This is a genomic window from Pseudomonas sp. Marseille-Q7302 (assembly GCF_965111925.1).
On the sequence record NZ_CBCOPK010000001.1, the window covers coordinates 555,080 to 612,750 of the forward strand.

General features: G+C 63.2%; 43 protein-coding genes, 2 tRNA genes and 3 rRNA genes (2 of these 48 running past the window's edge). 29 read left to right on the top strand and 19 right to left on the bottom strand.

Going from position 1 to position 57,671, the window contains the following annotated elements; genetic code table 11:
• From ACWPW1_RS02670 to ACWPW1_RS02695, 6 genes are all read left to right on the top strand, one after another.
• A protein-coding gene (locus tag ACWPW1_RS02670) for a phosphoglycolate phosphatase (protein ID WP_434775642.1) crosses the window boundary here: on the top strand, window positions 1-220 show its end. Its footprint begins 461 nt before the window's first position; only the last 220 of its 681 coding nucleotides appear in the window; the start codon falls outside the window, past its left edge; the stop codon is at window positions 218-220.
• Between the two features lie 242 nt (window positions 221-462).
• A complete protein-coding gene (gene trpE, locus ACWPW1_RS02675) occupies window positions 463-1,941 on the top strand; it encodes an anthranilate synthase component I (RefSeq protein WP_271653714.1) in 1,479 nt (492 codons plus the stop codon).
• A 10-nt stretch (window positions 1,942-1,951) separates the two neighbouring features.
• On the top strand, window positions 1,952-2,545 hold the full coding sequence (locus ACWPW1_RS02680; protein ID WP_059313319.1) for an anthranilate synthase component II: 594 nt from the start codon (window positions 1,952-1,954) through the stop codon (window positions 2,543-2,545).
• Window positions 2,546-3,595, top strand: a complete 1,050-nt coding sequence (gene trpD / locus ACWPW1_RS02685; RefSeq protein WP_059313320.1) for an anthranilate phosphoribosyltransferase — start codon at window positions 2,546-2,548, stop codon at window positions 3,593-3,595.
• Complete coding sequence (trpC, locus tag ACWPW1_RS02690) at window positions 3,592-4,419, top strand: indole-3-glycerol phosphate synthase TrpC (RefSeq protein WP_434775643.1); 828 nt, start codon at window positions 3,592-3,594, stop codon at window positions 4,417-4,419. Before trpD ends, trpC begins: the two co-directional genes overlap by 4 nt.
• A 271-nt stretch (window positions 4,420-4,690) precedes the next feature.
• On the top strand, window positions 4,691-6,472 hold the full coding sequence (locus ACWPW1_RS02695) for a BCCT family transporter (RefSeq protein ID WP_434775644.1): 1,782 nt from the start codon (window positions 4,691-4,693) through the stop codon (window positions 6,470-6,472).
• A gap of 58 nt (window positions 6,473-6,530) precedes the next feature.
• On the opposite strand, the gene crp is transcribed toward ACWPW1_RS02695, so the two are convergent.
• The gene (gene crp, locus ACWPW1_RS02700; protein WP_017640369.1) at window positions 6,531-7,175 is read right to left on the bottom strand and encodes a cAMP-activated global transcriptional regulator CRP; all 645 of its coding nucleotides are present in this window, start codon (window positions 7,173-7,175) and stop codon (window positions 6,531-6,533) included.
• A 209-nt stretch (window positions 7,176-7,384) separates the two neighbouring features.
• On the opposite strand from crp, the gene ACWPW1_RS02705 reads away from it, so the two are divergent.
• On the top strand, window positions 7,385-7,807 hold the full coding sequence (locus ACWPW1_RS02705) for an OsmC family protein (protein WP_271653717.1): 423 nt from the start codon (window positions 7,385-7,387) through the stop codon (window positions 7,805-7,807).
• A gap of 265 nt (window positions 7,808-8,072) precedes the next feature.
• A complete protein-coding gene (gene speD / locus ACWPW1_RS02710; RefSeq protein ID WP_059316808.1) occupies window positions 8,073-8,867 on the top strand; it encodes an adenosylmethionine decarboxylase in 795 nt (264 codons plus the stop codon).
• Window positions 8,868-8,923: 56 nt separating this feature from the next.
• Here the strand turns inward: speD and ACWPW1_RS02715 are convergent, their stop codons facing one another.
• The 3 genes from ACWPW1_RS02715 to ACWPW1_RS02725 all read right to left on the bottom strand — a co-directional run bounded on the left by ACWPW1_RS02715 (window position 8,924) and on the right by ACWPW1_RS02725 (window position 14,169).
• The gene (locus tag ACWPW1_RS02715) at window positions 8,924-10,183 is read right to left on the bottom strand and encodes a cation:proton antiporter (protein WP_454252310.1); all 1,260 of its coding nucleotides are present in this window, start codon (window positions 10,181-10,183) and stop codon (window positions 8,924-8,926) included.
• Between the two features lie 199 nt (window positions 10,184-10,382).
• Entirely contained in the window at window positions 10,383-10,574 is a 192-nt protein-coding gene (locus ACWPW1_RS02720) for a hypothetical protein (protein WP_059313325.1), read from the bottom strand.
• 88 nt (window positions 10,575-10,662) lie between these two features.
• Window positions 10,663-14,169, bottom strand: a complete 3,507-nt coding sequence (locus tag ACWPW1_RS02725; protein ID WP_454252311.1) for a bifunctional diguanylate cyclase/phosphodiesterase — start codon at window positions 14,167-14,169, stop codon at window positions 10,663-10,665.
• Window positions 14,170-14,539: 370 nt separating this feature from the next.
• Here ACWPW1_RS02725 and ACWPW1_RS02730 point away from each other — a divergent pair, with 370 nt between their 5' ends.
• Window positions 14,540-14,899: a BON domain-containing protein gene (locus ACWPW1_RS02730; RefSeq protein ID WP_017640375.1), complete on the top strand. Its 360-nt coding sequence runs from the start codon at window positions 14,540-14,542 to the stop codon at window positions 14,897-14,899.
• 77 nt (window positions 14,900-14,976) lie between these two features.
• Entirely contained in the window at window positions 14,977-15,429 is a 453-nt protein-coding gene (locus ACWPW1_RS02735; RefSeq protein ID WP_271653721.1) for a PA2169 family four-helix-bundle protein, read from the top strand.
• 55 nt (window positions 15,430-15,484) lie between these two features.
• On the opposite strand, the gene acs is transcribed toward ACWPW1_RS02735, so the two are convergent.
• The 9 genes from acs to ACWPW1_RS02780 all read right to left on the bottom strand — a co-directional run bounded on the left by acs (window position 15,485) and on the right by ACWPW1_RS02780 (window position 28,414).
• Window positions 15,485-17,428, bottom strand: coding sequence for an acetate--CoA ligase (acs, locus tag ACWPW1_RS02740; protein WP_434775647.1), 1,944 nt, complete (start codon window positions 17,426-17,428; stop codon window positions 15,485-15,487).
• A gap of 123 nt (window positions 17,429-17,551) precedes the next feature.
• Window positions 17,552-19,216 (bottom strand): glucose-6-phosphate isomerase, encoded by a 1,665-nt coding sequence (gene pgi / locus ACWPW1_RS02745; RefSeq protein ID WP_059313329.1) that lies wholly within the window; start codon window positions 19,214-19,216, stop codon window positions 17,552-17,554.
• 181 nt (window positions 19,217-19,397) lie between these two features.
• Window positions 19,398-20,255: a pantoate--beta-alanine ligase gene (gene panC / locus ACWPW1_RS02750; RefSeq protein WP_434775648.1), complete on the bottom strand. Its 858-nt coding sequence runs from the start codon at window positions 20,253-20,255 to the stop codon at window positions 19,398-19,400.
• The gene (panB, locus tag ACWPW1_RS02755; RefSeq protein WP_323148436.1) at window positions 20,252-21,052 is read right to left on the bottom strand and encodes a 3-methyl-2-oxobutanoate hydroxymethyltransferase; all 801 of its coding nucleotides are present in this window, start codon (window positions 21,050-21,052) and stop codon (window positions 20,252-20,254) included. Before panB ends, panC begins: the two co-directional genes overlap by 4 nt.
• A 127-nt stretch (window positions 21,053-21,179) precedes the next feature.
• A complete protein-coding gene (gene folK, locus ACWPW1_RS02760) occupies window positions 21,180-21,680 on the bottom strand; it encodes a 2-amino-4-hydroxy-6-hydroxymethyldihydropteridine diphosphokinase (RefSeq protein WP_454252312.1) in 501 nt (166 codons plus the stop codon).
• The gene (locus ACWPW1_RS02765) at window positions 21,680-23,071 is read right to left on the bottom strand and encodes a polynucleotide adenylyltransferase PcnB (RefSeq protein ID WP_454252313.1); all 1,392 of its coding nucleotides are present in this window, start codon (window positions 23,069-23,071) and stop codon (window positions 21,680-21,682) included. The genes folK and ACWPW1_RS02765 overlap by 1 nt, the downstream gene beginning before the upstream one ends.
• 703 nt (window positions 23,072-23,774) lie before the next feature.
• Window positions 23,775-25,190, bottom strand: coding sequence for a sigma 54-interacting transcriptional regulator (locus tag ACWPW1_RS02770; protein ID WP_434775649.1), 1,416 nt, complete (start codon window positions 25,188-25,190; stop codon window positions 23,775-23,777).
• A gap of 115 nt (window positions 25,191-25,305) precedes the next feature.
• Window positions 25,306-28,254, bottom strand: a complete 2,949-nt coding sequence (locus ACWPW1_RS02775) for a sodium:solute symporter family transporter (protein WP_434775650.1) — start codon at window positions 28,252-28,254, stop codon at window positions 25,306-25,308.
• Window positions 28,238-28,414 (bottom strand): hypothetical protein, encoded by a 177-nt coding sequence (locus tag ACWPW1_RS02780; RefSeq protein WP_007159707.1) that lies wholly within the window; start codon window positions 28,412-28,414, stop codon window positions 28,238-28,240. The genes ACWPW1_RS02775 and ACWPW1_RS02780 overlap by 17 nt, the downstream gene beginning before the upstream one ends.
• Before the next feature lie 104 nt (window positions 28,415-28,518).
• Here ACWPW1_RS02780 and ACWPW1_RS02785 point away from each other — a divergent pair, with 104 nt between their 5' ends.
• The gene (locus ACWPW1_RS02785; RefSeq protein WP_059313336.1) at window positions 28,519-28,935 is read left to right on the top strand and encodes a VOC family protein; all 417 of its coding nucleotides are present in this window, start codon (window positions 28,519-28,521) and stop codon (window positions 28,933-28,935) included.
• On the opposite strand, the gene gluQRS is transcribed toward ACWPW1_RS02785, so the two are convergent.
• Together gluQRS and dksA are read right to left on the bottom strand one after the other, a co-directional pair.
• Window positions 28,932-29,822, bottom strand: a complete 891-nt coding sequence (gluQRS, locus tag ACWPW1_RS02790; RefSeq protein ID WP_434775651.1) for a tRNA glutamyl-Q(34) synthetase GluQRS — start codon at window positions 29,820-29,822, stop codon at window positions 28,932-28,934. The genes ACWPW1_RS02785 and gluQRS overlap by 4 nt on opposite strands.
• 68 nt (window positions 29,823-29,890) lie before the next feature.
• A complete protein-coding gene (gene dksA, locus ACWPW1_RS02795) occupies window positions 29,891-30,334 on the bottom strand; it encodes an RNA polymerase-binding protein DksA (protein ID WP_059313338.1) in 444 nt (147 codons plus the stop codon).
• A 303-nt stretch (window positions 30,335-30,637) separates the two neighbouring features.
• Here dksA and ACWPW1_RS02800 point away from each other — a divergent pair, with 303 nt between their 5' ends.
• The 5 genes from ACWPW1_RS02800 to deoA all read left to right on the top strand — a co-directional run bounded on the left by ACWPW1_RS02800 (window position 30,638) and on the right by deoA (window position 35,694).
• The gene (locus tag ACWPW1_RS02800) at window positions 30,638-31,813 is read left to right on the top strand and encodes a pyridoxal phosphate-dependent aminotransferase (protein WP_313648439.1); all 1,176 of its coding nucleotides are present in this window, start codon (window positions 30,638-30,640) and stop codon (window positions 31,811-31,813) included.
• On the top strand, window positions 31,810-32,517 hold the full coding sequence (gene sfsA / locus ACWPW1_RS02805) for a DNA/RNA nuclease SfsA (RefSeq protein WP_434775652.1): 708 nt from the start codon (window positions 31,810-31,812) through the stop codon (window positions 32,515-32,517). Before ACWPW1_RS02800 ends, sfsA begins: the two co-directional genes overlap by 4 nt.
• A gap of 106 nt (window positions 32,518-32,623) precedes the next feature.
• The gene (locus ACWPW1_RS02810; protein WP_271653732.1) at window positions 32,624-33,886 is read left to right on the top strand and encodes a NupC/NupG family nucleoside CNT transporter; all 1,263 of its coding nucleotides are present in this window, start codon (window positions 32,624-32,626) and stop codon (window positions 33,884-33,886) included.
• Window positions 33,887-33,957: 71 nt separating this feature from the next.
• Window positions 33,958-34,371 carry a cytidine deaminase gene (locus tag ACWPW1_RS02815; protein WP_059313342.1) on the top strand — a complete coding sequence of 138 codons (414 nt, stop codon included), beginning with the start codon at window positions 33,958-33,960 and terminating at the stop codon, window positions 34,369-34,371.
• Window positions 34,372-34,383: 12 nt separating this feature from the next.
• Entirely contained in the window at window positions 34,384-35,694 is a 1,311-nt protein-coding gene (gene deoA, locus ACWPW1_RS02820) for a thymidine phosphorylase (RefSeq protein ID WP_454252314.1), read from the top strand.
• 180 nt (window positions 35,695-35,874) lie between these two features.
• Here deoA and ACWPW1_RS02825 read toward each other — a convergent pair whose 3' ends face one another.
• Both ACWPW1_RS02825 and ACWPW1_RS02830 read right to left on the bottom strand, forming a co-directional pair.
• A complete protein-coding gene (locus ACWPW1_RS02825; protein ID WP_454252315.1) occupies window positions 35,875-36,687 on the bottom strand; it encodes a cyclic nucleotide-binding domain-containing protein in 813 nt (270 codons plus the stop codon).
• Between the two features lie 130 nt (window positions 36,688-36,817).
• The gene (locus ACWPW1_RS02830; RefSeq protein ID WP_434775655.1) at window positions 36,818-38,365 is read right to left on the bottom strand and encodes an AAA family ATPase; all 1,548 of its coding nucleotides are present in this window, start codon (window positions 38,363-38,365) and stop codon (window positions 36,818-36,820) included.
• A gap of 152 nt (window positions 38,366-38,517) precedes the next feature.
• Between ACWPW1_RS02830 and mrcB the strand changes: the two genes are divergently transcribed.
• From mrcB to ACWPW1_RS02845, 3 genes are read left to right on the top strand one after another with little or no spacing between them, the layout of a single operon-like run.
• The gene (gene mrcB, locus ACWPW1_RS02835; protein ID WP_454252316.1) at window positions 38,518-40,860 is read left to right on the top strand and encodes a penicillin-binding protein 1B; all 2,343 of its coding nucleotides are present in this window, start codon (window positions 38,518-38,520) and stop codon (window positions 40,858-40,860) included.
• 11 nt (window positions 40,861-40,871) lie between these two features.
• Entirely contained in the window at window positions 40,872-41,648 is a 777-nt protein-coding gene (locus ACWPW1_RS02840; protein WP_059313347.1) for a tetratricopeptide repeat protein, read from the top strand.
• Window positions 41,648-41,974 carry a YqcC family protein gene (locus ACWPW1_RS02845; protein ID WP_059313348.1) on the top strand — a complete coding sequence of 109 codons (327 nt, stop codon included), beginning with the start codon at window positions 41,648-41,650 and terminating at the stop codon, window positions 41,972-41,974. The genes ACWPW1_RS02840 and ACWPW1_RS02845 overlap by 1 nt, the downstream gene beginning before the upstream one ends.
• 1 nt (window position 41,975) lies before the next feature.
• Here the strand turns inward: ACWPW1_RS02845 and ACWPW1_RS02850 are convergent, their stop codons facing one another.
• Entirely contained in the window at window positions 41,976-42,440 is a 465-nt protein-coding gene (locus ACWPW1_RS02850; RefSeq protein WP_059313349.1) for a DUF4124 domain-containing protein, read from the bottom strand.
• A gap of 398 nt (window positions 42,441-42,838) precedes the next feature.
• Between ACWPW1_RS02850 and ACWPW1_RS02855 the strand changes: the two genes are divergently transcribed.
• The 9 genes from ACWPW1_RS02855 to rrf all read left to right on the top strand — a co-directional run bounded on the left by ACWPW1_RS02855 (window position 42,839) and on the right by rrf (window position 52,939).
• Window positions 42,839-44,563 (top strand): acetolactate synthase 3 large subunit, encoded by a 1,725-nt coding sequence (locus tag ACWPW1_RS02855; protein WP_059313350.1) that lies wholly within the window; start codon window positions 42,839-42,841, stop codon window positions 44,561-44,563.
• 2 nt (window positions 44,564-44,565) lie between these two features.
• The gene (gene ilvN / locus ACWPW1_RS02860) at window positions 44,566-45,057 is read left to right on the top strand and encodes an acetolactate synthase small subunit (protein ID WP_007159690.1); all 492 of its coding nucleotides are present in this window, start codon (window positions 44,566-44,568) and stop codon (window positions 45,055-45,057) included.
• A 26-nt stretch (window positions 45,058-45,083) separates the two neighbouring features.
• A complete protein-coding gene (ilvC, locus tag ACWPW1_RS02865; protein ID WP_007159689.1) occupies window positions 45,084-46,100 on the top strand; it encodes a ketol-acid reductoisomerase in 1,017 nt (338 codons plus the stop codon).
• A 164-nt stretch (window positions 46,101-46,264) separates the two neighbouring features.
• The gene (gene pssA / locus ACWPW1_RS02870; protein ID WP_059313351.1) at window positions 46,265-47,119 is read left to right on the top strand and encodes a CDP-diacylglycerol--serine O-phosphatidyltransferase; all 855 of its coding nucleotides are present in this window, start codon (window positions 46,265-46,267) and stop codon (window positions 47,117-47,119) included.
• Window positions 47,120-47,685: 566 nt separating this feature from the next.
• Window positions 47,686-49,222: ribosomal RNA gene (locus ACWPW1_RS02875) — 16S ribosomal RNA — on the top strand.
• 97 nt (window positions 49,223-49,319) lie between these two features.
• Window positions 49,320-49,396 (top strand) — tRNA-Ile (locus tag ACWPW1_RS02880).
• Window positions 49,397-49,402: 6 nt separating this feature from the next.
• Window positions 49,403-49,478 (top strand) — tRNA-Ala (locus ACWPW1_RS02885).
• Between the two features lie 293 nt (window positions 49,479-49,771).
• Window positions 49,772-52,664, top strand: a 23S ribosomal RNA gene (locus ACWPW1_RS02890).
• Between the two features lie 159 nt (window positions 52,665-52,823).
• Window positions 52,824-52,939: ribosomal RNA gene (gene rrf, locus ACWPW1_RS02895) — 5S ribosomal RNA — on the top strand.
• Together the 16S, 23S and 5S rRNA genes with 2 tRNA genes alongside form the textbook arrangement of a ribosomal RNA operon.
• Window positions 52,940-53,430: 491 nt before the next feature.
• Here the strand turns inward: rrf and uvrA are convergent.
• A complete protein-coding gene (gene uvrA, locus ACWPW1_RS02900; RefSeq protein ID WP_454252317.1) occupies window positions 53,431-56,265 on the bottom strand; it encodes an excinuclease ABC subunit UvrA in 2,835 nt (944 codons plus the stop codon).
• Between the two features lie 269 nt (window positions 56,266-56,534).
• On the opposite strand from uvrA, the gene ACWPW1_RS02905 reads away from it, so the two are divergent.
• Window positions 56,535-57,671, top strand: the 5' portion of a protein-coding gene (locus tag ACWPW1_RS02905; RefSeq protein WP_059313353.1) for an MFS transporter. The gene runs 252 nt beyond the window's last position; only the first 1,137 of its 1,389 coding nucleotides appear in the window; the start codon lies at window positions 56,535-56,537; the stop codon falls past the right edge of the window.

The window sequence follows — 57,671 nt, forward strand, 5'->3', positions numbered from 1 at the left end:
GCAGAAACCCGATCCGGCCGGCCTGCTGTGGGTGATGGCGCAGGTGGGGGTGGCCGCCGATCGCGCCCTGTTCATCGGCGACTCGCGCAACGATATCCGTGCCGCCCGCGCCGCCGGGGTACGCTGCGTGGTCCTGAGCTATGGCTACAACCACGGCGAGCCCATCGCCAACGAGGCGCCGGATCTGGTCGTCGACGATCTGCGCGAGCTGTTCATCTAGCACGCCGACATGGCCGGCCGGTTGCCATGCCGGGCCGGCTAGGCTAACGTGGCCCTTCAATCCCCGCCCCAAGAGCAAGAGATCGCATCGTGGTGGTCACCCGCACAGGCTCCTCGCGAGCATGGATGAAGGTCATCAAGGCTCTGGCCCGTTGGCGCTGGCGCGCCTGACTTTGTCCTGGCCGGTATCAGACCGGCGCGCTGTGCACTTGACCTTTCGTTTTCCTCGCCACGAGGCTGATCATGACCCGCGACGACTTCCTGCGCCTGGCCGCTCAAGGCTATAACCGCATTCCCCTGGCCTTCGAAACCCTGGCCGACTTCGACACCCCGCTGTCTCTCTATCTCAAGCTGGCCGATGCACCCAACTCCTATCTGTTGGAATCGGTGCAGGGTGGCGAGAAGTGGGGGCGCTATTCCATCATCGGCCTGCCCTGCCGCACGTTGCTGCGCGCTCGTGGCTACGAGGTCACCGTGCACGAGGGCGAGCAACAGCTCGAAGCCTGCACCGTCGAGGATCCGCTGGCCTTCGTCGAGGCCTTCAAGGCCCGCTATCGCGTGCCGGTCGTGCCCAATCTGCCCAAGTTCGATGGCGGTCTGGTGGGTTACTTCGGTTATGACTGCGTGCGTTATGTCGAAAAGCGCCTGGGGGCCAGCCCCAATCCCGATCCGCTAGGCACCCCGGACATCCTGCTGATGGTGTCGGACGAGGTGGTGGTCTTTGACAACCTCGCCGGCAAGCTGCACTGCATCGTGCTGGTGGATCCCAGCCAGCCGGAGGCCTATGAGCAGGGCCAGGCCCGGCTGGCCGCGCTGCGTGAGCGTATCCGCCAGCCGATCACCCCGCGGCTGGGGCTGGACTTCGCCGCAGTAGGTGCCGGCAGCGAGCCTGAGTTTCGCTCCAGCTACAGCCGGGCTGACTACGAGAACGCCGTTGAACGGATCAAGGCTTACATCCTGGCCGGCGACTGCATGCAGGTCGTGCCCTCGCAGCGCATGACCATCGACTTCCAGGCGGCGCCCATCGACCTCTATCGGGCGCTGCGCTGCTTCAATCCCACGCCCTACATGTATTTCTTCAACTTTGGTGATTTCCACGTGGTCGGCAGTTCGCCCGAGGTGCTGGTGCGGGTGGAGGACGGCGAGATCACCGTGCGCCCCATCGCCGGTACCCGCCCGCGCGGGGCCACCGAGGAGGCCGACCTGGCACTGGAGCGCGATCTGCTGGCCGATGCCAAGGAGCTGGCCGAGCACCTGATGCTGATCGACCTGGGTCGCAATGACGTGGGCCGGGTATCCGCCACCGGTAGCGTGAGCCTCACCGAGAAGATGGTCATCGAGCGCTATTCCAACGTGATGCACATCGTCAGCAACGTCACCGGCCGGCTCAAGCCCGAGCTGAGCGCCATGGACGCCCTACGCGCCATCCTGCCGGCCGGAACCCTGTCCGGGGCACCAAAGATCCGCGCCATGGAGATCATCGACGAACTGGAGCCGGTCAAGCGTGGCATCTATGGCGGCGCCGTGGGCTATCTGGCCTGGAACGGCAACATGGACACCGCCATCGCCATCCGCACCGCGGTGATCAAGGACGGCGAGCTGCACGTGCAGGCGGGCGGTGGCATCGTCGCCGACTCCCAGCCGGCGGCAGAGTGGGAAGAGACCCTCAACAAGCGTCGCGCCATGTTCCGCGCCGTCACCCTTGCCGAACAGTCCGTCTGAGGAGCCTGCCATGTTGCTGATGCTGGATAACTACGATTCCTTCACCTACAACCTGGTGCAGTACCTGGGCGAGCTGGGTGCCGAGGTCAAGGTGGTACGCAACGACGAGGTGCCGGTCGAGGCGATCGAGGAACTGGCCCCGGAGCGCATCGTCGTCTCCCCCGGTCCCTGCACACCCAACGAGGCGGGTATCTCCCTGGCTACCCTGGAGCGCTTCGCCGGCAAGCTGCCGGTACTGGGCGTCTGCCTGGGCCATCAGAGCCTGGGTCAGGCCTTTGGCGGTGAAGTCGTGCGCGCGCGCGAGCCGATGCACGGCAAGACCAGTCCGGTCTATCACAATGGCGAAGGCGTCTTCGCCGGCCTACCCAATCCCTTCACCGTGACCCGCTATCACTCGCTGGTGGTCAAGCGCGAGACCCTGCCCGAGTGCCTGGAGATCACCGCCTGGACCCAGCATCCGGACGGCAGCATGGACGAGATCATGGGGCTGCGGCACCGCGAATTCATGATCGAAGGGGTGCAGTTCCATCCCGAGTCCATCCTCACCGAGCATGGCCACGATCTGCTGGCCAACTTTCTCCAGCAGCAGGGAGGGCGTCGTTAGATGGACATCAAGCAAGCCCTGGATCGCATCAGCGGGCAACTCGACCTCAACGTGGCGGAGATGCAGGCGGTGATGCGCCAGATCATGACCGGTGGCGCCGACGAGGCGCAGATCGGTGCCTTCCTCATGGGCATGCGCATCAAGAGCGAGACCATCGACGAGATCTGCGGCGCGGTCAGCGTGATGCGCGAACTGGTCACCCCGGTGGCGCTGCCGAGCCTCGACCATGTGGTCGACGTGGTAGGCACCGGCGGCGACGGCGCCAATATCTTCAACGTCTCCTCGGCCTCGGTGTTCGTGGTGGCGGCGGCAGGCGGCAAGGTGGCCAAGCACGGTAATCGTGCGGTCTCCGGCAAGAGCGGCAGCGCCGACCTGCTGGAGGCGGCCGGCATCTACCTGGAGCTGACGCCTGCGCAGATCGCCCGCTGCGTCGAGCAGGTGGGCGTCGGCTTCATGTTCGCCCAGTCGCACCACAGTGCCATGCGCCATGCCGCCGGCCCGCGCCGTTCGCTGGGGCTGCGCACCCTGTTCAACATGCTTGGCCCGCTGACCAATCCGGCCGGTGTCCGTCACCAGGTGGTCGGGGTGTTCAGCGCCGCACTGTGCCGGCCCCTGGCCGAGGTGCTGCAGCGCCTGGGCAGTCAGCATGTGCTGGTGGTGCATTCCCGCGATGGCCTGGACGAATTCAGCCTGGCCGCCGCGACCCAGGTGGCCGAGCTCAAGGACGGCAGCATCAGCGAGTACCAGGTGCTGCCGGAGGACCTGGGCATCAAGAGCCAGACCCTGGTCGGCCTGACCGTGGACAGCCCCGCGGCCTCCCTGGCGCTGATCCGCGATGCCCTCGGTCGACGCAAGACCGAAGCCGGGCAAAAGGCCGCCGACATGATCGTGCTCAACGCCGGCGCAGCGCTCTACGCCGCCGATCTCGCCCATAGTCTTCATGAAGGGGTACTCTTGGCTCACGACGCGCTCTACAGCGGCCTGGCCCGGGAAAAGCTGGATGAGCTCGCCCATTTCACATCCGTCTATCGAGAGGAGGGTCGCCTGTGAGTGTGCCAACCGTGTTGCAGAAGATCCTGGCCCGCAAGGCCGAGGAAATCGCCCAGCTCAAGGCCCGTACCAGCCTGGCCGAACTCGAGGCCCTGGCCCGTGCCGCCGATGCACCACGCGGTTTCGCCCGCGCCCTGCAGACCCAGGTGGCGCGCAAGGAAGCGGCGGTCATCGCCGAGGTGAAGAAGGCGTCGCCAAGCAAGGGCGTGATCCGTGAACACTTCGTGCCAGCCGAGATCGCCCGCAGCTACGCCCTGGGTGGGGCTACCTGCCTGAGCGTGCTCACCGACGTCGATTTCTTCCAGGGCGGTAACGCCTACCTGCAGGAGGCCCGCGGCGCCTGCGAACTGCCGGTGATCCGCAAGGACTTTCTCGTCGATCCCTTTCAGGTAGTGGAGGCTCGTGCCATCGGTGCCGACTGCATCCTCCTGATCGTCGCCGCGCTGGACGATGGCCTGATGGGCGAATTGGCCGCCACCGCCAAGGCTGTCGGCCTGGACGTGCTGGTCGAGGTCCACGACGGCGCCGAGCTGGAGCGCGCGCTCAAGGTGCTGGACACCCCGCTGGTGGGCATCAACAACCGCAACCTGCATACCTTCGAGGTCAGTCTCGAGACCACGCTGGAGCTGCTGCCGCGCATTCCTCAGGATCGCCTGGTGATCACCGAAAGCGGCATTCTCAATCGCGCCGATGTGGAGCTGATGGAGGTCAACGAGGTGCGTTCCTTCCTGGTGGGCGAAGCCTTCATGCGCGCCGACGAGCCAGGGCAGGAGCTGCAGCGGCTGTTCTTCCCTGACCGGCGCTTCCCGCTCATGGACGCCTGACTGTTCAGGCGCCTGAACGAGGCCTCGGTGGCGACCACCGAGGCCTTTTTTTATGCCGCAAGGTGACCCAAGTCGACTCGCGCCTACCTCAAACGGCGGGAACGACCTCCGTGTACCCGCTGCCGACGAGGGGCTTTGTTTCCTGACGCCTAAACCCGGTTAATGACCTTCGACCCGCTGAACCGTGGCGGGTCGAGGAGTCGGTCGGCCATCGCGAGGTGCGCCGGGCTCCGCCGCATCAGGCTATCCATAACCAGGGCAAGCAAGAACCATGGCAACGGAAGAAAAAAGCGAAACACTTGATATCAGCGTCACCGATCCCTCTCGGACCGAAGAGGCGCGGCGTGATCGTCGACTTGCCGGGACCACCGATTGGGTGGTCTTCGGCATCACCAGCATCGCCGCTCTCGCCTTCGTGATCTGGGGATTCGTCAACCAGGTCAGTCTGGCCAGCAGCGCCTCGACTGCCCAAGGCTGGGTGATCACCCACTTTGGCTGGCTGTTCGTTCTCACTTCCACTGGCTTCGTGGTCTTCGTCATCTGGCTGGCTGCCAGTCGCTACGGACGCATTCCCCTGGGACGCGACGACGAACAACCGGAGTTTCGCACCCTGTCGTGGGTGGCGATGATGTTCAGCGCCGGGATGGGTATCGGTCTGATGTTCTTTGGCGTCGCCGAGCCGCTTTCGCACTACCTCAATCCGCCGCCCGGCGGCGCGGCAGGGCAGAGCAGCGCCGCCCTGCAGGTGGCCATGGCCACCACGCTGTTCCACTGGACGCTGCATCCCTGGGCGATCTACGCCGTCGTCGGTCTGGCCATCGCCTATGGCACCTATCGCCGGGGGCGCTGCCAGCTCATCTCGGTCGCCTTCCGGCCGCTGATCGGCGAGTACGCCAATGGCCCCCTCGGTCGCGTCATCGACATGATGGCGATCTTCGCCACCCTGTTCGGTTCGGCCGCCTCCCTGGGCCTGGGCGCCCTGCAGATCGCCGGTGGCCTCGAACACAACGGCTGGATCGAGCAACCGGGCAAGCTGCTCTACATCAGCATCATCACCGTGCTGACGGTCGCCTTCGTCATCTCCGCCGTGTCGGGCGTGGAGAAGGGCATCCAGTGGCTGTCCAACACCAACATGGTGCTGGCGGTGGCCCTGGCGCTGTTCGTCTTCATCGTCGGCCCGACGCTCTTGATGCTCAACCTGCTGCCTACCGCTATCGGCGACTACATCGACCTGCTGCCGGAGATGATGGCTCGCACCAGTGCCAGCGGCGGTGAGGCCATGGGCAACTGGCTGTCCAGCTGGACGGTGTTCTACTGGGCCTGGTGGATTTCCTGGACGCCCTTCGTCGGCATGTTCATCGCCCGCATCAGTCGCGGTCGCACCATCCGCCAGTTCGTTACCGGCGTGCTGCTGGTGCCGAGCCTGGTCAGCGTGGTCTGGTTCGTCATCTTCGGCGGCGCGGCCATCGACGCCATGCGCCTGGGCGCCTTCACCCTGGTCGACGGCGCGGTGAACAGCAACTTCGCGCTCTATGACCTGCTGGCCAGCTATCCCTGGGTCTCGGTGACCTCGGTGCTGGTCATGGTGCTGGTGGCGATCTTCTTCGTCTCTGGCGCCGACGCCGCTTCCCTGGTGATGGGCACCCTGTCCGAGCGCGGTACCACCGAGCCCTCGCGGCGCACGGTGATCTTCTGGGGCGCCCTCACCGGCGCGGTGGCGGCGATCATGCTGGCCATCGGTGACCCGGGCAATCCGGGGGCGGCCCTCAATGGCTTGCAGAACCTGACCATCGTAGTCTCGCTACCCTTCGTGGTGGTCATGGCGCTGCTGTGCCTGGCGCTCTACCGCGATCTGCGCTGCGATCCGCTGATGCTGCGGCATCTGCGCGGTACCGAGCTGATCGAGAAGGCGGTGCTCTATGGCGCGGTCAAGCACGGCGAAGAATTCCACTTCGTCGTGGGGGAGCCCAAGGCCAAGGGTAACGGCGAGAAGACCGTTGGCGAGAAAGCCACGGTGCGGGTAGAGAAGGTGGAAAAGCAGGTCCAGGTCTGATGCCGGGACTGGCGGGGGCGTCTGCCCCCGCCGGCTGGCGGAGGCGCGCCGCGAGGGTTCAGCGGGTGCCGAACACCACCATGGTCTTGCCCTTGACGTGGACCAGACCCTGTTCTTCGAGGGACTTCAGCACGCGACCGACCATCTCGCGGGAGCAGCCGACGATACGGCCGATTTCCTGGCGGGTGATCTTGATCTGCATGCCATCCGGGTGGGTCATGGCGTCGGGCTGCTTGCACAGGTCGAGCAGGGTGCGGGCTACGCGACCGGTGACGTCGAGGAAGGCCAGGTCGCCGACCTTGCGGGTGGTCTGGCGCAGCCGCTCGGCCATCTGGCGGCCCAGGGAGAAGAGCATGTCCGGATCATGCTGGCTCAGTTCGCGGAACTGGCCATAGCTGATCTCGGCGACTTCGCACTCGGTACGGGCGCGTACCCAGGCACTGCGCTCGGGTTCGCTACCTTCCTTGGAAAACAGACCCATCTCGCCAAAGAAGTCCCCGGCGTTGAGATAGGCAATGATCATTTCGCGGCCTTCATCGTCCTCGATGAGGATGGTGACCGATCCCTTGAGGATGAAGAACAGGCTCTCGCTGTTGTCGCCAGCGTAGATGATGGTGGTTTTTGCCGTATAGCGACGACGCGAGCAATGCGCTAGCAGCTTGTCGATGTGCTGTAACTTCGCGGGAGGGATGATAGCGGCCATGCTGATTCCTGAGGTTGAAAGCTAACCTGAGTCGGGGGCACCGATGTCCGAACCGGTGCATGCATAGGCTGCGCCGGTTCCAATTCAAAGACCGGATAAGAACACGCGCAGCTTAAATGCGAGCTGAATAACCCTACACTGGTACCCAGTTTACGCCATTCAGCATGTTAAGCTGATCACCATTTGCATATATAAGTAGGACGAAAGCGATGAAAGCGCGCATTCAGTGGACGGGCGAGGCCATGTTCCTCGGCGAGTCTGGCAGTGGCCATGTAGTGGTCATGGATGGCCCGCCGGAAAGCGGCGGTCGCAACCTGGGCGTACGGCCGATGGAGACCGTGCTGATCGGTCTGGGCGGCTGCGCCAGCTACGACGTGGTCAGCATCCTGCGCAAGGCGCGGCAGCCGGTGGAGAGCTGCGAGGCGTTCCTCGAGGCCGAGCGCGCCGATACCGAGCCCAAGGTGTTCACCCGCATCCACTTGAAGTTCGTGGTCAAGGGGCGCGGTCTCAAGGAAGCCCAGGTCAAGCGCGCCATCGAGCTGTCGGCGGAAAAATACTGCTCGGCGTCCATCATGCTTGGCCGCGCCGGCGTCGAGATCAGCCACAGCTACGAACTCGTCGAACTCGCCTGAATCCCTCGCCCGCGACGCCCGTTCAGGCGTCGCTACCCGCGTCATCCCCTTCTCGCCGACATCAATTCATCACCTGAGCCCGGCAGACTCTGGCCCCAGCCGCTGCCGATCTGCATAATGCGCCGCTCTTAAGGGGCATGCCCCGATAAGTACAGCCAATCGCCATCGCGAAGAGGTGTTCGCCGCCCTACGCAGCTTGCGCAATCCGCAACTGACGGGCATTCAGGACCGCGGTCAGAGACCGCACGACGGGAGCTTTACCACCGTGAAAAGCAAACTCAGGCTTCATGGTTTCAACAACCTGACCAAGACCTTGAGCTTCAACATCTACGACATCTGCTATGCCGAGACGTCGGAAGATCAACAGGCCTATGTCCAGTACATCGACGAGGAATACGACGCCGAGCGTCTGACCCAGATACTGACCGACGTGGTCGATATCATCGGGGCCAACATCCTCAACATCGCCCGCCAGGACTACGATCCCCAGGGTGCCAGCGTGACCATCCTGATTTCCGAGCAACCGGTCGAGCCGACCGAGAGCCAGATCGAGGAGTCGCCCGGCCCGCTGCGCGAGACCATCCTTGGCCACCTGGACAAGAGTCACATCACGGTGCACACCTATCCGGAGATTCATCCGGATGACGGCATCGCCACCTTCCGCGTCGACATCGACGTCTCCACCTGTGGCGTGATCTCCCCGCTCAAGGCCCTGAACTACCTGATCCACCAGTTCGACTCGGACATCGTCACCGTGGATTACCGGGTGCGTGGTTTCACCCGCGACATCGAAGGGCGCAAGCACTTCATCGACCACGAGATCAATTCGATCCAGAACTACCTGTCCGAGGATACCCGCGCGGCCTATCAGATGGTCGACGTGAACGTGTACCAGGACAACCTGTTCCACACCAAGATGCTGCTCAAGGAATTCGAACTGGACAACTACCTGTTCGGCGACGCCTCCCGCAGCCTCTCGACCGAACAGCGCCAGCAGATCACCCAGCGTCTCAAGCACGAGATGCGCGAAATCTTCTCCGGACGCAACCTGCCGCGCTGATCGCTTGGCTGTTGCTCAAAAAACCCCGCCACGGCGGGGTTTTTCGTTTCCCGGGCTCAGTGATGCTCGTCGCGCGCGACCGGTGCGGCACCGGTCACGCTCTTGACCACCCGGCCGATGGTCAGGCCCTGGCCGAGGATGGAGACCAGTACCACGATATAGGTCAGCGCCAGGATCAGATCCCGTTCCGGACCGGCTGGCAGGCTCAGGGCGAGGGCCACGGAGACACCGCCGCGCAGGGCGCCCCAGGTAAGGATGCGCGCTGTGCCGCGGGTCATGTTGCGCCAGTGCGGACTCAGCAGTACCACCGGTGCCACGCTGATCCAGCGGGCGAAGAGAATCGCCAGGGTCACCAGCAACGCCGCGCCCAGGTGGGTCCAGCTGAAGGGCAGCACCAGCAGCTCCATGCCGATCAGGGCAAACAGCAGGGCGTTGAGGATCTCGTCGATCAATTCCCAGAAACCGTCCAGGTAGCGCCGAGTAAAATCGTTCATGGCCTTGGTGCGACCCAGGTTGCCGATGATCAGGCCGGCCACCACCATGGCGATGGGGCCGGAGACGTGCAGGTGACTGGCCAGGGTCGAGCCGCCGATCACCAGCGCCAGGGACAGCATCACCTCGATCTGGTGCTGCTCGATGCTCAGCATCAGCCAGTAGCAGATAAAACCGATCACCAGGCCAAAGAGGATGCCGCCGCCGGCTTCTTCGAGAAACAGCCAGAGCGCGGTGTTGGCCGTGGGCGTCTCGCCCAGCTGGATCACCCCCAGCAGCACCGAATAGACCACCACGGCGACGCCATCGTTGAACAGCGCTTCGCCGACGATGGTGGTTTCCAGCGACTTGGGCGCGCCGGCCGAGCGCAGGATGCCGAGCACGGCGATGGGGTCGGTGGGGGAGATCAGGGCACCGAAGATCAGGCAGTAGAGCAGGTCGATGTGCCAGCCCAGCCAGCCGAAGATCCAGTAGGTCAGGTAACCGATCAGTACCGTGGAGATCACCACGCCCAGGGTGGCCAGGCCACCGATGGCCCACCTGTAGTCACGCAGGTCCTTGAGATTGACGTGCAGGGCGCCGGCGAACAGCAGGAAGCCGAGCATCCAGTTCATCAGCAGGTCGTTGAAGTCGATCTGCCCGAGCAATTCGCCGATGCGGTGCTCGAGACCGGGAAAACCCAGCCAGGACAGGCTCTGCAGGCCGACCGAGAAGATCAGCGCGATGACCATGACGCCGATGGTGGGTGGCAGGCCAATGAAGCGGAAGTTGAGGTAGGTGAGCAACGAGGTGAAGCAGATGAAGGCAGCAGCGAGTTCGAGCATGGGCGTTCCAGATCCATCAGACAACGAGACCCCGCGAACGCGGGAGCTAGGGGTAGGATGGGGCGGATGCCGCAAAAGTTACATTATCGATAGCCTGCTATCCGAATTCTCGTTGGAAAGAAGGTGCACCGCGCTCTACCCAGGCGGGTAACGCCTGAGCAGGGCAAGGTGCGTGACGCAGAGACGAACGTCGTCGTGGCTAGAGCGAAGCTGCGACTCCGAGTGCGGTCTCGCGCAGGGGCAGCGGGTGGGGCGCGGCGATACGTGCCTCCAGAGTCGCCACGTAACTGCGGGCATCCGCTTCGCTAAGAAAGGTAATGGCCTGCTTGTCGATGCAGACCTGCCAGGCACTGGTGGTGGACTTGCGCAGGGGACGAACCACGATCTTCATGCTGATACCCTCGGGGACAGACGAAAAGTGGAAACCCGAGTCTAGAGTGGTTTTGATTGCAGAACAGTGACACTCGTCAGTCCGCTGGCTAGGCGCGTGCGCGTTGCCGCTCGGCATACCAGGCGGCGAACTCCTCGGGAGGCAACGGCGGACTGAACAGGAAACCCTGGCACTGCTGGCAGCCCAGCTTGCGCAGGATGTCCCATTGTTCGGTGGTCTCCACCCCTTCGGCCAGGACGTCCAGGCCCAGGCCCTGGCCCAGGGCAACGATGGCCGCGGCGATGGCCTGGCTGCTGTGGGTACCGCTGTCGCTGCGCAGTTCGTGCATGAAGCTCTGATCGATCTTGAGCTTGTCGAGCGGAAAGCGGCGCAGGTAGGCCAGCGAGGAGTAGCCGGTGCCAAAGTCGTCCACGGCGATACGCACCCCGAGCGTCTTGAGGGTCGCCAGGGACATCAGCGCTTCCTCGACGTTGTCCATCAGGGTGCCTTCGGTGATCTCCAGTTCCAGGTTCTCGGCGGGCAGGCGACTGCGCGCCAGGGCGCGGGAGATGGTGCTGGCCAGGTCACGCTTGGCGAATTGCCGGGGCGAGATGTTGATCGCCAGGGTCTCCAGTTCCAGCCCCTGCTCCAGCCAGCTGCGCATCTGCTGGCAGGCACTCTCGATGATCCAGTCGCCCAGCGGCACGATGAGCCCGGTCTCTTCGGCCAGGGGAATGAACTCGGTAGGCGGGATGAGCCCCAGTTCCGGGTCCAGCCAGCGCACCAGGGCTTCCACGCCGATGGTCTGGGCCGAACTCACGCTCATCAGCGGTTGGTAATGCAGGACGAAATCACCGCGCTTGAGCGCCGTGCGCAGTCGCGATTCGAGATTCAACCGACGCCGTGACTGCTCGGTGAGAGCCTGGGTATAGAAGCGGAAGGTATCGCGACCCTGATCCTTGGCCTGGTGCATGGCGGTGTCGGCATTGCGGATGAGGTCGTCGGCGGTGCTGCCATCGTCGGGGAAGAGACTGATGCCAATGCTGGCGCTGAGGTAGATGTCGTGGTCGCCCAGGTGGAAGGGTTGTTCCAGCTTGTTGAGCATCGCCTGGGCAATCTGGGCGGCGAACTCGGGGCGGTCCAGACGCTCGATAATGACCAGGTATTCATCACCGCCGATGCGGGCCAGGGTGATGTCCTCGCTGAGCAGGGCGCGCAAGCGGGCGGCGAATTCCACCAGCAGTTCGTCGCCCAGGGCATGGCCATGACTTTCGTTGACCGTGCGGAAGTGATCGAAGTCGAGAATCAGCACGGCGACCAGGTATTCCTGGGGTTCCGCAAGGGCCAGCGCGTGTTCGAGGTGGGTACGCGCCAGCAGGCGGTTGGGGAGGTCGGTCAGCGGATCGTGGTGGGCGAGGTGGCTCAGGCGCGCCTCGCTCTCCCGCAGCCGGGTGGTATCGCTGACCGTGACCGTGTATTGGCGTCTTTCCCGGGGGTAGAGGGTGTCGATGGTGGTCCAGGCCGGAAAGGTGCTGCCATCCAGGCGAGGCCAGAGTAGCTCGCCTTCCCAGCGACCCTCGCGGCGTACGGTGCGCCAAAGCTCGCGATAGAAGCGCTGATCCTGCCGGCCCCCGCTGGGCAGCCCGAGACGCTGGCCGAGCAGGGTGCCCTCCTGGGCGCCCAGCAGCCGGGCGAAGGCCGGATTCACCGCCAGGATCCAGCGACGCTCGTCGAGCAGCAGCAGGCCATCGCGACTGTTCTCGAACATCGCCGCAGCCTGGCGCAGGCTCTCCTCCTGCTGTTTGCGCAGGGTGATGTCCTGAGCGGTACTGATGAAATACTGCGGCAGGCCCTGATCATCGCGGATCAGCCGGGTGGTGACGTTGGCCCACACCGGCTGGCCGCTGCGATGAAGATAGCGCTTTTCCAGGGTGTAGCGATCCTGGCCGGTCTCGATCAGCTGTTTCCGCAGCGCGGCGCCGAGGGCACGCTCTTCCGGATGAGTCACCGAGGCGATGTCGCGTTGCAGCAATTCCGCTTGCGAATAGCCGAGCATCTGGCAGAAGTGATGATTGATGCTCAGCCAGTGGCCGTCCAGGTCATTCAGCATGATGCCGGTATAGGCCTGTTCGAAGATGCTGCGGTAGCGGGCTTCGCTGGCTTGCTGGGCCTGGACGGCGCGCTGTTGCCGAATGGCCAGCACCGCCAGGCGGGTGAACTCGGTGATCAGGGTCTGGGTTTCCGGCTCGGGTAGCCGCGCCTCGCCATAGTAGATCCCCAGCGCGCCCACGGCGCGCTGTTGCTCGTCCTGCAGGGGCAGTGCCCAGGCGCCGCGAATGCCCGCCGCCAGGGCTGCCGGCAGCAGGAACTGCCAGGCCGGATCCAGTTCGATGTCGATGGTGAACACGGGGGCATTGCCGGTGACGGCGGAACAGCAGCCCTGGTCGTGGCGACCGCGGGGGATACCTTCCAGCGCCGCCTGAAAGGCGGGCGGCAGGCTGGGCGCCGCGGCGACGCGCAGGTGCTCGCCCTGATCGTCCAGCAGCAGGGCGACGCGCATCTCGGGATAGATGCGTTCCAGTCGCAAGGCGATGCCCTGCTGGATCTCCGCCAACGGCAGGCCGGTGAGCAGGTCGTCGAGCACGTCGCTGCGGGCCTGCTGTAACTGCTGCGCCTGGTAGTCGTGATGAATGTCGGTCAGGGTGCCCTGGATTTCGCCATCGAGGCCGGCGCGCAATTCCATCTGCATCCAGCGGTGGCTTTCCACCGACTGCCGCAGCCGCACCACGCCGTTCCAATGCAGGCGCTGACCCGCCGCGAAATCGGCGACCAGCTGGCGCAGCCGGGCGCCATCCTGGGGATGAAAGGCCTGGTCCAGGGGGTGGTTGAGTTGCTGGGCCGGAGGTTGACCGGTCAGGCTTTCCCACGCGGGATTGAGGAATTGCCAACGGCCGCGGTGATCGCTGGCGAATATCACCAGCGGCAGATGCTGGACCAGTTCGCGATAGCGTCTCTGGCTGTCCTGCAGGGCCTGCTCGGCCAGCTTGTGGCTGGTGATGTCGACCAGGGCTCCGCGGGTAACGCCAGCTTCGTCGAAGTCGCTCTGCCAGTTGAGCCAGCGCCAACTGCCTTCGCCGTCATCGAAGTGCGCGGAAAAGTTCAGCGGCCCCTGCATGTGCTGCAGGCGTTCGAGCATGCTGCGGACATGGTCGCGATCCTCGGCGCGCGCGCAGGCCACGACCGTGGCGAAATCCAGCGGATCGCTGTCCTTGGGCTGGTGCAGCATCACCAGGGTCCGTTCGGAGCAGAGCAAGCGGCCATTGGGCAGCAACTGCCAGTCGCCGGTATTGGTGAGTCGCTGGATGAAATCCTGGGTACCGCGCTGGGTCTGCAGTTCTTCGATGAACCCTTCGCGATGCCTGACCTGTCGCTGCATCAGTCCATACAGGACCAGCGACAACAGGCTGATAAAGCCCAGGCTTTTCAAGGTATGCCAAGGATAGGCACTGTCCTGATCGCCGACCAGGACATGCAGCAGCCCATCGCTACCGATCACCCAGAGGGCACTCAGCAACAGATAAATCAGGGCAATGCGCGCAGGAGAAAGAGGCCGCATCCCGGATCCTCAAGGCCCGATCGTAGGTGTCGGGTTCAGTTCAGCATTGACCGGATAAAGGTGCAGCAGTTCTGGTTTGGCCACCCGGCAATCCCTCTTTCTATCGTGCGGCATCGGTCGACGCATCACGCGGGCAACTACCCGGACTAGACGTCCCACCCAGAGTCGTCTGACCTCGTGCAATTTACCAGACGAATTTTCACCTTTCTTGCATTTTGCCTGCTGGCTAGCAAGGTGAAATATATATAAGTTATTGATTTTTAATAACTTTTTATGGGTTTGGAATTCATCGCGACCGTTGCGCTCTACATCTAGGTCGCTGCTGCCAGGACCTGAGCGCAGTACAACCAAGGAAAACAGGAGTCATCTCATGAAAAAGACTTTCGGTACTTTCGCCCTCGCTGCCGTCACCGCTTCCGTACTGAGCCTGCCGCTGGCCGGCGGTGCCTTCGCTGCCACCAGCCAGAACATGACCCTGGCCGCCAATAACACCATGGACAAGACCGAAGAAGCCGCATCCGATACCTGGATCACCAGCAAGGTGAAGGCGTCTTTCCTGGCTGACGAACACATCAAGGGCACCTCGATCAAGGTGGAGACCAACAAGGGCGTCGTCTCCCTGTCCGGCACCGTGGCTACCGAAGCCCAGCGCGACCTGGCGATCAAAGAAGCCAAGGCCATCAAGGGCGTCAAGGCCGTCTCGGCTGACGCGCTGAAAGCCGCTCAGTAAGAACGCCTGGTAACCCCGGCACGATGGCAGCGTCGCATGCTGCCATCACCCTTTATCCTTCACCCCGGAGAACTGACATGACCAACACGACCGAAACCCTCAACGATCTGATCGAGATCGCCCGTGACGGCAAGAATTTCTACGAGCACGCCCTCACCGAAGTGAAGAACCCCGAACTCAAGGCCCTGTTCACCGAGATCGCCCAGAGCAAGGGCGAGATCATCAGCGCCCTGAGCAGCCAGGTATCGGCCGCTGGTGAAAAGCCCGCCGAGCAAGGCACCTTTGCCGGCAGCTTCCGCAAGTACTACACCGACGTCAAAACTTCCTTTGCCAGCAAGGAAAAGGAAGAGGTCACCTACGTCAGTGAACTGGAAGAACAGGAAGACCGCCTGTTGCACGCGCTGGAGCGTGCCGTGAATGAACATGCCACGCCGGATGCCCAGGCCAGCCTGCGCAGCCAGCTCGAAAAGGCCCGTGCGACCCATGATCGCATGCGTGACCTGAAGCACCGGATGCAAGCAGCCCACTAAGGCCGCAGCCCAAAGAAAAGCCCCGCCTAGGCGGGGCTTTTCTTTGGGCTGCGGCCTAGCCCTGCGGGGCGCGGTTGAGACGAGCGTCGATAAGGCTGTCGACTACGGACGGGTCGGCCAGGGTCGAGGTATCGCCCAGGCTGTCCAGCTCGTCGCAGGCGATCTTGCGCAGGATGCGCCTCATGATCTTGCCGGAGCGGGTCTTGGGCAGCACCGGCGCCCATTGCAGGAACTCCGGCTTGGCGAAGCTGCCGATCTCGTCGGCTACCTGCTGACGCAGCCGAGCCTTGAGTTCATCGCTCGGCGTTACCCCGCCCTTGGTGGTAACGAAGGCGTAGACCGCCTGCCCCTTGACCTCGTGCGGGCAGCCCACCACGGCCGCCTCGGCCACGTCCGCATGCTCGGTGAGGACGCTTTCTACTTCCGCCGTACCGATGCGGTGGCCGGAGACGTTGAGCACGTCGTCCACCCGCCCGGTGATCCAGTAGTAGCCGTCTTCGTCCCGCCGTGCGCCGTCGCCGGTGAAGTAGTAGCCCGGATAGGCACTGAAATAGGTGTCGATCAACCGCTGGTGATCGCCATAGACGGTGCGGATCTGACTTGGCCAGCTGGCCTTGATCGCCAGCACGCCGCTGCCGGGACCGTCGATTTCCTTGCCCTGTTCGTCCAGCAGAACCGGCTGGACGCCAAAGAAGGGCAGGGTGGCCGAACCTGGCTTCAGCGCCAGGGCACCGGGAGGCGGCGCGATGAGGATGCTGCCGGTCTCGGTCTGCCACCAGGTGTCGACGATGGGGCAGCGCCCTTCGCCCACCACCCGGTGATACCACTCCCAGGCCTCCGGATTGATGGGTTCGCCGACGCTGCCCAGCAGTTGCAGGCTCTGCCGCGAGGTGCGCTGTACCGGCTCGTCGCCTTCCCGCATCAGGGCGCGCAAGGCAGTGGGAGCGGTATAGAAGATATTGACCTGGTGCTTGTCTACCACCTGCCAGAGGCGACTGGCGTCGGGATAGCTCGGCACGCCTTCGAACATCAGGGTAGTGGCGCCGTTGGCCAGGGGCCCGTAGACGATGTAGCTGTGGCCGGTCACCCAGCCGACGTCGGCCGTGCACCAGAAGACCTGACCTTCATGATAGTCGAACAAATACTTGAAGCTTAAGGTCACGCCCAGCAGATAGCCCCCGGTGGTGTGCAGCACGCCCTTGGGCTTGCCGGTGGAACCGGAGGTGTAAAGGATGAACAGTGGATCCTCGGCGTCCATGGGCTCCGCCGGGCAGTCGGCGGAGACGTCGGCCACGGCCTGGGCATAGGGCAGGTCGCGACCTTCCTGCCGGCCCACCGCGGCGCCGGTACGCTCGACCAGCACCACGGTGTGGACGTCCGGGCACTTGGCCAGGGCCTTGTCGACATTGGCCTTGAGCGGGACGCGCTTACCACCGCGTACGCCCTCGTCGGCGGTGATCACCACCCGGCAGTCGGAGTCGAGGATGCGATCACGCAATGCCTCGGGCGAGAAGCCGCCGAATACCACCGAATGGACCGCACCGATGCGGGCGCAGGCCAGCATGGAGTAGGCCGCCTCGGGGATCATCGGCAGGTACAGGCAGACCCGGTCGCCCTTCTTCACCCCGCGCGCCTTGAGCACATTGGCCAGGCGGCAGACGTGTTCGTGCAGCTGACGATAGGTGATGGTCTGGCTGTCGGCGGGATCGTCACCTTCCCAGACGATGGCGGTCTGGTCACCGCGGGCGGCGAGGTGGCGATCAATGCAATTGTAGGCGACGTTGAGCTGACCGCCGCTGAACCAGCGGGTACGCCCCTCGCGCATATCGCCGCTATGGACTTCGTCCCAGGTGCGCGACCAGTCGAGCAGGGCGCTGGCCTGCTCGCTCCAGAAGCGTTCCGGCTGGTCCACCGAACGCTGGTAGAGCTCGCGATAACGGGCTTCATCGAGATGGGTGCGCGCACTCAGGCTCTCGGGCACGGGATAGCGTTGGCTCATGGCCGGCTCCTTCTTGGTGTTGTTGTGCTCCTAGTTTAGGCCCGGATGGCCCGATGGGGTTCAGCGGGAGGATAAAACGAAAAAAGCGCCGCAGAGCGGCGCTTTTCGAGAGAGCAGAGGCGATCAGCCGCGGTGACGACCGCGGAAGTAATCAATGAGGCCCTGGGTCGAACCATCGTCAGCCTTGCCTTCGCTACGGCCGATGATGTGCTGGTAGACATCCTTGCCCAGCTCCTTGCCCAGTTCGACGCCCCACTGGTCGAAGCAGTTGATGCCCCAGATGACGCTCTGCACGAACACCTTGTGCTCGTACAGCGCCACCAGCGCGCCCAGGCGCCGCGGCGAGATGCGCTCCAGCACCAGGGTGTTGCTCGGACGGTTGCCCGGAATCACCTTGTGCGGCGCCAGCTTGGCGATCTCGGCTTCACCCATGCCCTTCTCGCGCAGTTCCTTCTCGGCTTCCTCGCGGGTCTTGCCCAGCATCAGCGCCTGGCTCTGCGACAGGCAGTTGGCATAGAGCCATTGCTGGTGATCGGCCACCGGGTTGTGGCTCACCACCGGCACGATGAAGTCACCGGGGATCAGTTGGGTGCCCTGGTGGAGCAGCTGGTGGTAGGCGTGCTGACCGTTGCAGCCGACGCCGCCCCAGATCACCGGACCGGTTTCCATGCTCACCGGCGAGCCGTCCTGACGCACGCTCTTGCCGTTGGACTCCATGTCCAGCTGCTGCAGGTGCTTCACGAAGTTACGCAGGTGGTGGTCGTAGGGCAGGATCGCGTGGCTGGTCGCGCCCCAGAAGTTGCCATACCAGACCCCGAGCAGGCCCAGCAGCACCGGCATGTTCTCTTCGAAGGGCGCGCTGGTGAAATGCTGGTCCATGGCATAGGCGCCGGCCAGCAGGTCCTTGAAGTTGGACATGCCGATGGCCAGGGCGATGGGCAGGCCGATGGCCGACCACAGCGAGTAGCGCCCGCCGACCCAGTCCCACATGGGAAAGATGTTCTCTTCGGCGATGCCGAATTCCACCGCCATCTTGACGTTGCTGGAGACGGCGATGAAGTGCTTGTGCAGCTCCGGCTCCGGGCAGCCCTGGGCCAGGCACCAGGCGCGCGCGGCCTGGGCGTTCTTCAGCGTCTCCAGGGTACCGAAGGACTTGGAGGAGACGATGAACAGGGTGGTGTCGGCGGCGAGCTTGGAGGTCACCTCGCGGAATTCGCTGCCATCGATGTTGGCCAGGTAGTGGCAACGTACGCCGCGCTGGGTGAAGGGCACCAGCGCCTCGGACACCAGCTGCGGGCCGAGGAAGGAACCACCGATGCCGATATTGACCACGTCGGTGATCGGCTTCTCGGTGTAGCCGCGCCAGAGGCCGTTGTGGATGCGGGTAACCAGCGCGGTCATCTGGTTCAGGACCCGATGCACCTCGGGCATGATGTCCTGACCGTCGATCTCGACGCTGTCGCCTACCGGACGGCGCAGTGCGGTGTGCAGCGCGGGGCGATGTTCGGACGAGTTGACGTAGGCACCGTCGAACAGGGTGCGGATGGCGCCTTCCAAGCCCGCTTCGCGGGCCAGGTTCACCAGCAGCTCACGGGTCTGCTCGGTGATGAGATTCTTGGAATAGTCGAGGAACAGACCACTGGTGTTCAGGGAGAACTGCGTGAACCGCTGCGGGTCGGCGGCAAAGGCGTCGCGCATGCGAAAGTTCTGCATGGCCTTGCGGTGCTCTTGCAGCGCTTTCCAGGAGGCGAGCTGGGTCACGTCGAGGGGATGTTGATAGTACTCCATGGGTAGGCTTTTCCTTGGTGGCTCTTGTTTGCTGTTGTGCCCCACAAGCCGGTGGCTTGCAAGGGAAAGTCGGCTGCCGCTCGACGCCTGACGTGGCGCCGCGCTTCGAGCATGAAAAAGCCCGGTATGTTCCGGGCTTCCAGGGTCTGAGCAGGTTTGGGTGAGCTAACCTTCGGTTGCATCACACTCGGGGCCTGCGGCGAAAGCTCAGGTTGTCGATCAGGCGGGTCTGACCAAGGTAGGCCGCCACCAATAGGACCAGCTCGCGGGCATCTGGTCCGACCGGTTGCAGACTCGACTGCTCGCGCAACTCCAGGTAATCGACTTTAAGCCCCTGAGCTTGCAGTTCGGCGACACCCGCGGCCAGGACCGGCTCTATCACGGCGCCAGCGGCAAGCTGATCGGCCAGGCGCCTGAGCAGGCTGTACAGGCAGGGCGCACTGGCGCGCTGACCGTCATCGAGATAGCCGTTGCGCGATGACAGGGCCAGGCCATCGGTGGCCCGTACCGTGGGTTGGGCAACGATCTCGATGGGCATGTCCAGGTCCTGGACCAGCTTGCGGATCACCGCCAGCTGCTGATAGTCCTTTTCGCCAAAGACCGCCACGTCCGGTTGCGCCATCTGGAAGAGCTTGGTGACCACGGTCGCCACGCCTTCGAAATGGCCAGGACGGCGGGCGCCGCAGAGGCCTTCGGACACACCCGGCACCTTCACCCGGGTCAGGCCGTCCATGCCATTGGGATACATCTCGCCAACCGCCGGCGCGAACAGCAGGTCGCAATGGGCCTCGTTCAGCTGACGGCTGTCTTCCGCGAGGGTGCGCGGATAGGTGTCCAGATCCTCGCCGGCTCCGAACTGCAGTGGATTGACGAAGATGCTCGCCACCACGAAGTCGGCGTGCTGGCGGGCGGTATCCACCAGGGCGATGTGGCCAGCGTGCAGGTTGCCCATGGTCGGCACCAGGCCGATGCGTAGACCCTGACGGCGCGCGGCGGCAACGGCGGCGCGCAATTCGCGGACGCTATGGACCGTCTTCATGCGGAAAATCCATGTTCGGGAGCGGGAAAGCTGCCGTCCTTGACGGCGGCGACATAGGCCGCCAGGGCAGCCTGGATGCTATCCTGACCGGCCATGAAATTGCGCACGAACTTCGGCGTGCGGCCACGCAGGGCCAGGCCGAGCATGTCGTGCAGCACCAGCACCTGGCCATCGGTGGCGGGGCCGGCGCCGATGCCGATCACCGGTACCCGGGCGGCCCGGGTGATTTCCTCGGCCAGCGCCGAAGGTACGCACTCCAGCAGCAGCATGGCCGCGCCGGCTTCTTCCAGCTCGCGAGCGGCATCGCGCAGCTGCTGAGCCCGTAGCGGGTCACGCCCCTGCACCTTGAAGCCACCGAAGACATTCACCGACTGGGGCGTCAGGCCCAGGTGGGCGCAGACCGGTACGCCATTGGCGGCCAGACGGCGAATCGGCTCGGCCAGCCAGGCGTCACCCTCGAGCTTGACCATCTGCGCGCCTGCCTGCATCAGGCGGCCGGCGCTGGTCAGGGTCTGTTCCAGGGTGGCATAGGTCATGAACGACAGGTCAGCGACGATGAAGGCACCGGCATGGCCACGCTTGACGCAGGCGGTGTGGTAGACCATGTCGTCGAGGGTCACCGGCAGGGTGCTGTCGTGACCCTGCAGCACCATGCCGAGAGAATCGCCGATGAGCAGCATCTCGACGCCGGCTTGGCTGGCGGCCTGGGCGAAGGTGGCATCGTAGGCGGTCAGCATGGCGATCTTTTCGCCACGCTGCTTGAGCCCCTGAAGGGTCGTGAGGCTGATATCAGGCATGCAAGGGTCCTCGTGGGACGGCGCTATGGTTGTTGTCTGGCGCCGCGGGCGCGGGTCGGCCGCGCGAAAACGGCTGCTATAGTCCCGGCGCATCCGGCACAAGTCAATGCTCGGTGTTACTGGTGTGTTACCGGGTAGGTAACGACGCTACCAGTCGCTCCAGACCTTCGAAAGGGCAGGCGGACAGCAGGTCTGGCAGGCGGCGGCCGTCGGGCAGTTGCAGCTCGGGCGCAAGGTCTGCCAGCGGATAGAGCACGAAGGCGCGGGCCTGCAGATGGTAATGGGGGACCTGCAGACGTGGCTCGTCGATCAGCCGTTCGCCAAACAGCAGGATGTCGATGTCCAGGGTCCGCGGACCCCAGCGTTCATCCTTGCGCACGCGGCCTTGCTGCTGCTCGATGGCCTGGGTGGCGTCGAGCAGCGCCAGGGGCGCGAGGCAAGTATCCAGGGCCGCGACGGCATTGACATAGCGCGGCTGGTCGGGCGGTCCCAGGGGGTCGCTGGCATAGAAGGCGGAGACCGCGACGAGCTGGCTAGCGGGCAGCTGGGCCAGGGCTTCCAGGGCCGCGTCCAGCTGCCGCCGGGGCTCGGCCAGGTTGCTGCCCAGGCCGAGATAGGCCCGTTCCATCATTCGTCGCCGGCCGTGGGGGCGTCCGAGGTGCGCCGCTTGCGATTGCTGCCGCCACGACGACGGCGCTTGGCGGGCGCACCGTCTTCCCGGCTGAGGTTCTTGATCATCTCGCGCCGCTGGCTGTCGCCGACTTCCTGATAGCGCGTCCACCATTCACCGAGTCCGCCGGTTTCCTCACCTGCGCTCTCGCGCAGCAGCAAGAAGTCATAACCGGCGCGGAAGCGTGGATTCTCCAGCAGCTGATCGGCGCGTTTGCCCTGACGGCGGGGCAGGCGTTCCTGCATGTCCCAGATCTCGCGCATGGGCATGGTGAAGCGCTTGGGCACGGCGGTGCGCTGGCACTGCTGCAGGGTCAGGTCGTGAGCGGCTTCCTGCATCGCTGGAATCGGCGGCAGACCACGCTCCTGATGATGACGGACGCGCTCGGGCAGCGCCGGCCAGAGCAGGGCCGCGAACAGGAAGGCCGGAGTGACCGGTTTGCCTTCGCGGATGCGGGTGTCGGTGTTGGCCAGCGCCTGCCGGATCAGCGTACCGGCGTACTCCGGATCGCGCTCCAGGGCTTCGCCGCTGGCAGGGAACAGTGGAGCGAACAGGCCGTACTGACAGAGCAACTCGAAGGTGCGCTCCGCCTTGCCGCCAAGCAGCAGCTTGATGATCTCGTCGTACAGCCGCGGCGCCGGAATGTCGCGCAGCAACGGCGCCAGGCGGCTGATGGGTTCGGCGGTAGCCGTCTCGATCTGGAAATCCAGCTTGGCGGCGAAGCGTACGGCCCTGAGCATCCGTACCGGATCTTCCAGGTAGCGCTGCTCGGGATCGCCGATCAGGCGGATCTGGCGCAGGCGGATGTCCTGGGCGCCGTTGGCGTAGTCGAGGATGCGCTCGCCACTGGCATCGTAGTAGAGCGCATTGATGGTGAAATCGCGTCGCTCGGCATCCTGTTCCTGGTTGCCGTAGATGTTGTCGCGCAGGATCCGGCCGCTTTCATGGCGTGAGCCCTGGGCCTCGTCCTCGGCGTCACCGGTGGGATGATTGGCGCGGAAGGTCGCGACCTCGATGATTTCTCGACCGAAATGCACGTGAACCAGCTTGAAGCGGCGGCCGATCACCCGGGCGTTACGGAATTCAGCGCGCACCTGCTCGGGCGTGGCGCTGGTGGCGACATCGAAATCCTTGGGCTCGAAACCAAGCAGCAGGTCGCGGACGCAGCCGCCGACCAGGTAGGCCTGATAACCCGCTTTTTCCAGTCGATCAACGACGCTCAGGGCGTGACGACTGATTCGCTCTCGTTCCAGAGCATGCTGACTGCGGGACAATTCGATGGGCAAGGCAGGCGCGGACGGAGTACGTCGCAGGGGCGAGCGCAGGGTCTGGATCAGCTTCTTCAGCATGCGAGTTTCTGTTTGGAGAGACGGCTATACGCAATCTGGGCACGAATTGATGCCATTGCGCAATAGATAAGGAGGGGATCTTGAACGAGGGAGGGGAGGCTGTCAAAGGCACTGGGGGAGCCGAAGCTCCCCCCCAAAGTGGTACGTGCTTTGTTTTTATTGTTTATCCAGACCTTTTGTTTTTCTTGTGTGGTCTGTCCCGTGCGGATACCGGCCGCCGGAAAGGCTCTGAAGTCTAGAGCCAAGAGCAAACGGATTACTTTGGAAGCTGAGGTCGTCAGGATCATTCCTGCAGTGCCTGGTACGGGTGCTGCCTTGGGGCAGTTTTGTTGTTCTCTGTCCTGACATCGCGCGGAGCATCCCGCAAGACGACTCTTCTCCAAAATGATCAGTTAGCTACGCCTCCGCCTGCTTGTTCTTGTTGTGCTGGAGTCGCTACGTCTTGTTTTTGTTATGGAGTGAGATACGTTTTTATTGTTGTTGTGCCAGAACATAAAGCAGATGCCGTGCCAGTTTTAAAAAAGCCTTTAATTTCAGTGGCTTGGAAAAAATGTAGCCCTTTTGCCTAATGGCTACAGGCGTATTTTCGTTACCGCTGAACCCGCTTCCTGTTACGGCGGTAACACATTGCAAAGGATGTGCAGGGGAGAGGAGGGGGTGTTACCGCGGGGCGCCGCGAAGAATCACGCGCCCCTGGCCAGCCTCAGCTGGCGTCGCTGCTGGCGCTGGCCTTGCGCCGGGGGATGCCCAGGCGCTGACGTCGTTCCCACAGGCACTTGCGACTGACACCGAGCTTGCGGGCCAGCTCGGTCTCGGTCATGTGGTCCTGGTGTTCGAGCACGAAATGCTGGAAGTAGTCCTCCAGCGACAGATCCTCGGTGGGCTCATGGGCGCCATTGCCATTGCCCAGGCCAGAGGTGGGTAGCGGATCCAGATAGCTGTCGGCCAGGTCCAGCTCGCCGAGCTCGACATCGATGCCCAGCTGATCGGCGTTGATTTCCTGCCCTTCGCTGAGGATCACCGAGCGCTCGATGGCGTTCTCCAGTTCGCGCACGTTCCCCGGCCAGGTGTAATGGCGGATGGCGGCTTCGGCCTCGGCACCGAACTTGAGCCCCGGACGACTCATGCGCGCCGATTGGCGGGCGAGGAATACCCGAGCGATCTCCATGACATCGCCGCTGCGTTCGCGCAGGGCCGGCAGTCGCAGGGAGATGACATTGAGGCGATAGAAGAGGTCTTCGCGGAACTGGCCGATCTTGGCCAGGCCCTTGAGGTCCCGGTGGGTCGCAGCGATCAGGCGCACATCGACCTTTTGCGACTGCACCGAGCCGACGCGGCGGATCTCGCCCTCCTGCAACACGCGCAGCAGGCGTGCCTGGGCTTCCAGTGGCAGTTCGCCGATCTCGTCGAGAAACAGGGTGCCGCCGTCGGCCGCTTCCACCAGGCCGGTGCGGCTGGCGCTGGCACCGGTGAAGGCGCCTTTTTCGTGGCCGAAGAGTTCGGATTCGATCAGGGTTTCGGGAATGGCCGCGCAGTTGACCGAGATCAGCGGCGCCTTGGCGCGCCGCGACAGGTTGTGCAGGGCGCGCGCCACCAGCTCCTTGCCGGTACCCGATTCGCCCTGGATGAGCACGGTGGAATCGGTGGGGGCGACCTTGCGGATCTTGCCGAAGAGATCCTGCATCGGTGCGCAGTTACCGATGATGCCGATCTCGCCGGTGGCCGGCGGCGGCGTGACGCTTTCCTCGGCGGTAACCGCTGGGCGCTGCTCACGCTCTACCAGGATGCGTGCTACCGCCTGCAGCATCTCGTCGTGATCGAAGGGCTTGGCGATGTAGTCCACCGCACCCTGCTTCATGGAGTCGACCGCCGATCTCAGGCTGGCGTAGCTGGTCATGATCAGTACCGGCTTGCCCTTGGCGAGATCGATCATCTCGGTGCCGGGCGCGCCAGGGAGACGCAGATCGCTGATGACGAGATCGAAGCTGGGTACGTCGTAGAGGTCCTGGGCTTCCTGCACGGAACCGGCCTCGCTGACGCGGAACTGGTTGCGCTCGAGCAGGCGCCGCAGCGCCGAGCGGATGATCTTCTCGTCTTCGACAATCAGGATATGGGCCATCAAGTGCGCTCTCTTACGGGAAGGCAAGACAACCCACGCCAGGCAGCGTGTCTTGTCGCGGTCGTCTGGACTTCCGAATGCTTTAGCAGATCCATCCAGCAGGCGGATGGGTCCGTCACGGCGCCTCCGGCAACCCGAGATAGCGCGGCAGCAGTACCCGAATGCGGGTGCCCTGGCCGGTCACGGGGTCGGTAGGACTATCGATCATTATCTGACCATAATGCTCTTCTACGATGGAATAGACCAGCGCCAAGCCAAGCCCTGTCCCCTTGCCCGGATCCTTGGTGGTGAAGAAGGGTTCGAACAGGCGACTGATGATGGCTTTGGGGATGCCGCTGCCTTCGTCTTCGACGCTCAGGGACACGGTCTGGCCATGGGCTTCGCTGCGCACCCGGATCGGCGCACCGGCGGGAGAGGCGTCGCGGGCGTTGGATAGCAGGTTGATCATGACCTGCACCAGGCGCTGTGGATCGCCCTGCACGAAGTGCTCGGGATCGCAGAGGTTGAAGAAGTCGACGTCCACGCTCTGCCGGTTGAGCGAGAGCAGTGCGATGGCCTCCTGGGCCGCCTCGGCCACGCAGACCGGTTCGTGCGCCTGCTGGCGCCCGCCGGCATGGGCGAAGCTCATCAGCGACTGGACGATGCGGGTGATGCGGCGGGTCTGCTCGATGATCTGGCTGCTGATCTCGTCGATCTCCTCGTCCGCCTCACGCTCCTCGCGCAGATTCTGCGCCAGGCAGGCGATGCCGGTGACGGGATTGCCGATCTCGTGGGCCACGCCCGCTGCCAGGCGGCCGATGGAGGCGAGCCGCTCGGAATGGATCAGGCGGTCTTCCAGCAGTTGGGTCTCGCTGATGTCTTCCACCACCAGCACGGTGCCGTTGCTGCCCACCGCCAGGGGTTCGTCGATGGTCGCCTTGTGCAGGTTGAGCCAGCGCTGTTCGTGCTCCTGGGACAGGCGCTGCTTGTAGAGGTGCTGCTGCGCCGGCTCGGCGAGAAAGCGTTCGAACAGGTCCTGCCAGGGGTTGGGCAGGGCGCTCAGGCGCGAGCCCACCACCCGGGCGCCGTCGATGCCGGTGAGGTCTTCCATGGCACGGTTCCACATGAGGATCTCGCGGTCCCGGGCCAGGGAGCAGACGCCCATGGGCAATTCCTGCAGGGTCTGCCGGTGATAGCGGCGCAGGGCGTCCAGCTCGGCGGCAAGACCGGTCAGGCGCGACTGGTAGTCTTCCAGGCGGTTCTCGATGAAGTGGATGTCCTCGGTGGCATAGGCCTCGCTTTCCGCCTTGAAGGGCAGAAAGGTCTCGACGATGTCCTGGGCGACCCGCGGGCCCATCAGGCCGGACAGGTTGGCCTCGATGCGATCGCGCAGACGGCGCAGGGCATAAGGACGGCGCTCGTCGTAGGGCAGCAGCAGATCGGCCAGGGCCCGCTCGACCTCCTTCTGCGCGGTCTTGGCACCAAGCGGCTTGGCCAGCTGGGCAGCGAAGTCCTGGGGCGAGCTGGCTGCCAGTTCTCGGCGTTGCGGGCGGCGGACGTTGTCGACCGCGCAGGCTTCCGCGGCGCTCTTCTCTTCTTCGCTGGCCTCGGTGAAGAGCGAGACCAGGGCGAACACCAGCACGTTGACGGTCAGCGAGGCCACCGCGGCGAGGTGCCAGTTGCTGGCGCTGATGCGATAGCTGAAAACGCCGATGTGCAGCGGATTGATGTCGGCTACCAGCGGCATGAGCATGCTCAGGAACCACAGGCCCAGGCCGCACAGCAAGCCGGCGATGAAGCCCTTGCGATTGGCCGTCTGCCAGTAGAGCACCGAGAGCGCGCCGGGCAGGAACTGTACGGTGGCGACAAAGGAGACGATGCCCAGGCTGGAGAGATCGCCATGGCCCTGCAGCAGGCGATAGAAGCCGTAGCTGCCAAGGATGATGGCGGCGATCAGCATCCGGCGGGTCATGCGCAGCCAGCGATAGATGTTGCCGTCGGTGGGCGGCTGGTAGAGCGGCAGGACGATGTGGTTGAGCAGCATGCCCGACAGCGCCATGGTCACCACGATGATCAGGCCACTGGCCGCCGACAGGCCACCGACGAAGGCCACCAGCGCCAGCAGCGGATTGTCCAGCGCCAGGCCCACGCCGAGGGTGAAGTACTCCGGCGGCGTCGGCGAACCCAGCGCCAGGCCGCCCCAGAGAATTGGCGGCACCGCCAGGCTGATCAGCAGCAGGAACAGCGGCAGGCCCCAGCTGGCGCTGACCAGCGCCTGGGGACTGAGGTTCTCGGTGAAGGCCATGTGGTACATGTGCGGGGTGACGATGGCCGCGGCGAAGAACACCAGCAGCAGGATCCGCCAGGGACCTTCCTGCAGCGGGGTGTGCAGGGTGGAGAGGGCGCTCTGGTTCTGCTGCAGCCAGGTCTCCAGGCCGTTGGGCCCGCCGAACACGGTATAGAGGGTGACGCCGCCGACGATGCCCAGCGCCAGGAGCTTGACCAGGGACTCGAAGGCGATGGCCACCACCAGGCCTTCGTGGCGCTCCTTGGAGTTGATCTGGCGCGCGCCGAAGAGCATGGCGAAGAGGGTGATCAGCAGGCAGAAGCCCAGCGCCGGGGCGTCCTGAGCGCGGGCCTGCACCAGGATGCCCGTGCTGGTGGCCACCGCCTGGATCTGCAGCGCCAGGAGGGGTAGCACGGCGATCAGCATGCCTAGGCTGGTCAGGGCGCCTGCCCAGGTGCTGCGGAAGCGGAAGGCGAAGAGGTCGGCCAGGGACGCCAGCTGGTAGGCGCGGGTCAGCCGCAGGATGGGATAGAGCAGCACCGGCGCCAGCAGAAAGGCGCCGCACAGACCCAGGTAGTAGGCAAGAAAGCCGTAGCCGTAGTCGTAGGCCAGGCCCACGGTGCCATAGAACGCCCAGGCGCTGGCATAGACTCCCAGCGACAGGGTGTAGATCAGCGGGTGGCGCACCAGTCGGCGCGGCACCCAGCCCTTCTCGGTTATCCAGGCGACGCCAAAGAAGATCAGCAGGTAGCCGGCGCTGATCAGGACCAGTTGGGACAGACTAAAGCTCGTCGGCATCGCGCTGGCTCTGCAGGATGAAGGTCACCACGATGAGGATGAGCCACAGCAGGTAGGGGCGATACCAGGCACCGCTGGGAGCGATCCACCAATCCATGATGGCGGGGGAGAACAGATAGATGCCTACCACGAGGAGCAGGACCAGCCGGTAGATGTACATGCGCGGTTCCCGAACGGCGATGGCGCCATGGTAAAGCAAAAGCGGTGTACCCCGGAGCGTGACGGCTCTACCGTAAAGGCTTCTTTGCTCGCAGGAGAAAGACGATGACCAGACCCCGACTCGCTGCCGTGCTGGAAACCGCGCTCTACGCCGCCGATCTGCCCAAGGCGCGGCGCTTCTACGAGGAGGTGCTGGGACTGGCCCCGATGTTCGCCGATGAACGCCTGGCCGCCTACGCCGTGGGTGCCAGTGTCTTGCTGCTGTTCCAGCGGGGCACCACCGAGCAACCGGTCAGGCTGCCAGGCGGCTGCATTCCGCCCCATGGCGCACAGGGCTGCCAGCATCTGGCCCTGGCGATCGCAGCGGAAGAGCTGGAGCCTTGGGTCGTACAGCTGGAAGCGGCCGGGGTGCCCATCGAGGAGCGCACCCAGTGGCCGCGTGGTGCGGTCAGTCTGTATTTTCGCGATCCGGATGGGCATCTGCTGGAGTTGGCGACCCCCGGACTCTGGCCCAATTACTAGGCGGGCAACTGCGCCTCGGCCAGCTGGGACACCCGCGGGATCAGGCTGGCATCCCAGTGGGCGACGCCCCAGGCGAGTACGCTGGCGGGTGCTTCCTCGGCCAGCGCCGCGTGAGTCGGCTGGCCCAGGGTACGCAGGGCTCGCACCAGCAGCGCTCCGGCCTGTTCGGGTGGCAGCGGCGGCGAGCGATAGCGCTTGCCCAGCTTGTGCCCATCGGGCTGGATCAGTAGGGGGACGTGCAGATAGCGCGGCGCCGGGTGGCCGAGGAGTTCCTGCAGATAGAGCTGACGTGGCGTGGAGTCCAGCAGGTCGGCGCCGCGCACCACGTCGGTCATGCCCTGCAGGGCATCGTCCATCACCACGGCCAGCTGATAGGCGATCAGGCCATCGCGCCGCTGGATGACGAAGTCGCCCACCTCGCGGCCCAGGTGCTGGCGGAAGTCGCCCTGCACCCGGTCGGCGAAACGGTATTCCAGCTCGGGTACGCGGATGCGGATGGCGGCGCCCGTCTCTGGCAGGCCGCGATTGCGGCAGTGGCCGGGATAGAGGCCGGCAGTGCCTTCGAGCTGTTTGCGTGAGCAGTCGCAGGCATAGGCCAGGCCGCTGGCCAGCCATTGCGCGATGGTGGTGCGATAGGCGTCCAGGCGCTCGCTCTGGCGCAGCACCGGACCGTCCCAGTCGAAGCCATAGGCTTCCAGGGTGGTGAGGATGGCCGCCTGGGCGCCAGGGACCTCACGGGGTGGGTCCAGGTCCTCCATGCGCACCAGCCAGCGGCCACCCGCGGCACGGGCGTCGAGGTAGGAGGCGAGGGCGGCGACCAGGGAACCGAAGTGCAGATAGCCGCTGGGCGTAGGGGCGAAACGACCGACATAGGGGCGCCTGGACATAGCTCATCCTGTGAATGCCGGAAAGAACAAAGGGCGCCGTAGCGCCCTCGTCGGTGAGACCGTCGGACTCAGGTCCCGGTCTGCTTCTCGCGGATCTCGGCCAGCGTCTTGCAGTCGATGCACAGACTGGCAGTCGGACGGGCTTCCAGGCGACGGATACCGATTTCCACGCCGCAGGAGTCGCACCAGCCGTATTCGTTGTCTTCGATCAGCTGCAGCGTCTCGTCGATCTTCTTGATCAGCTTGCGCTCGCGGTCGCGGGCACGCAGTTCCAGGCTGAATTCCTCTTCCTGGGTCGCCCGATCGGCGGGGTCGGCGAAGTTGGCCGCTTCTTCCTTCATGTGGTGCACGGTGCGATCGACTTCTTCGCGTAGCTCCTGTTTCCACCTGTTCAGAATGGCGGTGAAGTGGGCGCGCATGCGCTCACTCATGTATTCCTCACCCTTGGCAGGCTGGTAGGGTTCGTAGCCACGGGCCAGATGATTGTTCTGCTGATTTGCTTCGCTGGGCATGATTGACCCTCTCACTTTCGCTGATCCTGTCCACAGGCTGGATGCGTCTCCAGGCCTCTCCATGATGGAACGCCCGGGGTCTGTGGCTGCCGATGGCGTCCCGCGCATTGCCGACGCCAGGCTGAATATGTTCTCGACTGGCCAGCCGCCCTGCGGATGCAAGCGGGCGAACTTACCAGAAGCTTCCAGGGGGCGCTACTACCGGCCTCCCGCTCCTTGCTGGCGCTCCGCCGGACGCGGCGGATGCCGGCCTGCGAAGCCTTGGTTAGAATCCCGCCTTCGCCACAAGTTCGGACCCCGTCCATGTCCAATTCCTACAGCGCGCGCAGCCGGGCTATCGAGCCCTTCCATGTGATGGCCTTGCTGGAGCGCGCCAACCAGCTCCAGGCCGCCGGGCACGACGTCATCCACCTGGAGATCGGCGAGCCCGATTTCACCACCGCCGCCCCCGTGGTCGCCGCTGGCCAGGCAGCCTTGGCGGCGGGCCAGACCCGCTACACCGCGGCTCGCGGCCTGCCGGAATTGCGTCGCGCCATTGCCGCCTTCTATGGCGAGCGCTATGGCGTCGACCTCGATCCGGAGCGGGTGTTGATCACCCCCGGTGGGTCCGGCGCCCTGCTGCTGGCCAGCGCCCTGCTGGTCGATCCCGGTCGCCATTGGCTGCTGGCGGACCCTGGCTACCCCTGCAATCGTCACTTCCTGCGTCTGGTGGAGGGCGCAGCCCAGTTGATCCCGGTCGGGTCCGACACGCGCTATCAGCTCACCCCCGAATTGGTGGCGCAGCACTGGCAGCCGGACAGCGTAGGTGCCCTGGTGGCCTCGCCGGCCAATCCGACCGGCACCCTGCTCGATCGCGACGAACTCGCCGGGCTGTCGGCAGCGCTCAAGGCGCGCGGCGGCCATCTGGTGGTGGACGAGATCTACCACGGCCTGACCTATGGTCTGGACGCACCCAGCGTGCTGGAGGTGGACGATTCGGCCTTCGTGCTCAACAGCTTCTCCAAGTACTTCGGCATGACCGGCTGGCGGCTCGGCTGGCTGGTGGCGCCGCGCGCGGCCGTGCCGGAGCTGGAAAAGCTGGCGCAGAATCTCTACATCAGTGCCTCCACCGTGGCCCAGCAGGCTGCCCTGGCCTGTTTCACCCCCGCGGCCATGGCCATCTTCGAAGAGCGCCGCGCGGAGTTCGCCCGTCGCCGCGACTACCTGTTGCCGGCGCTACGCGGGCTGGGCTTCGAGATCGCCGTCGAACCCCAGGGCGCCTTCTATCTCTATGCCGACATCTCCGCCTTCGGTGGCGATGCCTATGCCTTCTGCCAGTTCCTGCTGGAGACCGAGCACGTGGCCATCACACCCGGCCTGGACTTCGGTCGCCACCGTGCCGACACCCATGTGCGCTTCGCCTATACCCAGTCGCTGCCGCGCCTGGAGGAGGCCGTCGCCCGCATCGCCCAGGGCCTGCAGCGCTGGAGCGCGCGGTGAGGTTCGAGCCGCCGCTGGAAGAAGGTCGCCTGCTGCGCCGCTACAAGCGCTTTCTTGCCGACATCGAGACCGCCGGTGGCGAGGTGCTGACCCTGCACTGCCCTAATACCGGTTCCATGCTTCATTGCCAGCCACCCGGCGCCCGGGTCTGGTTCAGCCGGGCCAGTGGGCCAAAACGCAAACTGCCCGGCACCTGGGAGCTGGTCGAGACGGACCACGGCCGCCTGGCCTGCATCAATACCGCCCGGGCCAATCGCCTGGTGGAGGAAGCCCTGCTGGCCGGCGGCATCGCCGAACTGGCGGGCTTCACCGCACTGCGCCGGGAGGTGGCCTACGGCCTGGAAAACAGTCGCGCCGATTTCCGCCTGGAGTATCCCGCAGGTCCGCTGTACCTGGAGGTGAAGAGTGTCACCCTGGGCTTCGCCGATACTCCGGTCGCCGCCTTTCCCGATGCGGTGACCATGCGCGGTGCCCGCCATCTGCGCGAACTGGCGGCGCTGGCCGCGGCCGGTGAGCGAGCGGTACTGCTCTATTGCGTGCTGCTCGAAGGCATCGAGGCGGTACGCCCGGCGGCGGAAATCGATGCGGCCTATGCCCTGGCCCTGGGCGAGGCCCGCCGTCAGGGCGTCCAGGTGCTGGCCTATGGGGCACGCCTCTCTCCTGCAGGTATGCAGCTGGACCGACCGCTGCGCCTGGTTGACTGATGAGTCTGCCAAAAGCTGATTGGTCGGACAGGATCTGGCAGGCGCCTTGCTTGCGCTTGTCGCCCATCGATCGCCGCTCTCAGGCGATCCTGTTAGGAGTTTGCTGATGATCTCTGTGTTGGGCATGCTGTTGCTGGTGGCGATCGCCATCGCCTTTTCTCGCCAGCGGCGCGCCATTCGGCTGCGCACCGTGCTCGCGGCCTTTCTGTTGCAGGCCGGTCTCGGCCTGTTCGTGCTCTACATCCCCTGGGGCCAGCAGGTGCTCGGCAGCGTCTCCGGCGCCGTCTCGTCGCTGCAGCTCTATGCCGACAAGGGCATCGAATTTCTCTTCGGCGGCCTGGCTGGCCCCAGGATGTTCGAGTACTTCGGTAACGGCGGCTTCGTTTTCGCCGTGCGAGTCCTGCCCCTGATCGTCTTCTTCGGCAGCCTGATCGCGGTGCTCTACTACCTGGGCATCATGGGCTGGATCATCCGCCTGGTAGGCGGCGCGCTGCAGGCGCTGCTCGGCACCAGCCGGGTGGAATCCACCACGGTGACCGCCACCCTGTTTCTCGGCCAGTCGGAGATGCCCCTGGTAGTACGGCCCTTCATCGCCGAACTCACCCGCTCGGAATTGTTCGCCATCATGGTCGGCGGTTTCGCCGCCGTGGCCGGCTCGGTGCTGCTGGGCTACGCCGGCATGGGCGTGGAGCTGAAATACCTGATCGCCGCCAGCTTCATGGCCGCACCGGGCGGGCTGCTGATGGCCAAACTGATGGAGCCGGAGACCGAACAGCCACGCGACCAGGCCATGAAGACCCTAGGGGAGGGCGAGGAGCGCCCGGCCAACGTCATCGACGCGGCAGCCGAGGGCGCCCAGGTCGGCTTGCGCATCGCCCTGGCGGTCGGCGCCATGCTGTTGGCCTTCATCGCCCTGATCGCCTTGCTCAACGGCATTCTCGGCTGGTGCGGTGCCTGGTTCGGCCTGCCGCAGTTGAGCATGCAGCTGGTGCTGGGCTATCTGCTGGCGCCGGTCGCCTTCCTGATCGGCGTGCCCTGGAGCGAGGCGGTACAAGCCGGCGGCTTCATCGGCCAGAAGCTGGTGCTCAACGAATTCGTCGCCTATGCCGATCTGTCGACCTACCTGGATCCCGTCAAGGCCGCGGCGGCCGGGGCACAACCCCTGTCGGCGCACACCCAGGTCATCGTCACCTTTGCCCTCTGCGGCTTCGCCAATCTGTCGTCCATTGCCATTCAACTCGGCGGCCTGGGCGGCATCGCCCCCCAGCGGCGTCACGAACTGGCCCAGCTGGGCCTGCGCGCCATGCTTGGCGGCACCCTGGCCAACCTGATGAGTGCGGCCCTGGCCGGCTTCTTTGTCAGCCTTTGAGTCGCGGCGGCCCGGTCGTCCGACCGGGCTACACTCACGCTCGCTCTTTTCGCTTTCCTGAGGTACTTCCCATGTCCGCTGTTCCTGCTGAAACCCTCGACCACCTGCTGACCGAGGCCGTCACCGCTTCCCAGCGTGCCTACTGCCCGCATTCCGAATTTCCCGTCGGGGCCGCCCTGCTGACGGCGGAGGGCACAGTCATCCATGGCTGCAACGTGGAAAACATCTCCTATGGCCTGACCAACTGCGCCGAACGCAGCGCTCTGTTCGCCGCCATCAGCCAAGGCCTGCCGCCACGCAGCTTCACCGCCATGGCAATCCATGCGCCAGGCGTTCCCCTGATCAGTCCCTGCGGCGCTTGCCGCCAAGTGCTGCTGGAGCTGATGGCGCCCGACGCGACCATCGTCTGCAGTGGCAGCGAGCCCGGCCGGACCCGTACCTGGACCCTGGCTGAGCTGCTGCCCGGCGCCTTCGACGACTTCTAAGGAGTACGGCCCATGTGGCTCGCCCAGGAAGTGATCCGCCAGAAGCGCGATGGCCTGGAGCTGTCCGCTACGGACCTCCAGCGCCTGGTCCGCGGCATCGCCGACGACAGCCTCAGCGAAGGCCAGATTGCCGCCTTCGCCATGGCTACCCTGCTGCGCGGCATGACCGCCGCCGAACGTACCGCCCTGACCCTGGCCATGCGCGACAGCGGTCAGGTGCTGCACTGGGACCTGCCTGGTCCGGTGGTGGACAAGCACTCCACCGGGGGCGTGGGCGATCTCACCAGCCTGGTGCTGGCGCCCCTGCTCGCCGCCTGCGGCTGCCATGTGCCGATGATTTCCGGATGTGGTCTGGGGCATACCGGTGGCACCCTGGACAAGCTGGAAAGTATTCCCGGCTACCGCATTCGCCCTGGCCTGCCGCGGTTTCGCCAGGTGGTGGCCGAGGTGGGCTGCGCCATCGTCGGTCCCGATGCCGACCTGGCGCCAGCCGATCGCCGGTTGTATGCCATCCGCGATGTCACCGCCACGGTGGAGTCGGTGGATCTGATCACCGCCTCCATCCTGGCCAAGAAACTGGCCGCTGGCCTGGATGTGCTGGTCATGGACGTCAAGACTGGCGGCGGTGCCTTCATGGCCGAGACGGCGGCGGCGCAACGCCTGGCCGACAGCCTGGTCGAGGTGGCCGAGGCCGCGGGGGTACGTACCCGTTCGCTCATCACCGACATGAGTCAGCCCCTGGCCCGCAGTGCCGGCAATGCTCTGGAGGTGGAGGAGGCCATCGCCCTGCTGGCCGGCGACGTCCGCAGCGAACGCCTCTGGCGGGTGATCCAGGCCCTGGCCGAGGAGGCGCTGCAGCTGGCCGGACTGGCGGAGGATGCCGCGACGGCCGAGCATCTGGTGCTGGATGCCTGGCGCAGTGGCGCTGCCCTGGAACGTTTCTCGGCCATGAATCGGGCGCTCGGGGGCCCGCCGGACCTGACCGACCGACCCTGGCAGCATCTGCCCCGGGCGGCAGTGGTGCGGGCCGTCCATCCAGCGCGACCTGGGTGGGTACAGCAGGTCGATACCCGCGCCCTCGGCCTGCTGGTGGTCGAGCTGGGTGGTGGCCGGCAACGCCCCGACGACGACATAGACCCTGCCGTGGGCCTGGCCGAGTTGGCGCTGCCGGGCGAACGGGTAGGGGAGGAGCGACCGCTGGGCCTGATCCATGCCCAGGATACCGCCAGCGCAGAGCGGGCCGCCGCGCAGTTACAGGCAGCCTACTCGCTTGGCGAGGAACGGCCGGCAGCCAGCATGCCGCCCGTGCTGGATCGGCGCTAGTCACCAAATCGCAGACAAAAAAAGACCCGGCAGAGCCGGGTCCAAAACCGTGATTAGCCTGATGAGGAGATAACCCGAAAGACCAACTGCTGGACCTTCAGTTATCGACCGATCTCGCGACCGGCTGAGTTGAATAATAACAATTCTCATTCCATCGTCAAGCGTATTCGAGAATATTTCTTAATTACTGGCGGAAGGCTGTTCCGCAGCGCTGCGCAGGCGGGTGACTTCCTTGTTCAGGGTGTTGATATGGCGCGCCATGTTCTCGATCAGGCTGTGGGCAATGCGCGGGGTGGTTTCCATCAGCGAGACGAACTGGTCCTGGGGAATCACCAGCACCGCGCAGGAGGTCTTGGCGATGACGCTGGCGGTACGCGGCGTATGGGTGAAGACCGCCAGCGCCCCGACGATTTCGTCCTGGCAGACCTCGCCAACCTTGCAGCCATCTACCCAGGCCTCGGCATGCCCCTCGGTGATGACGAAGACATGCTCGGCGGAGTCGCCCTGGCGAATGATGACCTCGCCAGCGGCATAGCGGCGAAAACCGGTCGCGGGCTGGGTGACTGGCGGCTTCAGGCGGATCAGCGCCTGCGCCAGCAGGGATTGCTGGCCGAGCATGTAGCGCAGCAGGGCATCGCGTTGAGCGGGAGTAGCGGTGGCCGCGGTAAGGAAGGCCTCCCGGTCATAGGGTTGCACCAGGACGTCGGCCTCGCTCTCGTAATTGAGCGTGGGCAGATCCAGGGGGCGCCCCAGGCCGATCAAGTCGCCTTCGTCGAGCTGGAACAGCGCCCGCTGATCCAGGACCACGCGCAATGGCCCGCGCTGGATCAGATAGACCTCATCGTTACGCATCCAGTCCTGCAGCAGCGTCGTCGGACTTAGCTGCAGCGGCTGCCGACTCGGCGCCATACCACTGAGCAGCTGCGCAGGAATGGCTTGCAGCGCCTGGCGCAACTGATCGACATAGGGGGGCTGATCGCCGATAAGGTACATGGTGCCAATTCCTTCTTGTTACGCAGAGGTTGTGACGTGGGTCGCACGATAAGCCGCTCGTCGGCGACCGTAAATCCACAACTCTGCGAGCTGTGACGGAACGCTTGTTCTGCCTTCCCAGAGGTCGCGATCAGGCCTCGGCGCGACCCAGGCGGCGCAGCAGGCGAGCCGGCAGGGCCTCCAGCTGTCCGGCCTGACCCAGCGCCACGATCAGCGCGCGATCCTGCTCGGCAGGCTCCAGCGGATCCTGCGCCTGACGCTGCGCCGCTACAACCGCGAGGGTGGCTTCGGAAGGGTCCGTTCCTTCGGCCTGGCGCTCCTGCAACCATTGTGCGATGAGCGCGTCGTCCGCCTGGCAATCGATGAACAACAGCGGGACACCCTGGGCTTCCGCCAGCGTCTGGGCCGCCGTCCGTTGCACCTGCTTGAGGTAGGTCGCGTCGAGTACCAGCGGATAGCCGGCCGCCAGCACCTGGGCGCCGATCTCGTGCAGGCGGCCATAGGTGGCTTCGCCCGCCGCCGCGCTGTAGCGGGTGGCCTCGTCGCTGTCGGCATAGAGTCGCTTGCGTTCGACGTCGGATCTCAGGCGTATGGCGCCAAGCGCCTCGACCAGGGCCAGGGCCACGGTGCTCTTGCCGATGCCCGAGACCCCGTGCATCACCGCCGCGAAGGGCTGGGGCACCTGGGTATAGCCTTCGGCCAGCGCCGTGTAGCTGCGATAGCTGGCAAGGATCTCGGCGCGCAGAGCCGGCTCCTCGGCCTGGCCCAGGCGGAACAGGGCGATCTTGGCGCGCACCATGGCGCGATAGGCCTTGTAGAAGTCCAGCAAGGCCAAGCCGGCGTAGTCGCCGGTCGCCTCGAAGTAGGCGTTGACGAATCTGTTGCTCAGCGCCGCGAGGCCGCGGTCCTCCAGGTCCATGGCCAGGAAGCCGGCATCGCCCATGGTGTCGGTCAGGCGGAAGGGTTCGTTGAACTCGATGCAGTCGAACAGCACCACCTCGCCATCGAGCAGGGTGGCATTGGCCAGGTGGATGTCGCCGTGGCATTCGCGGATGTAGCCGTCACGGCAGCGTGCCTCGAACAGTGGCAGCAGGCGGGCGTAGCTGGCTTCGGCCCAGGCTTCGAGCTGGTCCAGCTGCCTGAGGTCAGCCGCTTCGCTCAACATGGCGCGGATCTGCTCGAAGTTTTGCCGCACCGGCGCCATGGCGGCATTCGGGGTGCACAGCGGATGCTCGATCGCGACCTGGGGCGCCACCTGATGGAAGCGGGCGATCTGCTCGGCCAGCGCGTCGATGTGCGCGGGGCTAAGCTCTCCGCGCTTCTGCACTTCGCTGAGCAGCTGGCTCTGGGGGAATTCGCGCATGCGCAGGGCGTATTCGATGACCGGACCGTCGCCACCCAGCCGGGGGGCGCTTTCAGTACCGGTGATGGCCACCACGTCCTGGTAGAGATCCCGTGTCAGGCGCTGGTTGAGCCGCAGCTCTTCCCGGCAGAAGTGACCTCGGGCATCCAGGTCGGTGAAGTCCAGAAAACCGAAGTTCACCGGCTTCTTGATCTTGTAGGCGACCTCGCCCGTCAGCACGACCCAGGAAATATGGGTTTCGATGACGCGGAACGCCGAAGTGGGGTGGGGATAGAGCGCCGGGTTCTGCAGGGCGGAAATCAGGAGCTGGCTCACGGGCGGTCCTTGTAGGGAATGGTTGCCGGCATTATCGCTGCCAGGGCTGCCCACGCAAGCCGCGATCCCGCCGGAGGCTCCCTTGAACCGCAGCTGACGAAGCGCTGGCTGGCCTGTGTCGGCTACCGGGCAAGTGCGTATAATGCGCCGCCATGAAGCGACCCCGATCCTCTCGTTCCCGCAAGCGCAAGACCTTTGATTGGCGCCGTCTGTCCGGTTGGGCAGTCAAGCTCGGTCTGGTCGCGCTGGTAGCCCTGGCTGGCGTGTGCATCTATCTGGATGCCGTGGTCCAGGAAAAATTCTCTGGCAAACGTTGGACCATTCCGGCCAAGGTCTATGCCCGGCCGCTGGAGTTGTTCAATGGCGTCAAGCTCAGCCGCGACGACTTCCTCACCGAACTCGATGCCCTCGGCTATCGCCGCGAAAAGACCGTGGACGGCCCTGGCAGCGTCTCTGTGGGCGCCTCCACGGTCGATCTGAATACCCGTGGGTTCCAGTTCTATGAAGGAATGGAGCCACCCCGAGCGATCCGGGTTCGCTTCGCCGGTGGCACCGTTTCGGGTGTCAGTGCCCTGGACGGCAGCAACCTCGCCGTGGCTCGTCTGGAGCCGCTGATGATCGGTGGCATCTATCCGGCGCACAACGAAGACCGCATTCTCATCAAGCTCGACCAGGCCCCACCGCATCTGGTCGATGGCTTGGTAGCCGTGGAAGACCGGGAGTTCTGGCATCACCATGGTGTCTCGCCCAAGTCCATCGCGCGCGCCGTCTGGGTCAACGCCACCAGCGGTCAGGTACGCCAGGGCGGCAGCACCCTGACCCAGCAGCTGGTCAAGAATTTCTATCTCACCAACGAGCGCAGCATCACCCGCAAGGGCACCGAAGCGCTGATGGCCCTGCTCCTGGAGCTGCACTACAGCAAGCAGGAAATCCTGGAGGCCTATCTCAACGAGGTGTTCCTCGGCCAGGACGGTTCGCGCGCCATCCATGGCTTCGGTCTGGCCGCGCAGTACTTCTTCGGGCAGCCCTTCAGCGAGCTGAAGCTGCATCAGGTCGCCCTGCTGGTCGGCCTGGTGAAGGGCCCGTCCTACTACAATCCGCGCCGCTACCCCGAGCGTGCCACGACCCGCCGCAACCTGGTACTCGACCTCATGGCCGAGCAGGGCGTGGTCAGCGCCACCGAAGCCGAGGCGGCCAAGGCTCGGCCACTGGGCATCACCAAAGCCGGCAGCCTGACCAACAGCTCCTTCCCGGCCTTCGTCGACCTGGTCAAGCGCCAGCTCAAGCAGGACTACCGCGACGAAGACCTCACCGAGGAAGGCCTGCGCATCTTCACCAGCTTCGACCCCATCCTGCAGACCAAGGCCGAGGCGGCCATGGCCGAGTCCATGAAACGCATCGACGGCCGCAAGGGCGCGGAAAACGTCGAGTCGGCCATGGTGGTGACCAATCCGGAAACCGGTGAGGTCCAGGCCCTGCTCGGCGGTCGCGATCCGCGCTTCGCCGGCTACAACCGGGCACTCGATGCGGTCCGTCAGGTTGGCTCGCTGATCAAGCCGGCGGTCTACCTCACTGCCCTGGAGCGGCCCAGCAAGTACACCCTGACCACCCTGATCCAAGACGAGCCCTTCTCGGTAAAGGGTGCCGACGGCCAGGTCTGGCGGCCGCAGAACTATGAGCACAAGGCGCACGGCACCATCTTCCTCTACCAGGGGCTGGCGCACTCCTACAACCTGTCCACGGCCCGCCTGGGCCTGGACCTGGGGCTGCCCAAGGTGCTCAAGACCGTCGAGCGCCTGGGTGTGAGCCGCGCCTTGCCGCCTTATCCGGCGACCCTGCTCGGTGCCGGCGCCCTGACGCCCATGGAAGTGGCTACCATGTACCAGACGCTGGCCAATGGTGGCTTCAATACCCCGCTGCGCAGTATCCGCAGCGTGCTCGATGCCAATGGCGAGCCGCTCAAGCGCTATCCCTTCCAGATCGAGCAGCGCTTCGATACCGGCGCCATCTACCTGGTGCAGTACGCCATGCAGCGGGTGATGCGCGAGGGCACCGGGCGTTCGGTCTACAACCAGATTCCCACCAGCGTGAATCTGGCGGGCAAGACCGGCACCACCAACGATTCCCGCGACAGCTGGTTCTCCGGCTTCAGCCAGGATCTGCTGGCAGTGGTCTGGCTGGGACGTGACGACAACGGCAAGACGCCGCTGACCGGTGCCACTGGCGCCCTGCAGGTCTGGAGCAACTTCATGCGCCGTGCCGATCCGGTCTCCCTGGACATGCCGGTGCCGGACAACATCGTCCAGGCCTGGGTGGATGCCACCACCGGCCGCGGCACTGACCCCTCGTGTCCCAATGCCGTACAGATGCCTTATATTCGCGGCAGTGAGCCGCCGCCCGGTGTTGCCTGTGGCGCGCCGGCTGCGCCTGCTGCCAGCGGGAACGGCAACGGCGGCAATCCGGTCATGGACTGGGTCAAGGGTTGGTTGAATTGAGAGGTTCCAAGGTGACGAAAGCAGTCTGGCCGGTAGTGATCGCCGGTGTTCTTCTCGCCGGTTGCGCCGCGCCGCAGCGTGGTGCCATCCCGGTAGTCGATTCCGGCGGCCCGGTGTCCAACGGCGAGCTCTATCGCCAGGGCAACAATCGCCCCTTGCCGGCGCAGCGCCAGGCACCGGTGGCTGCGGCGCCTAGCGCTCCGGCCGATTCCGGGGTGACGGTCATGGTGCCGGGCGGCAGTTCCGCGCCATTGGAGACCTATGCCGCGCCCGCCGCCTCCGCGCCGCTGATCACCTCGTCCAGCCCCAATGCGCCGGCCGCCCAGGCGCCGGTGCAGTCCGGCTACGCTCAGCCGGTCTATCCCCCTGCCAGTCAGGCTGGCTCCCCGGCCACCCGTACGGCGCCCACCGGCATACCCTCCGCAAGCAACACCAGTGGTGGTGGCCTGGCGGCCGACGAGCAGCTCGATGGCCCGGTGCTGGCCTTGCTGACCACCGCGCAGCAGCAGCAGAGCGGTGGCGATCTCAACGGCGCGTCCTCGAGTCTTGAGCGTGCCCAGCGCATCGCGCCTCGTGAGCCTCAGGTGCTCTATCGCCTGGCCCAGGTGCGTCTGGCCCAGAACGACCCCGCCCAGGGTGAGCAGCTGGCGCGCCGCGCCCTGAGCTACGCCAATGGCCGGCCGGCTCTGCAGGCCAGTCTCTGGCAGCTGATCGCCCAGGCCCGAGAGGCCCAGGGCGATGCGTCCGGCGCCGCCCTGGCCCGGCAGAAGGCCCAGGTGGGTACCTGATGGACGAGCGCCTGCCTGCCCTGGCCGATCAACTGCTGCACATCGAGCGCGAATTGCGCCTGCTTGGCTGGTGGTCGGCGCAGGCGCCCAGCGCCGAGGCCCTGGCCAGTCAGGAGCCTTTCTGCGTCGATACCCTGAGCTTCGCCCAGTGGCTGCAGTGGATCTTCCTGCCGCGGATGAAGCTGATCATCGAAAGCGACGCGGTACTGCCAGCGCGGTCGAGCATCCGGCCGATGGCCGAGATGGTCTACCAGGGCAACCTCGATCCGGTGTTGCCCCTGCTCGCTTCCCTGGCCGAATTCGATCGGCTCATCGAAAGCGTCTGAGTTATTTGCCGCAATTCTGCTCGATGGACAACTGGGTGTCGGCCAGTCGCTGCTGACGCTCTTCCTCGCTCAGCCGCCGCGTCTCGCCGCGACCGGACTGAACCAGGATGCGCGGGTTGTTGCGCAGCTGTGCCAGATTCTGGCGCGCCTGATCGCACTGCTCCTTGAGCTTGTTCTGCTCCTCGCGCACTTGCGCCTTCACCCGGCGATCCAGCTCCTGTTGCTGGGCATCATTGGACACCGACGGCTGCTGGGCGCCATTGGGCATCTTGTAGGTGGGTGCGCTGCCACTGCCATTGATCTGCGGCGCCGTCTTCACGTCCACCTCGTTGGCCTTCTGGCCTTCGGGTGGCTGGGCACTGAAGTGGGTGACGCCCTTGTCGTCGGTCCACTTGTAGACCTGAGCGGCCTGGGCGGACAGGCTGCAGGCGAAAGCCAGAGCGGATAGCCAGAAGATCGAGCGCATGGGAATCCTGGAAGGGGAGAGGACAGGACTTCACTATAAGAGGTGGCGTCGTCCTTTTCATCAGCCTTGATCGCCGACAGCCGATTGCGCCTGGTTGCACCTTTCGGCTTGACTTGCACCGGTCGAATGCGAACAATCCAAAGTTCGCTGTAGCGAGTCGGCCCAAAGCTGACTGCTCGGCAGACCATGAGGTGCCTACCCGCGCCGCCACAGTCAAATACCCTGCACCGCGTTACCTCGCGTCGGGTGGAAGCTCCAGCATTCATCGGAATCTTCCAACAAGGCTTTCTAGGCAGCTGAATCGTCGGTGACCACCGTCGCCCATGCTCTGCCTTGCAGTCAACCGAACCTTGAGCGTCCACCGATGGGCGCTCGCCATGCGTGGAATGAGGTGATACGTGGAGCTATTAACTGGCGCTGAGATGGTCGTCCGCTTCTTGCGCGACGAGGGCGTGAAACACATCTACGGGTACCCGGGCGGTGCCCTGCTGCACATCTACGACGCCCTGTTCAAGGAACCGGCGCTCAACCACATCCTGGTTCGCCACGAACAGGCCGCCACCCACATGGCCGATGGCTATGCTCGTGCCACCGGCAAGGCTGGCGTGGTCCTGGTGACCTCGGGTCCCGGGGCGACCAACGCCGTCACCGGTATCGCCACCGCCTACATGGACTCCATCCCCATGGTGGTCCTGTCCGGTCAGGTACCGAGCAACATGGTGGGCACCGATGCCTTCCAGGAAACCGACATGGTCGGTATCTCCCGGCCGATCGTGAAGCACAGCTTCATCATCAAGCACCCTTCCGAGATCCCCGAAGTCCTCAAGAAGGCCTTCTATCTCGCCGAGTCCGGCCGCCCCGGTCCGGTAGTGGTCGACATTCCCAAGGACATGGGCGATCCGACCAAGAAATTCGAATACGTCTATCCCAAGAAGATCAAGCTACGCTCCTACAATCCGGCGCAACGCGGCCACTCCGGACAGATCCGCAAGGCGGTCGAGATGCTGGTGGCAGCCAAGCGGCCGATCCTCTATGCCGGTGGCGGCGTCATCCTGGGCGGTGCCTCGGGCGCCCTCACCGAGCTGGCACGCCTGCTCAACCTGCCGGTCACCAATACCCTGATGGGATTGGGCGCCTACCCGGGCAGCGATCGCCAGTTCCTCGGCATGCTCGGCATGCACGGCAGTTACCCGGCCAACCTGGCCATGCACCACAGCGACGTCATCCTCGCCGTCGGTGCGCGCTTCGATGACCGCGTCATCAACGGCGCCAAACGCTTTTGCCCGAATGCCAAGATCATCCACGTCGACATCGATCCGGCGTCCATCTCCAAGACCATCAAGGCCGATGTACCCATTGTCGGTCCGGTGGACAGCGTCCTCGCCGAGATGGTCGCCGTGGTGCGCGAGCTGAGCGAGAAGCCGCACGCCGAGAGTCAGGCTACCTGGTGGAAGCAGATCGAAGAGTGGCGCGGTAACCGTGGCATGTTCCCCTATGACAAGGGCGACGGCAGCATCATCAAGCCGCAGACTGTCATTGAGACCCTGTACGACGTGACCGCGGGCGATGCCTACATCACCTCCGATGTCGGCCAGCACCAGATGTTCGCCGCCCAGTACTACCTGTACGACAAGCCCAATCGCTGGATCAACTCCGGCGGCCTGGGCACCATGGGCTTCGGCTTCCCGGCGGCGATGGGCGTCAAGCTCAACTTCCCGGACGCCGACGTCGCCTGCGTCACCGGCGAAGGCAGCGTGCAGATGAACATCCAGGAGCTCTCCACCTGCATGCAGTATGACCTGCCGGTGAAGATCATCTGCCTCAACAATGGCGCCCTGGGCATGGTCCGCCAGTGGCAGGACATGCAGTACAGCAGCCGCTACTCCCACTCCTACATGGAATCCCTGCCGGACTTCGTCAAGCTGGCCGAGGCCTATGGCCACGTCGGCATGCGCATCCAGCGTCTGGAAGACCTCAAGCCGATGATGGCCGAAGCCTTCGCCATGAAGGATCGCCTGGTCTTCCTCGACATCGCCGTGGACAACACCGAACACGTCTACCCGATGCAGATCAAGGATGGCGCGATGCGCGACATGTGGCTGAGCAAGACGGAGCGGACCTGAACATGAGACACATCATCTCCCTGCTGCTGGAAAACGAGCCCGGCGCCCTGTCCCGTGTGGTCGGCCTGTTCTCCCAGCGCAACTACAACATCGAAAGTCTCACGGTTGCCGCGACCGAGGATCCGACCCTGTCGCGCCTGACCCTGACCACCATCGGCCAGGAAGAGACGGTCGAGCAGATCACCAAGAACCTCAACAAGCTCATCGAGGTGGTGAAGCTGGTCAACCTGTCCGAGAGCGCTCACATCGAGCGTGAACTCCTGCTGATCAAGGTCAAGGCCACCGGTGCCCAGCGTGCCGAGGTCAAGCGCACCACCGATATCTTTCGCGGCCAGATCGTCGATGTCGGCAGCAGCGTGTATACCATTCAGCTGGCGGGCACCAGCGAGAAGATCGACAGCTTCATCCAGGCGATCGGCGCCGCGTCCATCCTCGAGGTGGTACGTAGCGGCGTGACCGGAATTTCCCGTGGCGACAAAGCCCTGAGCATCTGATACCCCCTTTTCCAGGAGAACCTGCAATGCGCGTTTACTACGATAAAGACTGTGACCTTTCCATCATCCAGGGCAAGAAGGTCGCCATCATCGGCTACGGCTCCCAGGGCCACGCCCACGCCTGCAACCTGAAAGACTCCGGCGTCGATGTCGTCGTTGGTCTGCGCAGCGGCTCGGCCACTGTCGCCAAGGCCGAAGCCCATGGCCTGACCGTCAAGCCGGTAAAGGACGCTGTGGCTTCCGCCGACGTGGTCATGATCCTGACCCCCGACGAATTCCAGTCCAAGCTGTACAAGGACGAGATTGAGCCGAACCTGAAGCAGGGTGCCACCCTGGCTTTCGCTCATGGTTTCGCCATTCACTACAACCAGGTCGTGCCCCGCGCTGACCTAGACGTCATCATGATCGCCCCCAAGGCCCCGGGTCACACCGTGCGCTCCGAGTTCGTCAAAGGCGGTGGCATTCCTGATCTGGTCGCCGTCCACCAGGACGCCTCCGGTAATGCCAAGAACGTCGCCCTGTCCTACGCCTGCGGCGTCGGCGGCGGCCGTACCGGCATCATTGAAACCACCTTCAAGGACGAGACCGAAACCGACCTGTTCGGCGAGCAGGCCGTGCTGTGCGGTGGTGCGGTCGAGCTGGTCAAGGCCGGTTTCGAAACCCTGGTCGAAGCGGGTTATGCCCCGGAAATGGCCTACTTCGAGTGCCTGCACGAACTGAAGCTGATCGTTGACCTCATGTACGAAGGCGGCATCGCCAACATGAACTACTCGATCTCCAACAACGCCGAGTACGGCGAGTACGTGACCGGCCCCGAGGTGATCAACGCCGAGTCGCGCGCCGCCATGAAGAATGCGCTCAAGCGCATCCAGAACGGCGAATACGCCAAGATGTTCGTGGCCGAGGGTGCGTCCAACTACGCTTCCATGACCGCCTACCGTCGCAACAACGCGGCTCACCCGATCGAACAGGTCGGCGAGAAGCTGCGTGCCATGATGCCTTGGATCGCGTCGAACAAGATTGTCGACAAGACCAAGAACTGATCGAGCAGGGCGCCAGCCCTGTAACGAACGGTAAAGACGCGGCCTCGGCCGCGTTTTTTATTGCACTGCCCACGACCCCGGCAATGCCTTAGCATGAGAGGTTAGGCTGAACCCTATCCTCAAGAGGTCAGTCCAACCCGTCAGGTAATGCCCAAGGAAAATCCATGAGCGAGCGTCCCGAAGAAACCCCGTCCAATACCACCACCGATGGCCTCATCCCCGTAGATGAGCACATCGAGGAGACGCAGGACGCCCAGGGTCGCAAGATCAGACGCCGTGGCGTGTACCTGCTGCCCAATCTCTTCACCACTGCGGCCCTCTTTGCCGGTCTCTATTCGATCATCAAGGGTGTCGCGGCTCAGACCGCCTTTATTCAGGGGCAGTACGAGATCGCCTCCGCTGGCTTCTCGGCTGCGGCCGCCGCCATCTTCATCGCCATGGTGCTCGATGGCCTTGATGGCCGGGTCGCCCGCATGACCAACACCCAGAGCGCCTTCGGTGAGCAGTACGATTCGCTTTCCGACATGGTCGCCTTCGGCGTGGCTCCGGCCATTCTGGCCTTCCAGTGGGCCCTGAGCGGCCTGGGTAATGTTGGCTGGGCCGTCGCCTTTATCTATGTAGCGGGTGCCGCGTTGCGCCTTGCCCGCTTCAATACCCAGATCGGCTCGGTGGATAAGCGCTATTTCATCGGCCTGGCCAGTCCCTCGGCAGCCGCCCTGGTGGCCGGTACCGTCTGGTGCTTCAGTGATTTCGGCATCCAGGGGTCCAAGCTGTCCCTGCTGGTAGCCCTGATGGTCGCTGCTGCCGGCATGCTCATGGTCAGCAACTTCAAGTACTGGAGCTTCAAGACCCTGGGCCTGAAAGGGCGTGTGCCCTTCGTGGTCATCCTGATCGCGGTCCTGGTCTTTGCCGTGGTCTTCACCGACCCGCCGCGCGTTCTATTGCTGGGCTTCCTGGCCTACGCGGTCTCCGGGCCCTTCACCACCCTCTGGCGCAATCGCCGTATCGGCCGCGCCTGACGGCATCTGGAGGTCTATAAGAAAGGGGCTGCGCAAGCAGCCCCTTTCTTTTTTTTGGCCTTTCTGAAAATAACCTGTTGACCTGTCCTGAAACTCCCCTATAATGCGCCCCACTTCCGGCGCAGATGCTGAAGCGGCTTGAAAATCAAGCACTTAGGTCTGAGCCGGGCGAGGGGTCTACGGAGTCTTCGCCGCTAGGTTAACGCCTTCGGGCGGTAACAGAGTGAAAGGGAGGGGTTGACAGCGTCTCAGGATGCTGTAGGATTCGCCTCCCGCTGCCGAGATTGGTTAGACCGGTCAGGCAAGCGCAAGTGGTTGAGTTGAAACGAAAAAGTTCAAATCAACGCTTGACAGGATGTGAGGCTAGCGTAGAATGCGCGCCTCGGTTAGCGACACGGTCGCAGCCACTGCTCTTTAACAAGTTGAATCAAGCAATTCGTGTGGGTGCTTGTGAGATAAGTCTGATGTCGCAAGATTATCAGCAACACAAGTAACTCGTGAATTCATGAGTTTTTTGCGATTGCTGAGCCAAGTTTAGGGTTTTCTCAAAACCCGATCAGTCTACTTAACTGAAGAGTTTGATCATGGCTCAGATTGAACGCTGGCGGCAGGCCTAACACATGCAAGTCGAGCGGATGAAGAGAGCTTGCTCTCTGATTCAGCGGCGGACGGGTGAGTAATGCCTAGGAATCTGCCTAGTAGTGGGGGACAACGTTTCGAAAGGAACGCTAATACCGCATACGTCCTACGGGAGAAAGTGGGGGATCTTCGGACCTCACGCTATTAGATGAGCCTAGGTCGGATTAGCTAGTTGGTAGGGTAACGGCCTACCAAGGCGACGATCCGTAACTGGTCTGAGAGGATGATCAGTCACACTGGAACTGAGACACGGTCCAGACTCCTACGGGAGGCAGCAGTGGGGAATATTGGACAATGGGCGAAAGCCTGATCCAGCCATGCCGCGTGTGTGAAGAAGGCCCTCGGGTCGTAAAGCACTTTAAGTTGGGAGGAAGGGCTCATAGCGAATACCTGTGAGTTTTGACGTTACCAACAGAATAAGCACCGGCTAACTTCGTGCCAGCAGCCGCGGTAATACGAAGGGTGCAAGCGTTAATCGGAATTACTGGGCGTAAAGCGCGCGTAGGTGGCTTGATAAGTTGGATGTGAAATCCCCGGGCTCAACCTGGGAACTGCATCCAAAACTGTCTGGCTAGAGTGTGGTAGAGGGTAGTGGAATTTCCAGTGTAGCGGTGAAATGCGTAGATATTGGAAGGAACACCAGTGGCGAAGGCGACTACCTGGACTAACACTGACACTGAGGTGCGAAAGCGTGGGGAGCAAACAGGATTAGATACCCTGGTAGTCCACGCCGTAAACGATGTCAACTAGCCGTTGGGATCCTTGAGATCTTAGTGGCGCAGCTAACGCATTAAGTTGACCGCCTGGGGAGTACGGCCGCAAGGTTAAAACTCAAATGAATTGACGGGGGCCCGCACAAGCGGTGGAGCATGTGGTTTAATTCGAAGCAACGCGAAGAACCTTACCTGGCCTTGACATGCTGAGAACTTTCCAGAGATGGATTGGTGCCTTCGGGAGCTCAGACACAGGTGCTGCATGGCTGTCGTCAGCTCGTGTCGTGAGATGTTGGGTTAAGTCCCGTAACGAGCGCAACCCTTGTCCTTAGTTACCAGCACGTTATGGTGGGCACTCTAAGGAGACTGCCGGTGACAAACCGGAGGAAGGTGGGGATGACGTCAAGTCATCATGGCCCTTACGGCCAGGGCTACACACGTGCTACAATGGTCGGTACAAAGGGTTGCCAAGCCGCGAGGTGGAGCTAATCCCATAAAACCGATCGTAGTCCGGATCGCAGTCTGCAACTCGACTGCGTGAAGTCGGAATCGCTAGTAATCGTGAATCAGAACGTCACGGTGAATACGTTCCCGGGCCTTGTACACACCGCCCGTCACACCATGGGAGTGGGTTGCTCCAGAAGTAGCTAGTCTAACCTTCGGGAGGACGGTTACCACGGAGTGATTCATGACTGGGGTGAAGTCGTAACAAGGTAGCCGTAGGGGAACCTGCGGCTGGATCACCTCCTTAATCGAAAGATGTCAGCTTGCTGGCAAGCACCCACACGAATTGCTTGATTCACTGATAGAAGAGCAATTGAGTTAGTTAGACTCAAGGTAAGACGATTGGGTCTGTAGCTCAGTTGGTTAGAGCGCACCCCTGATAAGGGTGAGGTCGGCAGTTCGAATCTGCCCAGACCCACCAATCGATGGGGCCATAGCTCAGCTGGGAGAGCGCCTGCCTTGCACGCAGGAGGTCAGGAGTTCGATCCTCCTTGGCTCCACCATCTCCACCTACCGCTAACGCGATTGCTTAAAAAGCTCAGACATGAGCGTTTACTACCCGACGTAATGGGAAGTGAAACGTTGATGTCTGGTCTTTGATCAGAACTGTTCTTTAAAAAATTGGGAAAGTGATAGAAGTAGACTGCATTAACTGTTTTCACTGGCAGTTAGTGTCGTCAAGGTAAAATCTTGCGAACTCAAGCGCAAGTTTTCGGCGAAATGTCGTCTTCACTCATCTAACGCTTTGCAGATCGGTAGCGTCCTTGGACGCCAGCGAGATTGCTTGGGGTTATATGGTCAAGTGAAGAAGCGCATACGGTGGATGCCTTGGCAGTCAGAGGCGATGAAAGACGTGATAGCCTGCGATAAGCTTCGGTGAGGTGGCAAATGACCTGTGACCCGGAGATCTCTGAATGGGGAAACCCACCTAGCATAAGCTAGGTATCTTAACCTGAATCCATAGGGTTAAGAGGCGAACCAGGGGAACTGAAACATCTAAGTACCCTGAGGAAAAGAAATCAACCGAGATTCCCTTAGTAGTGGCGAGCGAACGGGGACCAGCCCTTAAGTTGATTTGAGAGTAGCGGAACGCTCTGGAAAGTGCGGCCATAGTGGGTGATAGCCCTGTACGCGAAACGCTCTTATCAATGAAATCGAGTAGGACGGGGCACGAGAAACCCTGTCTGAATATGGGGGGACCATCCTCCAAGGCTAAATACTCCTGACTGACCGATAGTGAACCAGTACCGTGAGGGAAAGGCGAAAAGAACCCCGGAGAGGGGAGTGAAATAGAACCTGAAACCGTATGCGTACAAGCAGTGGGAGCCCACTTTGTTGGGTGACTGCGTACCTTTTGTATAATGGGTCAGCGACTTATTTTCAGTGGCGAGCTTAACCGAATAGGGGAGGCGTAGCGAAAGCGAGTCTTAATAGGGCGTCTAGTCGCTGGGAATAGACCCGAAACCGGGCGATCTATCCATGAGCAGGTTGAAGGTTAGGTAACACTGACTGGAGGACCGAACCCACTTCCGTTGAAAAGGCAGGGGATGACTTGTGGATCGGAGTGAAAGGCTAATCAAGCTCGGAGATAGCTGGTTCTCCTCGAAAGCTATTTAGGTAGCGCCTCATGTATCACTCTGGGGGGTAGAGCACTGTTTCGGCTAGGGGGTCATCCCGACTTACCAAACCGATGCAAACTCCGAATACCCAGAAGTGCCGAGCATGGGAGACACACGGCGGGTGCTAACGTCCGTCGTGAAAAGGGAAACAACCCAGACCGTCAGCTAAGGTCCCAAAGTCCTGGTTAAGTGGTAAACGATGTGGGAAGGCTTAGACAGCTAGGAGGTTGGCTTAGAAGCAGCCACCCTTTAAAGAAAGCGTAATAGCTCACTAGTCGAGTCGGCCTGCGCGGAAGATGTAACGGGGCTCAAACCAGGCACCGAAGCTACGGGTATCACCTTTGGTGATGCGGTAGAGGAGCGTTCTGTAAGCCTGTGAAGGTGAGTTGAGAAGCTTGCTGGAGGTATCAGAAGTGCGAATGCTGACATGAGTAACGACAATGCGAGTGAAAAACTCGCACGCCGAAAGACCAAGGGTTCCTGCGCAACGTTAATCGACGCAGGGTGAGTCGGTCCCTAAGGCGAGGCTGAAAGGCGTAGTCGATGGGAAACGGGTTAATATTCCCGTACTTCTAGTTACTGCGATGGGGGGACGGAGAAGGCTAGGCCAGCTTGGCGATGGTTGTCCAAGTTTAAGGTGGTAGGCTGACTGTTTAGGTAAATCCGGACAGTTAAGGCCGAGAACTGATGACGATCCTTCTTTTAGAAGGAGAAGTGGTTGATGCCATGCTTCCAGGAAAAGCCTCTAAGCTTCAGGTAACTAGGAACCGTACCCCAAACCGACACAGGTGGTCGGGTAGAGAATACCAAGGCGCTTGAGAGAACTCGGGTGAAGGAACTAGGCAAAATGGCACCGTAACTTCGGGAGAAGGTGCGCCGGTGAGGGTGAAGGGTTTACCCCGTAAGCTCATGCCGGTCGAAGATACCAGGCCGCTGCGACTGTTTATTAAAAACACAGCACTCTGCAAACACGAAAGTGGACGTATAGGGTGTGACGCCTGCCCGGTGCCGGAAGGTTAATTGATGGGGTTAGCGCAAGCGAAGCTCTTGATCGAAGCCCCGGTAAACGGCGGCCGTAACTATAACGGTCCTAAGGTAGCGAAATTCCTTGTCGGGTAAGTTCCGACCTGCACGAATGGCGTAACGATGGCGGCGCTGTCTCCACCCGAGACTCAGTGAAATTGAAATCGCTGTGAAGATGCAGTGTATCCGCGGCTAGACGGAAAGACCCCGTGAACCTTTACTGTAGCTTTGCACTGGACTTTGAGCTTGCTTGTGTAGGATAGGTGGGAGGCTTTGAAGCGTGGACGCCAGTCTGCGTGGAGCCATCCTTGAAATACCACCCTGGCAACCTTGAGGTTCTAACTCTGGTCCGTTATCCGGATCGAGGACAGTGTATGGTGGGCAGTTTGACTGGGGCGGTCTCCTCCTAAAGAGTAACGGAGGAGTACGAAGGTGCGCTCAGACCGGTCGGAAATCGGTCGTAGAGTATAAAGGCAAAAGCGCGCTTGACTGCGAGACAGACACGTCGAGCAGGTACGAAAGTAGGTCTTAGTGATCCGGTGGTTCTGTATGGAAGGGCCATCGCTCAACGGATAAAAGGTACTCCGGGGATAACAGGCTGATACCGCCCAAGAGTTCATATCGACGGCGGTGTTTGGCACCTCGATGTCGGCTCATCACATCCTGGGGCTGAAGCCGGTCCCAAGGGTATGGCTGTTCGCCATTTAAAGTGGTACGCGAGCTGGGTTTAGAACGTCGTGAGACAGTTCGGTCCCTATCTGCCGTGGACGTTTGAGATTTGAGAGGGGCTGCTCCTAGTACGAGAGGACCGGAGTGGACGAACCTCTGGTGTTCCGGTTGTCACGCCAGTGGCATCGCCGGGTAGCTATGTTCGGAAGAGATAACCGCTGAAAGCATCTAAGCGGGAAACTTGCCTCAAGATGAGATCTCACTGGAGCCTTGAGCTTCCTAAAGGGCCGTCGAAGACTACGACGTTGATAGGTCGGGTGTGTAAGCGCTGTGAGGCGTTGAGCTAACCGATACTAATTGCCCGTGAGGCTTGACCATATAACACCCAAACAATCTGACCGCAGGTCAGAGCGTGAGGAAGACGACGCCGAAAACGGGCGCGTGGGTTCGCAAGACCCAAGACGAATTGTCTACTTCGATCACAGACCCAATTGGGCCAGTCAGGCAGCCTTATCGCCTGGCCAGCCAACCGAATTGCTTGACGAACATAGAGCATTGGAACCACCTGATCCCTTCCCGAACTCAGAAGTGAAACGATGCATCGCCGATGGTAGTGTGGGGTTTCCCCATGTGAGAGTAGGTCATCGTCAAGCGCCTAACACCCAGCACCCCCGCTCAGTTCATTCTGACGGGGGTGTTGTCTTTGGGGCGGGAAAAGTTTGGCGAGACGCCAAGGGGCTCGGGCGGAGGGCCTGCAGGCGGAAGCCGGGAAACCGGGAAGCCATGCGGTTGAGGCTGCCCTCACCCTAACTCTCTCCCAGGGGGGAGAGGGGACTAGAAGTCGTGCGGCTGAGGCTTAAGCGGCGCTTGCTGGATCAGGTGCGGTTCGAGGTCTGCAAGAGCAAAAGCAAAAAACAGCCCGGCTGTGCCGGGCTGTTATGGCCACCGTGGCCATGGGCCGCTCCTACAAGAAGTCATATCGTAGGAGCGGCCGCATCGGCGGATCGCCATGGCCGCGATCATATAGCTGGATGTTGGCCTTGCTGTGCTCAGCCCAACCCACGGCGGCGTCACGAGATCAAATAACAGAGCAATAAAAAGCCCGGCATCTGCCGGGCTTTTTGCGTTCGGGTCGGTACCCGGGCTACTCTCGGTCACGCTCCAACAAGGGCTTGAGGAAATGGCCGGTATAGGACTTCTTGTTGGCCGCGACGTCTTCCGGGGTACCCGTCGCGATGATCTGGCCGCCCTTGGAGCCACCTTCCGGTCCTAGGTCCACCAACCAGTCGGCGGTCTTGATGACGTCCAGATTGTGCTCGATCACCACTACGGTATTACCGTGATCCCGCAGTCGATGCAGCACGTCCAGCAGTTGCTGGATATCGGCGAAGTGCAGGCCGGTAGTGGGTTCATCCAGGATATAGAGCGTTTTGCCGGTATCCCGCTTGGACAGCTCCCGCGCCAGCTTCACACGTTGGGCCTCACCGCCTGACAAGGTCGTAGCGCTCTGGCCCAGGCGTATATAGGACAGGCCCACATCCATAAGCGTTTGCAGCTTGCGCGCCAAGGCCGGGATGGATTCGAAGAAGGCATGGGCCTCTTCGATGGTCATGTCCAGCACCTCGGTGATGGTCTTGCCCTTGTACTTCACTTCCAAGGTCTCGCGGTTGTATCTCTTGCCCTTGCAGACATCACAGGCGACGTAGACGTCAGGCAGGAAGTGCATCTCCACCTTGATGACTCCGTCACCCTGGCAGGCCTCGCAGCGACCGCCCTTGACGTTGAAGGAGAAGCGCCCTGGAGTGTAGCCACGGGAACGGGATTCCGGGACGCCGGAGAACAGCTCGCGGATGGGAGTGAAGAGGCCGGTGTAGGTCGCCGGGTTGGAGCGCGGTGTCCGGCCGATGGGGCTTTGGTCGATGTCCACTACCTTGTCCAGGTGCTGCATGCCATCGAAGCTGTCGTGGGTTGCAACTTCCAAGGTCGTTGCGCCATTGAGCGCCGTGGCGGTCAGCGGGAACAGGGTGTTATTGATCAGGGTCGATTTCCCTGAGCCGGATACCCCGGTCACACAGGTCAGCAGGCCTACCGGAATCTCCAGATTCACGTTCTGCAGGTTGTTGCCTCGAGCGCCTTTGAGCTTCAGCAGCTTTTTCTTGTCACGTGCCGTGCGCTTGGCAGGCACGACGATCTTCTTGCGACCTGATAGGTACTGACCCGTCACCGAGTCAGGATGCTTCATGACTTGGTCAGGCGTGCCTTCCGCGATGATCTGGCCGCCGTGTATGCCAGCGCCGGGGCCGATATCGATGACATAGTCCGCCAGGCGAATGGCATCCTCGTCGTGCTCGACAACGATGACGGTATTGCCCAGATCACGCAGGTGGGTCAGGGTGCCCAGCAAGCGCTCGTTGTCGCGCTGGTGCAGCCCGATGGAGGGCTCGTCGAGGATGTACATGACGCCCACCAGGCCTGCCCCGATCTGACTGGCCAGGCGGATACGCTGGGCCTCGCCACCGGACAGGGTGTCCGCACTGCGATCCAGCGTCAGGTAGTCCAGGCCAACGTTGACCAGGAACTGCAGGCGCTCGCGGATCTCCTTGAGGATCTTGTCGGCGATCTGTTGCCGCTGACCCTTGAGGCTGAGGTCCTGAAAGTATTGGGTGGCATCGCCTACCGGCAGGCGGGTGACCGCTGGCAGGGTCTTGTCGCCAACCCAGACATGCCGGGCTTCGCGCCGCAGACGAGTCCCGTTGCATTCGGGGCAGTGCTGGGTGCTCAGATACTTGGCCAGCTCTTCACGCACGCTCTGGGATTCGGTCTCGCGGTAACGCCGTTCCAGGTTCGGCAGGATGCCTTCGAACGGATGGGCACGCTTGACGATGTCGCCGCGATCATTGAGGTAGCGGAAGTTGACGCTCTCGCGCCCGGAGCCGCTGAGTACCGCCTTGCGATGCCTGTCGTCCAGGCTCTTGAAAGGTTCGTCCAGGCTGAAGCCATAGTGGCTCGCCAGCGAGCCGAGCATCTGGAAGTAGTAGACGTTGCGTCTGTCCCAGCCACGAATGGCGCCCTCGCTGAGGCTCATCTCCTCGTTGACCACGCGGCGGGCATCGAAGAATTGCTTCACGCCCAGGCCGTCGCAGGTAGGGCAGGCACCGGCGGGGTTGTTGAAGGAAAACAGCTTGGGCTCTAGCTCGCCGATGGAGAAGCCGCAGATCGGGCAGGCGAAGCGTGCGGAGAAGACGATCTCTTCGCCGGTCTCCCCCTCCATGGGCGCGATGATGGCGATGTCGTCAGCCAGCTTCAAGGCGGTCTCGAAGGATTCCGCCAGGCGCTGCTGCAGGTCTTCACGCACCTTGAAACGATCCACCACCACCTCGATGGTGTGCTTTTTCTGCTTGTCGAGCTTGGGCAGCTCGTCCGTCTCGTACAGACGGCCGTTGACGCGCACGCGCACGAAGCCCTGGGCGCGCAGCTCCTCGAAGACGGACAGGTGCTCGCCCTTACGCTCGCGCACGATGGGGGCGAGCAGCATCAGTCGCTGGCCCTCTGGCATGGCCAGTACCTGATCAACCATCTGGCTGACGGTCTGGGCTTCCAGGGGCACGTCATGCTCCGGACAGCGCGGTGTTCCGACTCGAGCATAGAGCAGGCGCAGGTAGTCATAGATTTCGGTGATGGTGCCCACGGTGGAGCGTGGGTTGTGCGAGGTGGACTTCTGCTCGATGGAAATCGCCGGAGACAGGCCTTCGATGGTATCCACATCGGGCTTTTCCATCATCGACAGGAATTGCCGGGCGTAAGCCGACAGGGATTCCACATAGCGGCGCTGGCCTTCGGCATAGAGAGTGTCGAAGGCCAGTGAGGATTTGCCGGAGCCGGACAACCCAGTGATGACGATGAGCTTGTCCCGGGGAAGGGTAAGGTCGATGTTCTTCAGGTTATGGGTGCGGGCCCCACGGATGAGGATTTTATCCACGTAAACTTCTGCCTCGTTTTGGCGGCGCTTCAATAGGACTGGAGCCTCGTCATGGGCTGCGGCTATCTGCCGCGCCTGTGAGAGAGGGGTCAAGGCTGGTAAAATTGCTGGCCCGATAGCGGTGATCGGGCGTTCGTGATCCTGGCGGTCTGGAACGTTCGGACGAGCGCTCGGCTATCTTCACCGCTTCCTCCCTAAATGGTCATTGTCACGACTGTTTTAAAGCTGTTTGGCGACGTAAAAGCCTGTCGCCGACGAGAGGATTATCAATGCTCGACAAGCGCAGTGAAGCCATGAACGGCGTCGAACGCCGTGCCGCCCTGGGGCTGGCCCTGGTCTTCGCCTTTCGTATGCTCGGTATGTTCATGGTGCTTCCGGTCCTGGCGACCTATGGTCAGGAGTTGGCGGATGCGACTCCCGCACTTATTGGTCTTGCCATAGGTGCCTATGGTTTGACCCAGGCAGTACTGCAAATTCCCCTGGGCACCCTGTCTGATCGAATCGGTCGGCGACCCATCATCATAGGTGGACTGCTGGTGTTCGCAGTTGGTGCCGCCATTGCCGCCAATGCCCATTCCATCTGGGGTGTTATCGCCGGTCGTATCGTGCAGGGTGGCGGCGCCATTTCCGCGGCCATCATGGCGCTGCTGTCGGACCTGACCCGCGAACAGCACCGGACCAAGGCCATGGCCACCATCGGCATGAGCATTGGTGTGTCCTTTGCCGTGGCGATGGTCACCGGGCCGCTGCTGACGCGAGCCTATGGGCTTGCTGGCCTGTTCTGGGCCACCTGTGGGCTGGCGCTGATTGGTCTGCTGCTTGTGCTGTTTCTGGTGCCACGCCATGCCTCGCCCTTCTCCCATCGGGAGTCGAACCTGGCCCGGCAGGCGCTGGGCGCCACTCTGCGCAATCGGGATCTGCTGCGGTTGGACTTCGGGATCCTGTCACTGCACGCCGTACTGATGGCCAGTTTCGTCGTCCTGCCCCTGGCACTGGCCGACCATGCCGGTCTACCCAAGGAAGAGCACTGGTGGGTCTACCTCACGGCGCTGGTGGTCGGCTTCTTCGCCATGGTCCCTTTCATCATCTATGGTGAAAAGAAGCGGCGCATGAAGCGCGTGCTGGTGGGTGCCATCAGCGTGCTGGTGCTGTGCGAGCTGTACTTCTTTTTCTTCAGCGGTAGCCTGGTGGCCCTGGTCATCGGCATCGTGGTGTTCTTCACCGCCTTCAATCTGCTGGAGGCCTCGCTGCCGTCGCTGGTGAGCAAGGTGGCGCCAGCCGGTGGCAAGGGCACCGCCATGGGGATCTATTCCACCAGTCAGTTCCTTGGTTCCGCGTTGGGCGGTATCCTCGGTGGCTGGCTGTTCCAGCATGGTGGTCTGTCCACCGTCTTCCTGGGTTGTGCA

Coding starts and splice junctions, on each gene's coding strand:
- trpE (WP_271653714.1), top strand. CDS start 463: ATGACCCGCGACGACTTCCTGCGCCTGGCCGCTCAAGGCTATAACCGC.
- ACWPW1_RS02680 (WP_059313319.1), top strand. CDS start 1,952: ATGTTGCTGATGCTGGATAACTACGATTCCTTCACCTACAACCTGGTG.
- trpD (WP_059313320.1), top strand. CDS start 2,546: ATGGACATCAAGCAAGCCCTGGATCGCATCAGCGGGCAACTCGACCTC.
- ACWPW1_RS02695 (WP_434775644.1), top strand. CDS start 4,691: ATGGCAACGGAAGAAAAAAGCGAAACACTTGATATCAGCGTCACCGAT.
- crp (WP_017640369.1), bottom strand. CDS start 7,175: ATGGCCGCTATCATCCCTCCCGCGAAGTTACAGCACATCGACAAGCTG.
- ACWPW1_RS02705 (WP_271653717.1), top strand. CDS start 7,385: ATGAAAGCGCGCATTCAGTGGACGGGCGAGGCCATGTTCCTCGGCGAG.
- ACWPW1_RS02715 (WP_454252310.1), bottom strand. CDS start 10,183: ATGCTCGAACTCGCTGCTGCCTTCATCTGCTTCACCTCGTTGCTCACC.
- ACWPW1_RS02720 (WP_059313325.1), bottom strand. CDS start 10,574: ATGAAGATCGTGGTTCGTCCCCTGCGCAAGTCCACCACCAGTGCCTGG.
- ACWPW1_RS02725 (WP_454252311.1), bottom strand. CDS start 14,169: ATGCGGCCTCTTTCTCCTGCGCGCATTGCCCTGATTTATCTGTTGCTG.
- ACWPW1_RS02730 (WP_017640375.1), top strand. CDS start 14,540: ATGAAAAAGACTTTCGGTACTTTCGCCCTCGCTGCCGTCACCGCTTCC.
- ACWPW1_RS02735 (WP_271653721.1), top strand. CDS start 14,977: ATGACCAACACGACCGAAACCCTCAACGATCTGATCGAGATCGCCCGT.
- acs (WP_434775647.1), bottom strand. CDS start 17,428: ATGAGCCAACGCTATCCCGTGCCCGAGAGCCTGAGTGCGCGCACCCAT.
- pgi (WP_059313329.1), bottom strand. CDS start 19,216: ATGGAGTACTATCAACATCCCCTCGACGTGACCCAGCTCGCCTCCTGG.
- panC (WP_434775648.1), bottom strand. CDS start 20,255: ATGAAGACGGTCCATAGCGTCCGCGAATTGCGCGCCGCCGTTGCCGCC.
- panB (WP_323148436.1), bottom strand. CDS start 21,052: ATGCCTGATATCAGCCTCACGACCCTTCAGGGGCTCAAGCAGCGTGGC.
- folK (WP_454252312.1), bottom strand. CDS start 21,680: ATGGAACGGGCCTATCTCGGCCTGGGCAGCAACCTGGCCGAGCCCCGG.
- ACWPW1_RS02765 (WP_454252313.1), bottom strand. CDS start 23,071: ATGCTGAAGAAGCTGATCCAGACCCTGCGCTCGCCCCTGCGACGTACT.
- ACWPW1_RS02770 (WP_434775649.1), bottom strand. CDS start 25,190: ATGGCCCATATCCTGATTGTCGAAGACGAGAAGATCATCCGCTCGGCG.
- ACWPW1_RS02775 (WP_434775650.1), bottom strand. CDS start 28,254: ATGCCGACGAGCTTTAGTCTGTCCCAACTGGTCCTGATCAGCGCCGGC.
- ACWPW1_RS02780 (WP_007159707.1), bottom strand. CDS start 28,414: ATGTACATCTACCGGCTGGTCCTGCTCCTCGTGGTAGGCATCTATCTG.
- ACWPW1_RS02785 (WP_059313336.1), top strand. CDS start 28,519: ATGACCAGACCCCGACTCGCTGCCGTGCTGGAAACCGCGCTCTACGCC.
- gluQRS (WP_434775651.1), bottom strand. CDS start 29,822: ATGTCCAGGCGCCCCTATGTCGGTCGTTTCGCCCCTACGCCCAGCGGC.
- dksA (WP_059313338.1), bottom strand. CDS start 30,334: ATGCCCAGCGAAGCAAATCAGCAGAACAATCATCTGGCCCGTGGCTAC.
- ACWPW1_RS02800 (WP_313648439.1), top strand. CDS start 30,638: ATGTCCAATTCCTACAGCGCGCGCAGCCGGGCTATCGAGCCCTTCCAT.
- ACWPW1_RS02810 (WP_271653732.1), top strand. CDS start 32,624: ATGATCTCTGTGTTGGGCATGCTGTTGCTGGTGGCGATCGCCATCGCC.
- ACWPW1_RS02815 (WP_059313342.1), top strand. CDS start 33,958: ATGTCCGCTGTTCCTGCTGAAACCCTCGACCACCTGCTGACCGAGGCC.
- deoA (WP_454252314.1), top strand. CDS start 34,384: ATGTGGCTCGCCCAGGAAGTGATCCGCCAGAAGCGCGATGGCCTGGAG.
- ACWPW1_RS02825 (WP_454252315.1), bottom strand. CDS start 36,687: ATGTACCTTATCGGCGATCAGCCCCCCTATGTCGATCAGTTGCGCCAG.
- mrcB (WP_454252316.1), top strand. CDS start 38,518: ATGAAGCGACCCCGATCCTCTCGTTCCCGCAAGCGCAAGACCTTTGAT.
- ACWPW1_RS02845 (WP_059313348.1), top strand. CDS start 41,648: ATGGACGAGCGCCTGCCTGCCCTGGCCGATCAACTGCTGCACATCGAG.
- ACWPW1_RS02850 (WP_059313349.1), bottom strand. CDS start 42,440: ATGCGCTCGATCTTCTGGCTATCCGCTCTGGCTTTCGCCTGCAGCCTG.
- ilvN (WP_007159690.1), top strand. CDS start 44,566: ATGAGACACATCATCTCCCTGCTGCTGGAAAACGAGCCCGGCGCCCTG.
- ilvC (WP_007159689.1), top strand. CDS start 45,084: ATGCGCGTTTACTACGATAAAGACTGTGACCTTTCCATCATCCAGGGC.
- pssA (WP_059313351.1), top strand. CDS start 46,265: ATGAGCGAGCGTCCCGAAGAAACCCCGTCCAATACCACCACCGATGGC.